Raw genomic sequence first — 57,671 nt, forward strand, 5'->3', positions numbered from 1 at the left:
AACATATTTGTCCACTGGTCATTGAGTAAAATCTAAGATTGTATGTCAAGAGCCGTATGAATCGAGAGGTTCACGTACGGTTCTGTGAGAGGCTTAGGCTGAAATGCCTTTGCCTACTTGACCCGTAATCGTTGCCTGCAAGCATGTGACGAATTTCGATATATCAGGCTGGAAACTAATTTTTAAAACGGTATGAAAAAAAATTTATTAATAACGGTAGCCTCTGACAATATCATTGCAAGGGCTGAGAAACTTACCCTTAACAATACTCCACTATGGGGGAAAATGAATGTGACTGAAATGTTACTCCATTGTAATTTGTGTAATAAACAGATTCTAGAAGAAAGTAGAGGCGGTGAAAAGACTTCAACCAAGCAATATCTATTGAGGATTTTGGCTCTTTATATTGCACCCAATTTTAAAAAAGGCATAGCAAGTGAAAAAAGAAATATTACAAAAGGAATAATAGACGATTCTCAATTTGAAAAGCAAAAAAATGAGTTTATCAGTATAATTAGCAAATTTCCTCACAATATCCGTCCTCTCACACTCACACATCCTGCTTTTGGTAACATTTCAACCAAGGAATGGGGAATTGCTGCGTATAAGCATATGGACCATCATTTAAGACAATTTGGGGTATGAATTGGAAACACCTTATAAAACCAATAGTATCTTTCATTATACTGTTTTTACTTTATCATGCCGCCGAGTATATGATTGTCTTCAAAAACAATGTTGCCGGTTTCTTCACATTTCAGTTCTTGTTTTTTACAGTAGCCTATATCTGTGGAAACTGGTATAAAAAAAATAGCTTTGCCACATGGGGACTTCCTTTTTTTAAGGGTTGTTATAAACTGATTATGATTGGAATTGTCGCTGGCATTTTGCTTTACGCAATCCCCTACTTTTTCTCCATTACAACAGGAATTGAGACAATTATAAGCTCTCCGAAGTTGGATGTTTTAATTGTATCCAGCCTGCCGTTTGCTTTTGGCGTTTTTTTCTCTTCGTTTTCGGAAGACATTTTAACGAGAGGAATTGCCTATTCAGTTTTTAATGGAAGTATGAAAACAAGGTGGATAATTTTATTATCCTCACTAATATACTTATTAAACCATATATACAGAATGGGCGATGGACTTGAATCTCTGCTTTATATCTTTCTACTAGGTATTGTTTTTATTATTCCGGTAATATTCACTAAAAACTTATGGTTAACAGGCAGCATGCATTGGGCTGGCAATACTTTCTTTTTTATTACTCATAATTTAATTCAAACCAAAAATGAAAGCAATGTTATTTCTTCAAACTACTTATTTGCAATCTTTATACTTCTTTTTATACCTCTAATTTGGCGACTTAGTAAAAAGCTGAGTCACGTTTAGCAGGACATAGAATGCCAGCAGGCAACAAAAGTATTTGCAAAAGCAGGGCTTGACATTGTAACATCAGCTATGTGCAAGCATCAGCAGCGGTTCGGGCTCGACGTTCAATGTTCAGCTTTAGTTCTTAACTTCAACAACATATTTTCAAATGGGCATTTGTACCGGGCTGGACAATCAATGAATTCCCTGCCTTCGCAAATACTCGGTCGTTAGCAGCAACTCTACGGACGACCCGCAAACGACAGCTTTCGGGTTGACAAATTGACAACACAAATGAACAAAAAATGAAAGAATTTGTATCAAAATATGACAAATCAATAGCACTTATTTTTGGGTTGTTGACTATTGCGTTTATTGTAACCGCAATGACAAGCGAAACGTTTTTAAGTTGGGTTTTTGAGCGACACCAAAACCAAATGAGTTGGTTTATTCGCCCTGTTTTTTTGATACCATTTTGCTTTTTTGCATACAAACGAAGTTGGACGGGAATTTCAATAACTATATTTTGCCTTTTTACAAGTATGTTTTGGTTCAGCAGACCCGAAACAATAAGCGAACAAGTGAAAATGTTTCTGCAATTTGAACAAGATTGGCTCAACGCAAAATGGGACTATAAAAAATGGCTGTTGGTTTTGACCGTTCCTGTTTCGTTCATTGCACTTGGACTTGCGTTTTGGAAACGAAGTCTTTTAATGGGACTTGGTGTAGTAGTGCTTATGGCGACAGGAAAAATTGTTTGGAGCATTTACAATGCTGGTGAAGCGGGAAAATCAATTCTTATCCCCGCAATAATCGGACTTGTTCTTTGCATAATACTAATTTACTACGGATTTAGACGACTTGAAAAGAACAAAAAATTGTAACCCGAAAGAAAAGAGTATGCTGCTAACAGCGGTTTTGCGTCAGGCGGGCGGACGTGCTTCGTATGAACATTTGTGCTAAATTTGAGCTTTCGGCTTCGTATCAAGGTTAGTGCTAAAAAACCCGCCCGAACGCAAAGCCGCGGCACGTTGTGTGTAACTTTTACAGACCCCTTATGGAGAATGATTATGACTTTAAAATAGCTTCAGTTAATGAAGACTTGAGACTCTGTGTTATCGAGAATTCAATATTTATCGAGGAACTTGCTTCACGAGTATTGGGTAATATTTTGGATATAGACTGGAAAAATTCAAAATCTTTTGGACATGGTTCGACATCACTAAGCTTTTTTCAAAAACTGCAATTAATTCAAGATATAAAAGGCATCGACAAAGAAGACTTAAAAAAACTGACTTGTCTAGCGAATATCAGAAATAAGTTTGCCCATGTATCAGCAATAAATAGTTTTGAAAAGTTGTTTTCTGATTCGGGTGTTGGTAAAGAGATACAAAAATCGTTTCTAAGCTGGTATTTTGACAAAGACGGATATGTTGGCATTCACCCAACAAAGATTGAATTTGTTAATAGGCTTTGCTTTTATTTGCTGACAAGTGATGTTATAAATATTTTGCTTAAAATAAGTGACACACATTTATACAATATGGGCGTTCATGACGGCAAACGGGAAGTGCAAGAACAGTTACTTACATTTTGCATGTCTATTTTATCTGACGAACAACGCAAAGAGGTTATCGTTGCTATAGAAAATCGGTTTGAGAAAGCATGACAAAGCTACACACAACATTGGTATTGCCAATAGTGGGGCTTGACATTGTAGCAATCAACAGCGGTAATTCTGCTGTACTGCGGTTCGGGGCTCGACGAATAAAGCCCAGCTTTAGTTCTTAATATTTAACTTTATCAAAAAGCCAGGCGGCAGTTCCGGCAGACGAATATAAAATTCCCCACCATCGGCAATACCTGCTCGTTGTGTGCAACCAATCTAAACAGCATGAATATTTAAAGAAAATTGGCAATGAAAATAACATATCTAATAGTTGGAATTTTGATTGGTGGAATTTCAACTTTCGTTTTTACAAAGTCTTTTTATCAGACAAGTTCATCAAAACAATCAGACAAACCCAAACAAACCAAGTCAGACACATCACTCATTCAAACAAAATGGAATTGGGCTGACAGTATCGACGCCATAAAAGCAGCACCTGAAAGCCATAAAGTTGTTTATGAGGACACGAATGTGAGAATTTTGAGAGTTGTTCTTGAAGCTAACAAGACAGAACCTATGCATACACACCAATGGAAAAGCATAATGTGGTTTACACAAGCTAATCCAATGACATATTACAAATATGGTTTGACAAATAACAAGTACATAATTCTAGACAGCATAGCAATTGCACAAATGCCATTGGAAGTTTTAAACCATGGCGACATTATGAACGCAGAAGAACCTCATGCAATAAGAAATTTAAGCAACAAAGAAGGAATTGCCTATCGTGTAGAATTTAAAAAAGAGTTTCAACCTTGACAAATTTGGCTGCACACAACAGTGGGTTTGCTGCTATGCTTGCGGACGAATAAATCCTCAACATTTGTTTTCTATTCAGCAGCGGTTATGAACAGACCTTCATCTAAATGTAATTCTCGGTATATTTATAAATAAAACTTCTATTGGGATTCTGTGGCCGGGCAGACGTATTTCAAATCCCAGCACAGCAGCAAGCTCTGACCGTTAGCGGTCATTGTAAAGAGACATCGTACAGACAATAACAATGACAGACAATTTAAAAAAAGTACTTAAAATATTCTCAGACTTTGAAGAAGGTGAACTTGAAGACAGCGGGTACTATTACGTGGTATGCGTTCCGTATTGACGCTTCTACATTTGGCATTTTTGACACTTTTTCAGATGAAGAAGGTAGAGAAGCACATCTTGGTGGTAAGATTGCAAAGGCGTTAATGGAAAACGCTGCCGAGTTACTTGCTGCAGCACCCAAAATTGAGCCAATAGATATTTTGGCAGCGAAATAAGGGGTTATTAAACATTTAATGTTAGGCTGGCTGCCATAAAATCGTCTTGCGAATTTACGGCAGCCAGTTCTTTTTAAAACCTCCACAATGATTTTTTCAAAATTCAAAACATCGCTAACTAAACAAGACGAAGCAAAAACCATAATTCAAATGCTTCAACCATTTTACACAGACTGCAAATTTTCTTTTAACTTAAATCACCCTGACAAAATTTTAATAGTTGAACACTTAGAAGATGACAATCACCCTGAAATGGTAACAGACATTTTGAAAATGGCAGGCTTTATCTGTATTGACATTGCTGAAACTTTGGGCTGAAAAAAGCCCAGCACACAACAAAAGGTTTGCCGCAAGACTGGCGGACGTGATAACAATCGGCAGTTGTACTAATATCGGAAAATATCGGGCTTGACCGAATTCTATTTGGCTTTTAGTTGTTAACTTCACCATTAGTTTTTCAATCGGATTTAGTTGCCGGGCAGACAATTATAACTACCAGCCCTGCGGCATGCCTCGAACGTTAGCCGTCACCTTAGCAAAACAATCAACACAATAATTTAATAGAAAAAATATGCAAGCAATAGGATTTAAAACAAGTTTACCAATTTCAGAAGCAGACAGTTTCATACAATTTGAAAAAGAAACACCAGTGCCAAAAGGATATGAATTGTTGGTGAAAATACAAGCTGTATCAATAAACCCTGTGGACTATAAGATACGCCAGAATAGTCTGAAAGATAAAATCTCAGACAATCCCAAAATTATAGGTTGGGACGCTGCTGGAGTTGTTGAAGCGGTTGGAGAAAACGCCACTTTGTTTAAAAAGGGTGACAACGTTTTTTATGCAGGAGATATAACAAAGGACGGTAGTTATCAAGAATTTCAATTAGTTGATGAAAGAATTGTAGGGTTCTCTCCTAATAATATCCTTATCGAGGCATCTGCTGCTATGCCGCTTACTTCATTGACAGCTTTTGAAATATTATTTGACAGAATGCAATTAAGTGCAGAAAAAGACAATGGGAAATCAATTTTAATTATCGGCGGTGCTGGCGGCGTTGGCTCGGTAGCTATGCAGATTGCTAAAAATATTTTAGGTTTAAAAGTAATTGCCACTGCATCAAGAGAAAACTCAATAGAATGGTGTAAAAAAATGGGTGCTGATTTTGTAGTAAATCATAAAAACTTACTACAAGAGATGAAAAGCATCGGCTATGAAACTGTTGATTTTATTGTGGACTTTGTGGACCTAAATCAATATTGGAATACAATGGTGCAATTAATAAAACCACAAGGGAAAGTTGGTTCGATTAGCGACCCGACTGAGCCTGTAAATTTACGTCAATTAAAAAGTAAAAGTGTAAGTTTTCATTGGGAGTTAATGTTTACCCGTTCTATGTTTCAAACTAATGATATAGTACAGCAACATCGCATCCTTAATCAAATTTCAAAGTGGTTAGATGATGGGATATTACAATCTACCTTAACGACCACATTGCAAGGTTTTTCGGTTGAAAACTTCAAAAATGCACATACTCAATTAGAGAGTGGCACCACAATTGGAAAATTAGTAATTAAGTATTAAAAGTATAGATGACTAATAAAGAAAGGCGAACGGCTAACATCGTATTGGCAATAGTGGGGCTGACAGTTGTAAATTCAAAATTTGGTATTCTATCGGGCATTTATGCAAATGTTGTGCTGACGTTTTTCAAATGCCCCACCATCGCCAATACGTAAACCGTTAGCGGTAATTGTATTGCAGCAGCTCACTAATCATAACAAACAGAAGAGTGACATATTTCATTTTACTGACACTAAATATTTTAATCGTTTACTTCGTAAAGTCAGACCATAAATATTGGTTGCTATCAATTCCTTTATGGACTTTATTGATTGGGACGTTCTTATTGTGGAGAAATATTAACGACACAAAAATTTTACGACTTGACACAGCTTATTGGGAAAGTGCAAACGACAACAAAATAAAAGACTCGACAAACTGGCGTGGAGACGAAACCATTTATAAGCAATTGGAAAACAAAAAAGCTTATGTTAAGAAATACAACTTCATTTTTCTGAACTCTATCTTTTTTCAGACACTTTTGACATTTATCTTCCAAATAATTGGCTATAAAAAAACAATAATTAAAACAACATATAGACGAACTTCAATTATTTTCGGAATAGCTCTACTGATAAATTTGATTTTAGAATTATTAATGTCAGTTGTGCCGACTGGACCGCTCATTTAAGACAATAGTATGAAACAACTACCGCTAACGGTTTGGCTATATGGCGGGGCGATGAATATATGCTCAGCTTTTGTTCGTTATTCAGCTTCATTTCCGGCCCGACGAATAACGCCGAACTGTAGTTCTTATCATCATCTTTTGTAATTTTATTCATCAGCAATTACGGGCATTTGATTTTCAAATGCCACAACATCGCCAGGCCGCTATCGTTAGTGGCAATTAAACGACAACGCTCACGAAACAATAAACCAATAGTAACATAAAAACAAAAAAAATGAGAAATGTAGTATTATTATCGATTGTGATTTTCGCTTTGACAGCTTGCAACAATCAAAAAAACAATTCTTCGGAAAATGCAGAAGAACAAACTGTAACAGAGCAAACAACCGTTGGAGGAGATAAGGATGAACACGGCTGTCTTACTTCGGCTGGCGAAACTTGGAGTCAACTCAAACAAAGCTGTATCCAGATTTTCAATGTAGGACAACGCTTAAGCCCAATTGAAACCAAAGACGGAGAAGCTGTAATTAGTGCTTTTGTTCTCTTCAATGATGACAAATCGGAAGTAGAATTGTTTTTACCAAATACTAAAAGCAACACAATTTTAAAAACGACTGATAAAAATAGCTATGAAAGTGGAGAATACAAGTTTGACGTTGATGAATCCACTCTGTATATCAACAATGAAAAAAAGTATAAGGCAGAATGATTAAAAAGATTGAAAATGATAAAAAGGTTGGCAACACTAATATAAAAATCCTTTATCCGGGAAGTGTTTTTGAAAACTCAACTGACAGTGGATTGGGAAGTATCGGAAGAATCGACCACGCCAACATCGGAGGGAACGTAACTATAAAAATGCACCCACATATAAATGATGATATTCTTTCCTATTTCCGTACTGGACATGCTGTGCATACCGATTCGGAAGGATTTCAGGCAACCGTTTCAAGAAACAAACTAATGCTGATGAAAGCTGGAAAACTCTTTTATCACGAAGAAACAATGCCCGAACCCTTGGAAGGACTTCAGATATTTATCCGACCCAAATCTAAAGACCTGAAGCCTGAAGTTATATTTCAAGACCTGAATGAAACGGATAGTGCTGATTCTTGGAGATTACTTGCTTCACCTACAGAACAAACACAATTACAATTTTCGAGTGAAACGTGGATATACGACACCAAACTAACAAACGGAAAAACAATTGAATTACCTGACTTGCCAAAGAATGGGCTGGCTGGTTTGCTTTATGTTTTTCAAGGAAATGTTGTGTTGAACAATGACATAAATCCTTTAAAGGGAGAATCTGTCCTTTTCAAGAACGAACAAATTGACATAAATGCTTTAGAAACATCGGAATTAGTGCTATTCATTACAGACGAAAATTCCGAATATTACGATGGCGGAATGTATAGTGGCAACAAACATTAACTGCCACTAACAAGGTATTGCCAAAAGCGGTGCTGAACGACTTCGATTGGGCATTTGTGCAAGGTTCAACATCCGTTCTTCGATTGAACTTTTGTGCTAAAATCCCCGCCTTCGGCAATACCCAAACCGTCAGCAACGTTTTGAGAGACTTCACGATTATGAAAATAATTTCTGGACTTTTTTTGCTTTTTATCATAAGCTGTACAGACAACAAAACTAAAGAAGGCAAGCAGACTTTGGACTTTGGCTCATTCACTATTGAAACACCACATGTTTATTATCTCTGAATCCATTTATACAGTAGTAGAAAATACCCGCGCCACCGGAATTGGTGCGGATATATATTGCCGTAGGTAACAGGAAAATGGTACCTTAAGCCTTCGCCCACCCACAGCGGGGTTTTGTCAACACATTTAAGTCAATACAAAGAATGGAACACGGATAAAACAGAGGTGACTGATATCACGGATATCTATCTGTGTTGCGCTGTTTCATAAGTGTAGTCCGTGTGCTATCCGGTGAAGCAGGAACATGCTTCAATTATTACGGGCAGTGAGGTGACGACATAAGCCATCAAAATCTGTTTAAACAAAAAGCCACACCAGATGGTGCAGCCTTTTACATAAAACCCTAACCTTATTATTGTCTGAACCCGTTTATACCATAGTAGTAAACATCTGTACCACCGGGATAAACACCTTCTATCTGAAAATTATTTCCCTGTTTGCTTAAAGCAGATTTCAATTCGTTCACTGTTTTTACAGGTATACCGCCAATTTTAGTGATCACAAATCCATCTTTCATATTGGTTTGTGCATCGATAATGCCACCGTCAGCAATACCTGCCACCTGCACACCGCCTGCAATATTTAATTTTGCCGCCTGCTCTTTGGTTAATGCCTGGAATTTTGCTCCAAGAGATTCAATCGCTGCAGCATCCTGGCTGGCAAATGTTCCCATCTTTCCTTTCAGGATAACAGAAACTGTATTTTCAGAAGTACCGCGCATATAAGTAATAGCTACCTTATCGCCGGGCTTCAATCTTGCAATCTGCTCAGAAAGCTGTGAAGTTGTTGAAATATCAGTTCCGTTGATTTTGGTAATAGCATCGCCTTTTTTAAGCCCTGCTTCTGCTGCAGCTCCCTGCGGGTCGGTATCTGCAATCCATACACCATTCACATCTTCGTTAATACCCAATTCCTTTTTAGCAGCATCATCCAGGTTTTCAGGCGCCATGCTTATGCCAAGATACCCTCTTTGCACTGAGCCATATTTCATAATATCACCTATTACTTTTTTCATCAGGTTTGCCGGAATGGAATAGGCGTAACCTGCATAGGAACCGGTAGGTGAAGCAATAGCTGCATTAATACCAACCAGTTCACCATTCGTATTTACAAGAGCACCGCCGCTGCTGCCGGGATTTACCGCAGCATCTGTTTGAATGAACGCTTCTACAGGCGCCTTACCCTGGCGGTTAATGCCAATATTACGGCTCTTTGCGCTAATGATACCCTGTGTAACAGTTACATCAAGGTTTAGAGGATAACCGATTGCCAATACCCATTGCCCGAGTTTTACATCATCTGAATTACCCATAGGCATTACCGGTAAATTTTTACTGTCAATTTTGATAAGCGCCAAATCGGTATTGGGATCTGTGCCCACAACTTTAGCTTTGTAGTTTTTTCTGTCGTTCAGGGTTACCGTAACTTCTGTTGCACCATCCACTACGTGATTGTTGGTAACGATATACCCATCGTTGCTGATGATAACACCTGAACCAGATGCTTTTTGCTCAGGCTGCTGGAAGCTTCCACCGCCTTCACCAAAAAAGCGTTTGAACATTTCATCATTACCAAAAAAATCGCCGAATGGATTAGCCTGGCGGTTTTGCCTGCCGGCGGTTTCTTTAAACTTAACCACCGTTCTTATATGCACTACCGAAGGCACTGCATTTTCAGCGGCTTTCTGAAAATCTACCGGGCCGCCTGAAACCGAAGGAGCATAATTGGTTTGTACCACAGGTGCTTTTCCACCATCCAGTATACTGTTGTATGTTTTTTCTTTGCCTCCTACAAAGGCAATACTGCCCACTACTGCCAGCGTGCCGATAGCTATTGCCACAATCTTTGATTTATTCTGCTTCATATTAATTTTTTAAAAGGGTTAAATTATAAAGCAAATAGAACGCTCAAAACTGAATGCATTCTGAAGAAATGAAGATCAGGAGAGGCTTTAACTTTTTATAAACCGATTTTTACAAAATGCTTAACAGGGGCAACTGTAATTAGGGCTTGCTGTTTAACTCCATTTTGGTGATATGCTGATAAAGATCATTGTATATTCATGCTTTGGTTATTAAATTACTGCATGGTTTTTGAATCAAATTTTTCAAAAACCATGCAGCTGTTTCGGCATAATTAAATTTTACGAATCTTTTTGCCTCCACAGCCGGCAGGCTGCGTAACCGGAACGCCGCTGCTTTTGTCTTTTGAAAAAATATGCTTCGCATTTTTTCAATTTCGCCTTCGGCGAAACCATACAAAAAGAGGCGGCTAACCCGGTTACTGGTAAAAACTTAAAAAAATAAATGCCGGGAGTTAAACAGCAAGCCCTGATTATAGAGAAGATGCTGCGGGCTGATTCATATTGACGGCAAAGCAATGTAACCCGCTTTGAAAAGAATATTGCAAGGTAAAATTATTCAGTACACAAATTTTTTGAGCAATCTCAAGCCCAAGACCAATGCTATTGTTATCTGAACTGTTCTTTTGAAAACGGGTAAAAATTTTACTCGTATCTAACGGTGCTGCCCTGCCGGAATTTTTAACCGTGAGTACCTGCTGTTCCAGTGTAACCAATAATTTTCCGGAGGGAATATTATGCCGGATGGCATTGCTCAATAAATTACCCACCAGTATTTCTGCCAGTGTTTTATTCATTTTGCAATATGCCGGCTCCGCCAGGTTAGTATGCAGTTGGAGGTTTTTAGCGGCAATAGCTTCACTGTATTGATAAATGATTTTTTCAGTGATATCCTTCAGCGATATTGCTTCTCTCTCAGTAAACTGGTTATTGTCTAACCGGGTGAGCAGCAATAGTGTTTTGTTCAGCCTGCTCATACGTTGCGCGGCGTTGGAGAGTTCACCAATCAATTCCGCCTGTTCGGCTGTAATGGGATCGGTTTGCATTAATAACTCAAGCTTGGTTTGCAGCACTGCCAGAGGCGTTTGCATTTCGTGTGAAGCATTCTCCGTAAATTCTTTTTGCAGTACATACAACCGCCGGTTGTTTTCAGATAATGTGCGAATGGCTTTATTCAAATCCGAAAATTCATCAATATCCGTTTTCTGCAATTGTATAGGTTCATTGCTGTCAACCCGGAATTGCTGCAATTGCGAAAGCGTTTTATTAAACGGGAGCCACAGCTTTTTTGAAAGCCTTCTGTTTATCAGTAATAAACCGGCTATAATTAAAACAAGCAGTACAGTCATGATCAACACAATGCTCCTGATGAGATCCTCACTGCTTACAAGTGAATTCTGCACAACAATTTTATAAGGCAGTCCCCTGATCAGGATATTGCTTTCAAGAATCCTGTATGAAACCGGGTGTTGTGCTGCTGCATCTGTTTTCTGTATGGTATACAAGCTATCATACGACCTGTATGATTGCAGCCTGTTGAAAATAATATCAGGTCCAAAAGCATCAAGTACGGCAAAGGGGTCCCTGTCAGATATACGTTCGATACGCTTCACTATTTCCGTTTTTTGCAGCCGCAGGGCCTTATCTACATCGCTGGAAATAATTTGCTGAATCACAAAATAAAAAAGCGGTACTGATATGATAAAAATACCAACAGCATAAAGTAAATAGGATTGTATGGAGCGATTGAGCAGTTTCATTAAATATCGAACTTATAACCCATGCCGTAAACAGATCTTATATAATCGGTACAGCCTGCCTGTGTTAGTTTTTTCTTCAGGTTTTTGATATGCGCATATATGAAATCAAAGTTGTCAAAAACATCTGCGTCATCCCTTGTGAGATGTTCCGCAATAGCGTTTTTGGAAATCACTTTATTCTTATTGAATGCAAGATAAAGCAGCAGGTCATATTCTTTTCTTGTAAGATCAACATTCTTGTTATGCACAGTTACCGTTTTAGCAGCAGTATCAATATTGAGTTCATTTAATTGTATAATGCTATTGCCATCAAATTTTCTGCGACGGATAATGGCGGCCACCCTGGCCCCCAGCTCTGAAAGGTGAAATGGTTTTGGTAAATAATCATCAGCACCAAGATTTAAACCTGCAATACGATCATCTATCGCGTTTTTAGCAGAAATAATAATAACGCCTTCAGTTTTCTTATTGGCTTTTAAATGTTTCAGGATATTCAAACCGCTGCCATCAGGTAATGTTATATCAAGCAGAATACAATCATAATCAAAACCCTCTATTTTATCCAATGCAGATTTGTAATCGGAAGCTGTTTCGCAAAGGTAATTTTCGCTGCCCAGGTAGGTTGCAATACTTTTGCTTAATTCAGGCTCATCTTCAACTATCAATATCTTCATTCAGCTTTTTGCAAATAAAAGTAATGATTCTGAAGAGAATCTGAATGGAGAAGATAAATGGGGAGCATTTCAAATTTTCGCGTATATGGCAATCTTGTGCAGGTGCCTAGTGCCTCAGCATGACAAACTGTAGTGCTGTATTGGACGTCAGTGTTATTGTTGAATACTGGTACTATTGTTCAATATATATTCTTCCGTCTGTCATGCCGAGTACCAAACCTGATTCAGGAAAAATATAAGGATGACATTTGCTTTCTTTCTACAAACAGGTAACCGCTACGCGGCAGGATGCCGGTTACAGCTTATAAGTTCCCGGCTTACCGGTTGCAATATTCACTGGTTATTTCACAGAGGTACACGAAGGCTACACAAAGAACCACAAAGAATAATAAAACGCTCTGTGTAACTTTGTGTATCCTTCGTGGCTCTTTGTGTAACAAACCCATTCCCGCCGGGCAGACACCGGAATTCGTGGCAGGAAATATATCAGGGGTTATTTAAAAATAACTTCGGGCATGCACAATACGCAGAATGGAACACAGATAAAACGGATATGGCGGATATTTACGGAATGTATCGGTGTTTATCAGCATCATCCGTGTATTCCGTGTACTATTCTATAAAAAGTATTTGTTGTAATGCTAAATCATTATACACACGGCGCAACGCAGGAAACCTGATTTTCAATTCATCCATAATGATGTCATTGTAAGGCACGAGGCATCTACCGTAGCGCTGTTGTGCCTACATACGAAAATTCGAAATGCACCCGATAAATGAGGCTGATAGCGCTCTTATGCCAATACCAAATCCGGCAGTTCAGGTTTAGTACAGCGCTATACTTTTTTAATATTTACTATAAACCCTACACCATATACATTGTTTATACTAACGGCATCAGACGCGGCAAGCAATTTTCGCAATCTTGAAATAAAAACATCCAGGCTTCTGCCGAGAAAATAATCATTCTCACCCCATAGCTGTGTTAGTATTTCTTCTCTTTTTAACACTTTATCAGATCTCAATAAAAGATATTCCAGCAGCTCTGCTTCACGCCGGGTCAGGAATACAGGAGCATTGCTGCCAATTTTTAGTTGCAGGGCATCTTTGTTATAAAACACATCTCCAACCACAATAGTATTAGCCGAAACAGTTGACATTCCGGAACCTTTTCGCCGGATTATATTTTGAATGCGCAATACCAGTTCATCAATATCAAAAGGTTTGGTAACGTAATCGTCAGCGCCGATTTTCAAACCATATAGCTTATCTGCTTTTTCATTGCGTGCGGTAAGAAAAAGGAAAGGAATGTCCGGTGATATTTTTAAAATGCGGCCGGCAAGTTCAAATCCATCCATTTCCGGCAAACCGATATCTAGTATAACAATGCTGTAATCACCGGAATTTAATTTGAAATTATCAAGCGCATCCCTTCCGTGTTTAACCCACAACACGTCGAAATCCATAACCTCAAGATATTGTTTTACAACATTGCCAAGATCATGCTCATCTTCAACAAACAGTATTCGATCTTTCATATAATTTGCTTATACAGGAATGGTGATAATAAAAGCAGATCCTTCTCCGGGGTTACTCTTTACAAACAAATCCCAGCCATGCGCGTCAGCACTTTGTTTCACATAATATAACCCCAACCCTAAACCGGATATTTCTTCTACATCACCAATTTTGCTCCGGTAAAATTTTTTAAAAATATTCTTTTTTGTTTCTTCTGTCATTCCAACACCATTGTCTCTTATAGTAATTTGTATATATTTCTTCGTACTGGTGGTAGACACAGTGATTTCTTTTATCTGGTTATTATTATACTTTATTCCATTATCCATAATGTTCAGCAGCATAGTGGTAAAATAAAACCTGTCCAGGATAACAGTATCGTTTTGAGCCTCTTTGTACAAATTCAGCTTCACTTCTTTGTCAACCAGGTTTAAGCGGTAGTCCAGCAATATCTCATCGAGCAGGTTGTGAAGCGAATACTGTTCTTTTTGCAGTGTGAGATCATTAAGCGTGGTAAGATCAAGCACCTGCCCCACCAGTTTTTGTAACCGTCCTGCCTGTCTTTGAATAATACCCGATAAAGCATGAATATTTTCTTTCTTCCCGATAATTTTATCGTTCTGTAAGCTCCGGTTGGCAATTGTTATTGCTGTGATAGGTGTATTAAATTCGTGGGTAATGCTGTTAATAAAATCGGTTTTCATTTCAGAAAGATGCTTTTGCCTGATCCAGTTCCTGAATGTTATGTAAAACATAGCAACAATAATGAGCAATGATATAAGGGACAATGTAAGTACTGGCATCATTTTACTAAAGACCTCATGCACGCGGTTGTGCGTATCAACATATAAAGCAAAAACAATTTTATATGTTCGCGGTATTGGTATGCTTACCGATAATCCTGTTGTACGGTTTTGCATATTGACGGTTTTCAAATTTCCTCCAATTCTTATACCTTCCGGGTGCTGATATTCAGCATGTATCAGGTTATATTTTTGCTTCTTATTATACAGGGAAATATAATTGCCGTTTTCAAGCGACAGATCTAATGATTCAATCACTAACGCGTACTCAAGTGAATCCGCAATCTTTTTTTGACGTTTATAATCTGCAAGAATAGTTTCAAGGGTCTCATGCTCCCGAAGTACAGCGAAGATACTGTCACATACTTTTTGCTTTTCTGTTTCAAACGAAGCCCTGTCGTGTTTATACAATTCTTCAAGCCTGGGTATATTCCGGTTAAGTAATGTGTCAATTATACGTTGCCCGCCGGGAAACAACTTGTCATTGGTAATTATTTTAGAATAGTATTCATTGATGGAAGATTTTTCTGCAAAACGATATCGTTCATTTTCCAGCTGGTAAGTATTGAAAATAAGAAATACCTGTACAGCAGAAAGTATGGCAAAACTTATTACAGCAATTATCCGGTACGTTAGAATTGAATATTTCATCGCATTAAAACCGCACTACTTTAATAACAAAGCTATTGAACTGCTGAACTACACCAGCCAATATTTTTATTTGTCTATAAATTTTGAAAGTACGTCGAATAATAATAATACTTCTGCTCATTTAATTTCTGTTAACATTTGATTTGATTTTCATTGACAAGTTAACGCATGCCCTTTCATTAACTTTATTATAACAAACTGCTTAAACGATTAACTGACCAAAACTACGCTGTATGAACAGATATTTTTATTTAAATCTGCCGGAGCATGTTCCATGCACTTCACGTATGTCTGTTAGCTTCATAGGCATTAATCAGCATCATTACTCAATTATTTATTACGGGTTTATTTTATAAAATCGGTTTGCGCATTCACAGAATGAGTAAGCACGATTGCAAGCATTTTCACAATTATTATCAACACATATGCAGAAACGATTACAAACATTCATTTCTCTTTTAGTTTTATTGTTATGCTGTTTACAAGGTTTTTCTCAAACAAAAAGAATCAGTGGTGTAGTAAAAGACGCCACCAATGGAACTTTGCTATCAGGAGCAACAATTAATGTAAAAGGAAAGGAAACCTCAACACAATCAAATGCCAATGGTGAATTCTCTATTGAAGCAAATATTGGAGATTCACTTGTATTTTCATTTGTAGGTAAAAAAATTATCACCCAGGCAGTTACTCAAAAAAATATCCTGGAAATTATGTTGGTGGACGATGACAGTCAACTGGGTGAAGTAACGGTAGTTGCGTTTGGTAAGCAAAAAAAATCGAGCCTTGTCAGCGCCATTCAATCGGTAAAGGTTTCAGATTTAAAAACACCGGTAACCAACCTAACCAGTTCTTTTGCAGGAAGGATTCCCGGGGTAATTTCCTATACTCCTACAGGTGAGCCTGGTGCAGATAATGCCACCTTCTTCATCAGAGGAGTAACCACTTTTGGATATAAGACTTCTCCGTTAATATTGATTGACGGCTTTGAGTCAACAACTGATAATCTTGCCCGTATACACCCGAATGATATTGAAAGTTTTTCCATATTAAAAGATGCATCTGCCACTGTGTTGTATGGAGCAAGAGGCGCTAACGGGATTATAATGGTTAATACCAAATCCGGAAGGGAAGGCCCGGTAGCTGTTAACGCCCAGGTTGATGTAAACGTTTCAACACCAACCAGGAAAATTGAAACCTTAGATGGTGTGGATTATATGCGTTTATATAATAGTGCACGTATTTCACGCGATCCTGTTTTGGGCGCTTATTACAGTGAGCAAAAAATTCAGGAAACCGCTAAGGGAGAAAATCCCATGATATATCCCAACGTTAACTGGTATAAAACGCTATTCAACAATTCCACTACCAATACCAAAACCAATCTTAATCTTTCGGGCGGCGGCCAGGTAGCCACTTACTATGTATCTGTTGGGTATGATAAAGAAACCGGTTTATTAAAAGTTGACAATCGCAATAACTTTAATAACAATATTGATATCAACCGTTTTTCTATACGTTCAAATGTTATTTTAAAGCTAACCAAAACAACTACACTCGATACGCGTATACAGGGCAGGTTTGAAAGATATAACGGACCATACGAAAGCGCATCTGATATTTTTGGAATGGTGATGAACAGTAACCCTGTTGACTTCCCGGCTGTATATTCGCCGGATTCTGCAAATATTTATACACAAAATATCTTATTTGGCAATACGTATGTTGCCGGTTCTCTAAAAGCAAACCCTTACGCGGCAATGGTAAGGGGTTATGAAGACAGGAATGAGAATACGATTACTGCCCAGGCAACACTGATGCAGGATTTGAAATTTATAACCAGGGGTTTAAAATTCCAGGGAAGAGTGTCGGCTACTACCTGGAGTAAATATTCCAGCAGGCGCACATACAGTCCTTTCTACTACGATCTTGAATCTTATAACCAGATCACAGGTGAGTACAAGCTTTTCCCGCTGAATCAAACAAGCGGTTCTGCATATTTGGGAAATGTTGAACCAGGACGTGATGCCAATGCAGATTTTTATACCGAAGCCCGCCTGAACTGGGACAGAAGATTTGACAGGCATAGTGTTGGCGTAATGGCTGTGGGTATGATGCAGGAAAAATTATTAACTGCCGGTAACAGTAACTCTATTTATGAAACGCTGCCCGAAAGAAATATGGGCGTATCTGGCAGGATAACTTATGACTACGATAACCGCTACTTTTTTGAACACGCATTTGGTTACAATGGTTCTGAGAAGTTTTCCGGAAATGCAAGGTATGGCTACTTTCCATCGCTCGGCGTTGGCTGGATGATCTCTAATGAACCATACTGGAAAATGTCGCCTAATATTATCAGTTCTTTAAAATTAAGGGCTACATGGGGTTTGGTAGGTAATGATGCGATTTCTGACCGTTCAGGCCGGTTCTTTTATCTGTCTGATATAAGCCTGGGTGGCAGGGCTTACCGTTGGGGTTCTTCCTTCATGAATGCCTATGACGGCTATAGAATTAACCGTTATGCCAATGCTGACATTACCTGGGAAATTTCAGAAAAATGGAATTTTGGTACTGATATCAACTTTTTTAATGACGCCTTAAAAATTCAGGCTGATTTTTATAAAGATATCCGTTCTAATATCTATATGGTTCGCGAAAATTTTCCTGCAACTGCTGGCTTGGAAGCTGCCATCAGCGGAAATGTGGGTAAGGTAGAATCAAAAGGTTTTGAAGCTTCTGCCGATTATCAACACTCTTTCAGTAAAAATTTATGGTTAAGCGGCAGGGTAAATTTTACCTACGCAACCAACAAGTATGTAGAGCTTGATGAAAAGGATTATCCTGATGCTTATTTAAAAAGAATAGGGCATAATATAAATCAACAATGGGGATTAGTGGCTGAAAGATTGTTTGTTGATGAAAAAGAAATTGAAAATTCTCCTTACCAGGATTTTGGAAGATATATGGCAGGAGATATCAAATACAAAGATATTAATGGCGATGGAGTAATTAACGGGAATGACGCTGTACCCATGGGATATCCTACAGTACCGGAAGTACAGTATGGATTCGGGTTGTCTGCAGGATATAAAGATTTTGATTTATCATTTTTCTTCCAGGGTAATGCAAGAGTATCTTTCTTCATTAACGCAGGCGTTGGCGGCGGAGATGAAAATAATGAAGGGATCGCTCCTTTTGCCGGCAGAAGAAATGCGCTTGCTATTATAGCTAATGATTACTGGAGTGAAACCAATCCTGACGTACATGCTTTTTGGCCAAGGTTATCAACTGATCCGTTAGATAATAATATTAAGCAATCATCATGGTGGCTGAGAGATGCCTCATTTCTCAGGTTAAAAAGCCTGGAAGCAGGGTACAGTCCCAAATGGGCAAAAAACATGGGCTTAAAACAGGGCACCAGGATTTATGTGAGCACGGTTAACCTGTTTGTGTTGAGTTCATTTAAGCTCTGGGATCCGGAAATGGGCCGGGTAGGGCTTGGATACCCTCCCAACAAAAGATACAATATAGGTATCCAGATTGCACTGTAATAAGCATCTGACAAAAGCGAATCAATAAAGCAGAAATTAAAGAAATTACAATGACACATAAAAGAATACTCATCATTATTATCGGGCTTGCGGCGGTGTTTTCTTCCTGCAAAAAATATCTTGATGTTGTGCCGGATAATACGCTAAAGCTGGAAAATATTTTTGACCTGAAAAAAGACGCCTGGAATGCATTGGCGGCAGCATACTCCTATATTCCACAAGATGATCAAACACATATAACTACCTGGACACTGGGTGATGAATGGGTTGGCAGGCTTGATTTGAACGACAATGCAGGAAACCTTAGAGCTATGCGTATTATGCGGGGGCTTCAATCCGTAACATCACCGCAGTTAGGCCTCTGGTCTGGCACCGAAGGCGGCAAAGCATTATACCAGGGTATACGCCAAACCGATATTTTCCTTGCAAATATTGATAAGGTAAGAGATATGTCTGACCAGGAAAAAGCCGATTGGAAAGCGCAGGTAAAATTCCTGAAGGCATATTATTCATTTTTACTCATTCGTCAGTACGGCCCTATTGTAATTTCGGAAAATGTAATTACACCGGAATCAGGGAAAGATGAATTGTTTCTCCCCCGTACTAAAGTGGAGGATTGTTTCAATTATGTTCTTAACCTGATGAATGAAGCCATCCCTGATTTAAAAGAACGTGCCGGCGAAAATGATTTAGGTCAAATAGACCAGGTAGCAGCTAAAGCCATCAAGGCCAGGGTATTGTTTTACAGAGCCAGCCCTTTCTACAATGGTAACCAGGAATATTTTGGTGACTTTTATGATGCTGACGGCGAGCCTTTTTTCCCTTTGCAGTATAACAAGGAAAAATGGAAAGAGGCAATTGATGCTATTAATGAATCGCTTACACTTTGTGCGGCAAATGGCATAAAGCTGTATACTTTTGATAAAGAACCCTATCTGTATGACAGGAGTGACTACCAGGCAAACACGGCCAATATGAAAACCTTGTATGATCTGCGCATGGTAATTTGCGACCCATGGAATACAGAAGTTGTTTGGGGATACTCTAATCTTAATTATTATAGCGAAGGCGAATTAGCGCATTCTTCAAATATAAGATTGCCGTCGGGGTATGGTGATGGCGTGGTTAACACTGCTTCTTATTCCTGGCAATGGATGGCTGCCACTTACGCAATGGCAGAGCGCTACTATTCAAAAAATGGTTTACCTATAGACGAAGATTTAACCTACGATTACAGCGGAAGATTGAATATTGTTACAACACCCGGAGCAGCCGAACCTGCATATGAAAGTATGAGGGGAATTTTACAGCCGGGTGCAGAAACCGTTAGTCTTTACCTGAATCGTGAACCCCGCTTTTATGCCAACCTTGGTATTACAGCAGGTTACTGGAGAGCGCATACCGTTCGTATAAATACCATGATGTTTGCCGGTAAAGATGGAGGATACAATTCATCTCAACATTCAACAGATTTTTTGTGTACAGGCATTGGTGTTCAAAAATTTGTACATCCTGAATCCCAGTCCGGGGCGTGGCAAAGAACTATCAAATACCCTTACCCGCTTATGCGTATGGCAGATTTGTATTTAATGAAAGCAGAGGCTCTGAATGAATATAAAGATGCTCCTGACGCGGAAGTATATGATGCCATTAATTTAGTTCGCAGAAGAGCCGGCATACCTGATGTAGAACAGGTTTGGAGCGATGGATCGATAGCAAAAACTGTTAACAAACACCGTACTAAAGAAGGTATGAGAGATATTATATTACAGGAAAGAGGCGTGGAGCTGGCATTTGAAGGAAGTCATTTCTGGGATATGCTCAGGCATAAAAGAGCGCCATCTTCTTTCTCTTCTCCGGTATGGGGATGGACACACACCGGCACCACCGCACAGTCTTTCTTTAATCTTGAAGTAAAACAATCACGTCGTTTCACTATTACAGATTGCCTGTGGCCCATTGATCTTAATGAAATGAATACCAATGGAAAATTAATTCAAAACCCGGGCTGGTAAAAAAATAATTCATTGTTAATACATTCAATCAATATGAATACAAAAAAATATTTTCACTTATTAACTGCTGTTATACTCTTAATTGCAGCATGTAAGGAAAAAGAAAGATTTTCGCCTAATAGTAGTGATAAAACGCCCCCGGGCCAGGTTTCTAAAATAACATATACAGCACTTTACGGTGGCGCCAGATTATACTTTACAGCTCCTGATGATGAAGATCTGCTGAGCATTGAAGCGGTATACACCAATTCAAAAGGACAGCCATTTACTTTCGCGGTATCGTATTTTTCTGATTCGCTTGATGTGTACGGACTGGCAGATACAACAGGAACAGATATACAGGTATTTGCTGTTGACAGAGCCGGTAACCGTTCTGCGCCTGCAGATGTTAACGTTAAGCCATTGCAGCCTGCCTTTACAAGAGTGGCAGAATCAATTGTAGTTAAACCAGGCTTTAGTTCATTTATTCTTGACTGGACAAATGAGCTGGAACAAAACATTAACGTGTATGTTGATTTCAGCTATACAGAAAACGGGGAGCAAAAATCATACAGTTCGGTATTCTCTTCAAACCTGGCAACAGACAGGAGGTTTATTAATGATCTTTATCTCGGACCCAGCTCACCTGTAAGCGTTAAAGTAAGAGTTGAAGATACTTATGGTAATGTAACCCCTGATATTGATAAAGGACAGATCACTTTGTATGAAGATTCTAAAATACCTAAAGCAAACTGGGTATTGCCAAATCCCAATGATACTATTGCAGGTGTGCCTATGTGCTTTGGTGATGGTTTAGAAGGAAGAAACAGGTATGTGATTGATGATATTATTGACCGTGGCGATAATTTAAACTTCATGCATACCAACAGCAGGGGACGCACAGGAAAAAGTGCTGATGGCAATATGCCGTGGAACTTCATTATTGACCTGGGCGATTATTACGATCTGAGCCGGATAGTAACCGTACAGCGTCACTCAGGAGGTATTGCAAATATTTCAAGAGGACAATACTATCAGTCTGAAAATGTTGGTATCTATAACATTTATATTTTAAATGAAGACAGCAATGAATGGGAGCAAATTACACAACATAAAATTCCTGTGCCGGTTGGATTAAGTGAATTGGAGTTTGTAAAATATGGTGAAGCCGGCGACATGGCTTATATGTATCCTGATGAACCTAAATACACAAAGAAAACACGCTGGGTCAGATACGAAGCTGTAAAAGGATTTTCTGGTAACTATACGCTCGATGATGCGAACTGTTTATCAGAAATAACCCTGTACGGCAAAAAAAGCAATCCATAACATAAGCATTAAAGCACTTCTTACATTATGCAAAATAAATTTGTTTCATTTTTGATCTTTGTTGCCTTTTTGCTTAGCTCCTGCAGCAAAATGTACGACAACATACAACAATACGCCGATGAGCAGGTATATCCTGCCAAGTATGATACCATTGTCGGCTATATAGGATATGAACGCGTGGAAATAGAACTGATGAAAGCAGGTCGTATCCCGTCGCATGAAATAAAACTCGGGAAAGCTAAAAAAACCATCGTTGAATACGACGACCAGAAAATCATTATAGATTCACTGGTATCATGGGTGAATGTTACCGGGCTTACCCAGCCTAAATTATACAGGTTTAATGTTTATACAATTGATGAACATGATAATAAATCTGTGCCGCAGGAAATAGCGCTGATACCATATACTGAAACAGATTTTCAATCACTGGCAATATCTTCTCCTAAAATAATGGCCTCTCCAACGGCTGCTGTTATTGAATGGCCAAATGGATTGTCTTCTACATTGCTCGATTACCAGGGCCTTTCTTATGAGTATACTGATAAAGATAACGAAGTGAGAAAAGGAATACGGGAAGAGAACCCGAGGTTTGTGATTGCTAACCTCAGTCCTTCGCAGGAGGTTACTGTAAATGTAACGTACAAAGTGATCCCTAAAATCAATAACAATCCTATTATTGATACGCTGGATTTAATGATACCTATTTCACTCACAATGCCAACGGAAACAACACCATTCTCTCCCGCAGAAAGAACAATATTAGAAACAAATGGTGTAACAGAATTTACAACTGCAGGTGTATCAGGCTTTACAAAACTTACTTACCCTGTGCACGCTAATTCGCTCCAGGATATCTTTTATTTTTCTAACCTGAAAGAACTTGATCTTACAGGTGGCACAATGTTCACTTTGCCTACTTTAACGTACGACAGAAACGGAGCGCAAAGCACAGTAGGCGGAGGCAGCTATGATACCTATCTGGCAAAAGTGAATGATATAACATCGTCTGATATGCAGGCGCTGAAAGATTTACTTGAACTTGGGTTATTGGAAAAAGTAAAATACGTACCTCATTCAATGGGGCTTGACGAATTGCTTGCTCCTTATGTATCAACCGGTATTGTTGAGCTGGTAGATACGCCGGATGATGTGCTTATTGACCCGGTAAGATTTTCCGTTAACGGTGTTGTGCAGGATAATGCGTGGAAAACAAATATTACCTATCCTGCAACTGATGCGCCAAATGCCGCCGGATTAAATAACATAATAAAAGCAGTGCTGGCTGCAAAAAACGCAACCCTGGTTATTGCATTACCTAAAGAATACAGGTTTAATGTAAAAGAATATAATTACCTCAAATTTAAAGTATATGCTCCGGCAAAATCTACATTTGCCAGCCCTTATGAACCATACCAGCGTTTATGGCCCCGTATCATGAATTATATGTGGTCCTTCAGCGGCAATTCAAATTTTGGACAGGAGTACTGGGACTACAGTGCAGATAATTTTAAAATTGCTGATGCCGATTTGCAGAAGTGGACAGATGTTACCATTGATTTATCACCAGCGCTGGAAAAGCATAACAGAGTTTTTCTTTTAAATATAGGCGGCGAACCGAGTCTTACCTTTGATGCCGGTTCTAACATTACGTATTATTTCTCTGATTTCAGATTTTCAAAGCATTAAAAGCTATTAAGATAGCTATCAAAAAAAGTATAGTTAAGATATAGTCTTAACTATACTTTTTTTTGATCCTGTTTTTTTGGACCTTGCCGGATTAAAAGAGTATGGCAGATAAGCCTTTTTACAGGCAACAGCTCTTGTAAATTATTTCAGCATTTTTTTATTGCGATGATTACCAACGAAACTACAAGTCCTATAAGTAATACTTGGTTGATTAAAATGTCATACCTCCTTTTAGAAATGTGATGTTGGGGATATTCAATCTCCCATTTCCCTTTTTCCGCAAAGGTTGCAAGTAGTGTCGGTGTTACAGAAATTCTTTTTACTTTTTTATATGGTGCACTAAAGAATAACCCGCCAATACTATTCCAGCCTCCTTCTTCGTCTGTGTGAAAATACCATAGATAATTTGTCATATCTACTGAATAAGTTTTTACGTAACTGTCAATTAATTCATGAAAATCATCGCCACAAGTCCCATCATTAAAAATGTCTGTGTCGGCTGTAATGTTGTATGAGCCAGTACAATTTTCAACAAATTTTATGAGGTCTTTGGGTGTCGGCATTTTAGACGATTATCTGTCTGTGATAGTATTGAAAAGTCAGCGGCTAACTTTACGTTTCAAGTAAATTAATATTCCTATTAATGCTCCTAAGACTAAGAGAGATATTGATATTTTATTAATCGTGTCAGCAGGGATATTATGACTACTAGCTATCATCATTAACCCAAATAGAACGGTTGCTATAACAAACAGGGCAAGAATAATCAACAAAATATTTATTAATACTCTCATTTAAAAAGTGTCTGGCCGTCACTCAACATTGCTGCCAACGTCCAGCTGCTTTGCGTTCGGCAGGGCATTTAAAAAAAGTCCAGCCCGGAACTGCTGCCGGTGTAAGATACAAAAGTTGAAAATATTTTTTATTGCTCATTAGCGTTCGGTCAGCCGGATATGTAGCTGATAGTAGCACTAAGATGAAAACTTATTCGTCGCCCTCCGCTGACGCAAAACTGCATGTGTGTGCCCTGGATGGTGAATATAGCTTTTTTTTAGAAGAAGCCAGAGAGTGCAAGTCTCTTATGAGTGGGACTAACACCCCAAATCATTAGTAAGCCGCAAGGGTGATGGCAGCGATGCCATATCTGAAGTAAGCGGGACTACAACTGCCTGTACTGACGAACAGGAACTGCATAAGAGGCATAATGGATTGGGATAAGTATGCACAACAATACAAAGTCCTGAAAGAACACGTGATTCATTATGTAGATGCAGCAGCGATAGGCAGAAGGCTATTCATCTTACCTGTGGAGGTCTCCCTGTTTGTTTAAACGAAGGGAGAAGTCAGACCATAGTATCAGCGGAAACGAGCCATGCCCATAGCGGAGAAGATGGAGGTCTCACGAAGCTGTGAAGGGTCGAACATTAAGTTGCTTCCAATACTGTAAGGAGGTTCAGTTTAAAAGCTGCCAGCGTTAGGAGCAAAAGAGAAGCGGGGAGAAAAGCCCACAACTTAATGAACCACTGTACCTGCCTGCCGGTAGGCAAGTACGAGGTCCGTACGTACAGTGGTGTGAGAAGTGCACCTCATCGCCTATAAGCGGTGAGGCCGCCTACTCGATTGGTGGCTGTTTATTTCTGTCGCACTATGGTAATATTGTTTTCGTAAATATCATAATATCCTTTTGTATTGCTGTTGTCAAAAAATATAATGTAATGTTTGTCAGTCGTAGTAAAAACTTCGGGGTCATATGTCCAAAGACGTTGGTTTGAAATAGTGTCAATTGTTATATATTTTCCGTTAGTAAGTTTTGTCAAGTATGTCTTTTCATAGTCTACCACGATATGATACAATTGTCCTTGAAAAGGAAAAGACGCAATTGTCAAAATACCTATGCTGTCAAGCAATTGTTTTGTTCCCTTTGTTGATTTGCTTTCGTCATCACCAACATATCGAATAATTGTCTTTCCTTTCTTTTTTCTTGGTTTGGGAAATTCAAAAACAGTCAATGCTTTAGGGTCTGAAACTTCAAGTATTTCTGAAAATCCACTTAAATGTGCTAAAGTATTTGTAATGTAATATTTGTCATTAAGTTTATTAACTACAACTGGACAAGTAGATGCGGCTGAATATTCAATGCCTGTGTGCTTGTCCTTAAACTTAATTGTTCCACCCCATTCTCCACTACAAGTTTTGGATACAAGATAAAAGCTGTCTTCAAAAAATTTGTTGTTATCGACCTTAAATGTATTTCTGTCTAATTTGGGAATACCGTCATTGTTAATGGATTCTTTAATTACGAACTTCACGTGGTCTTGTCCAAAACATTTTGAATATAAAGCAATTGTCAGTATAAGTGTGATCCTGTTCATTTATAGGGTTGTCTTAAAATTGCCACCAACACACTAATTTATGTTATAACACGCAATAATCATAATTTATAAACTGCTATAAACTAATCTCTTATTATTATATATTTTGTATTGTTTATTGCGCCAATGAAAATGATTGAAAATTATAATGTGTCTATCCGATAACCCTGCGCTTACCATTCAACTGCCCTGCTTTTCATTAAACCATCGGGCGAACTTATAATATTTGCCAATTGCTGCTTGCTTATATGCAGGTAACCAATGCTGGTTACAAAATAAAATCACCCCGGAATAATTGCAGGGTGATTTCTTATAATTAAACGTGAGACACGAATGCGGGCGAATAGACTGAGCAAGCTATTATTTTTCAATCCATTCAACACCTGTGTCCTGCCAGCTTCTGCTTTTAGCAGATGCAATAACCGCTTCGCATACTTTTTGCGTTTCGTATGCATCGCGGAAATTAGGATGGCATTCCGTTCCTTCCTGTAAAGATTTCAGGAAATCTGCTACCTGGTGAATGAAGCTGTGTTCGTAACCAATGATCAAACCCGGTACCCACCAGTTGCCCATATAAGGCTGATCGCCATCAGTAACTAATATAGAACGCCAGCCGCGCACAGTGCCATCATCGCCATGATCAAAATATTCAAGACGGTTAAGATCGTGGAGATCCCAACGCAGTGATCCTTTTTCACCATTGATTTCAAAAGTATACAGGGCCTTGTGACCACGTGCATAACGTGTTGACTCAAACAAGCCTAAAGATCCATTCTCAAAATGACAATGGAAAATACAGGCATCGTCAATGCCCACTTTTTCAACCTTGCCGGTTAGCTGGTGAAATCTTTCTTTGATGAAAGTTTCAGTAACAGCAGAAACATCTTTAATACCACCGTTTAACCACATGGCGGTATCAATACAATGCGCCAGTAAATCGCCGGTTACACCGGAGCCTGCGGCTTCTGCATCAAGTCTCCAGGCAGCAGTACCGCCCTGTGGCACATCAGCGCTGATCGTCCAGTCCTGCAAAAAATTAGCGCGGTAATGAAATATTTTTCCAAGCTTGCCGCTGTCAATAATTTGTTTTGCCAGCGTAACAGCCGGTAAGCGGCGGTAGTTATACCAAACGGTATTTTTTACTTTTGCTTTTTCTACTGCATCCACCATTGGTTTTGCTTCTGCCAGCGTGCGTGCCAGTGGTTTTTCGCATAAGATCATTTTGCCTGCATTGGCTGCTGCAATAGCAATTTCTGCATGCATATCATTGGGCGTACAGATATCCACTGCATCTATATCTTCCCGTGCAATAAGCTTTTTCCAGTCTGTTTCAATAGATTCATATCCCCACTGATCGGCAAATGCCTGCACTTTTTCTTTGTTGCGCGAGCATACTGCTTTTAATACAGGTGTATATTCCAGGTCGGGGAAAAAATTAGGGACCCTGTTGTATCCATTGGAGTGTGTGCGACCCATAAAGCCGGTACCTACCAAACCTATGCGTAGTTGTTTTTTATTTGACATGAGTTATTAAAAATTTGAGATTTGAAATTTGAGATTGAAACGGGCTGCAGGTTACAGATTTCAGGCTGCCGGCTGCTGATTTGCAGGTGACTTATAGTTTAAGTACTTGTAACCCGCAACCTGTAACTTGTAACCTTCTTATCACTCAGCACTATGCGCTCCACCCATGCGCTTCTCTCACTTTGATCATCACCGCGAGAATATCGTTCCATGTTTGCTGATTGTGCATTACCGAATTAGGGAACATACAACCATCCCAGCAGATATGATTGAATCTTTTGGTGAGATTTCCGTTTTCATCACGAAGCCAGTAACCGGCATCTTTTACAATATCCAATCTTCCGTTAGGATCAGTTGCTAGACAGTGACGGCCTGTTTTGTCGTGAGAGCCGGTGCCATGCACGGTACCATCATTTTGTGCGACATGAAAATCTATTGTCCATGGACGAAGCGCTGCAGTTAATTTTTTCAAACCTTCTTCCAATGCTGCACGGTCACTCCACTGGAAATTTTCAGGAAGAATGCGATGCCCTGGTTCGTTGTATCCTAACAGGTACAAAAAGGTATGCGACATATCTGCCTGGAAACCGAGGTTGGGGCTGTTTACCGCTTCGAGTGTATCGAGCATGGTGCGCCAGCTATGCATACCTGCCCAGCATATTTCCCCTTCAGCAGCTAATTTCTCACCATGATCGCCTGCTATTTTAGCGGCTTCTTTAAATGTGTCTACTATTAATTTCTGGCTGCCTGCAGGGTCTTTGGAATATTGCTCAGGGCTGCTGGCAGAATCAATACGCACTACACCGTATTTGCGGATGCCGCTATCGTTCAGCTTTTGGGCAAACACGCAGCTTTTGCGTACTTCTTCTAAAAATGTTTTACGATCTTCGGCCGTGCCCAGTACTGGTCCGCCCCATATAGGTGCTACCACGCTGCCAATAGCAAGATTATGTTTGGCAACTTTATCGGCCAGTATTTTTGGGCCATCAGGATCATTCAGATCAATGGATGGGTCAAACAAACCAACATCCACACCGTCGAATTTTATGCCGTTCACTTCTGCTTTAGCAGTGTATTCCAGCATGGTTTCAATCAGTAATGGTGGTTCGGAATCCGGACCTTTACCTACAACGCCAGGCCATGTTGCATTATGCAGTTTGGGAAAATTGTTTTGTGACATATCGTTAGAATTTATTCAGTGAATATTTAGTTACTATTAAAGTTTCAAATCAGGATTAGATGGTCCGAAATGTTTTAAAATAACAATAGGATCAGTTGATGAATAGTTGGTAATAACCACCCCTTCCTTTGCCGCCTGTTCGCTTACAAAAAACTCATCGTTGGTTAACTGACCGTAACGTATTAACGCAGGACAATCAATATTCCAAACGCCAAACTTACCATGTCCCTGCATTAATATAAGCCCATAAGCAGCGCTATCTTTAATGGTAACGGTTGCACCTGGTAATACAGTTAATTCTTTAGCGCTGAAGGCATCTGATTTATAGCAGATCCATGTTTCATAATAACCCTGCGGTTTGGTCTGTTCAAACGGTGTTACCGGTATTGGCGCCATAAACCTGTTTTGGTACTGATTGGGATCAACGTTCAGTTGCCAATCAATTACATCCATCAATGCATCAAAATTGCCTATCTGGTCTGCAGGTGTGCCATTCCATAATAATACTTCAGGGACTATGGCTTCATTCACCAAACTTTGGTACATAGCAAACACGTCAGAGGCTTTTTGCGGCTCGTATGTACACAAGCTGCCAGGCGCGTGCAGCAGTCCCGGAGGCACATCCCAGCCGGTACCGGGTTGCAAACGGTATGCTTGTGAGTAGTTCGTTATTTTATTATCACCTTTGGTAAAGTTCTTTAAACACTCTTTAATCTGGTCTTTGGTTGTACCCGGTGCTATACCCATAAATGTATATGGAAAATCTCCGCCATGGTTATTTACCTGTGGAGGAAAATAATAGGCTTCCGGCTTACCCAGTTGACCAATCAGTGCAGCTTTTTCATCGTTATGGTGAATATGATGCGGCAACGGCCCCATATTATCGAAAAACTTTGAATACATTGGCCAGCTTTCATATGCTGCCCATAAGCGATCGCCAATTAGCTGGCCCTTCAATTCGCTTACGGCGTCTCTTAATAATACCTGTTGTGTTTTTCCTCCATCTTCAAATACAATCTGGCTAAGTCCTTCATTTTCTCCTGTAAGAGGTCCGTTTTTTGCAGGGGTGGTAGAAGAAAACCATCTTTCATCTATACCGCCTCGTTCACCACCTAAAACGTAATAATCATCCGGGTGCAGTTTTATTCTTCTGCCCGGCACACAAAATGAACGCGGTACCCAGTTGGGTGCTAAACGCACTATACCCTTTCCCTGGTCAAATGCTTTCTGCGCTAAACTTAATTGTTCCATTGGTTTATTTAATTTGCTTTCGTTGAAATATGTAAAAAATGATTGATTGCTTCTTTTTCGTTCAATACGTTTATTTCGAGGCGATATGTTTTGCTTTCTCCCGGCTCAATAAAAATCAGTTTGTTTTCTGCTCTTGCCTTTGCCTGCCCCATTGGCGGAAGCGTAGCAGGTTCCAAACCGGTAACATATTCTCCCTTACCCCAATGCTGCCAGTTAATAAGCCAGGGCAATTCTTCTTTGTAAAACTTTAAACTAACAGCAATGCCTAAACGATCATTGTATAATCCGCAATAACATTCTCCTTCTTTATGCTTTGTAATATCAATAAAGGCTGCTTCTTCCCCTCTGCCTGCATGGGCATCCAGGGGCGCCGGGCATTTTCTGAAATTATTATGCGCGTTAAAGATTTTATTATTCGGTTCTCCTTCCCGGGATTGCCATTCGCCATCCCATAATATATCTGTGCCTTCATCAACCAGCGGCCAACCGAAGTTGCAATGATACAACAGCATGTGCGGCGCAGGCTGGTTGCCGCGATTGATTACGGTATCGTGTATGGCAATGGTTGCTGAGCCTAGTTTGCCTGAAATTGTTCTCCTTAATTCAAGGTTGGGACCTAAGGCCATGGATTCCTTTACAATGCCGGTAATACTGAAATTAAGCTTTCCGAGCGCCGGATCTGGCTGCAGAATAGATTCGATTTCCGCGGGAAGATTGCTGATCTCTCCATGCAATCCACGCTGACCAAATTCATCTGTTTCAGGCCCACCGGTATGGGAAAGGCCGCAGGTTGTAAGCAAGCCACCACCAAATGTTTTTAACCAATCAATACCCTGGTTGGAAAATGGCTGCGGAGATGTAATACCTACATGGCTTAACCATGCGAGGTTATGCTGATTAAAAAATGCTTCAGCAATATCCATTGCCTTATCCAAGACAACTTTATAACGAAGCCCGGTTCCGGTATTTATCCATGCAATGCGGGTGCCTCTTGACAGACCATTGTCAAGCACCGAAGTTTCAATGCCACCAATTTGTGCGTGGTTGGAAATCTTATTTTTCCATGCGTGCGACGAACTATTCTTTTCTTCTTTATTATCAAGCATCGTTATCAGTAGATATGAGGTAGTTTTATTATTGCATCGCTCTTTCGAAATCAAAAATTGAGCGCTCAATATAGCGAATAGATTTGAAAATAAAAGGCAGGAAGCAGCAGGACGGTTAAGTAGTTTTTTTTCATTAAAGGCTGATGGGATGCGGGTTTCATCAAAAAAATCTTGTTTTTATTTTCAAAAATTTCATTCTTTTGTACAGTATATTTTAATTGCTTCATTCTTTTAACGTATGAAGCTTATCCCTTCAACTTTAAAAAAAATAAAATGCTTGCAAAAAATGCATTACCATTTGCTTATTCAGTTTTGATTGGCGCTGTTGTAATAACTACGGCATGTAATTCAGGAAACAGCCAGGGCAATAATGAAACCGCTGCAAACGATTCAGCTTCTGCAGCCGTACAAACGGCAGACGCCGCGGATTTCAAATCTATATTTGATGGAAAAACGCTTGCCGGATGGGAAGGAGATTCTGTACACTGGAGCGTGGAAGACGGTGCGATAGTAGGAACAGTAACGCCTGAAACCTTATTGAAAACAAATACATTTTTGGTTTGGAAAGGTGGTGAGCCAAAAGATTTTGAATTAAAAGCGGAATTTAAAATTGCAGCTACCGGCAACAGTGGTATCAATTACAGAAGTGAAATGTTTCCCGGCGTACCTCATGGCATGAAGGGTTACCAGGCAGATATTGATGGGAAAAATACTTATACTGGGCAGAATTACGAAGAAAGAGGCAGAACAACACTTGCATACCGTGGGCAAAAAACTACTATACCAGATACTCCGGGTCAACCTGAAAGGAATGCGTGGAGTGCAATGGTAGTGGATGGTTCTGTTGGTAATTCAGACTCGTTAAAAGCCTTGATCAAGGCTGAAGACTGGAACCAGATACACATAATTGCCAAAGGCAATCATTTGCGGCATTTTGTAAACGGCGCTTTGATGAGTGATGTAACAGATAATGATCCTGCACATAGCAAAGCATCCGGACTTATTGGTGTGCAGGTACATGTTGGCCCGCCAATGACGGTTCGCTACCGCAATATTCAGCTGAAAGAATTGAAATAGGTAAATTATTTGTAAAGCGTAAAAAGGAGGACTAAATCTTAGTTCTCTTTTTTATTAAGATAACTTTATAGGTTTGCTTACTTCATTTAGGTATCTTCGCGCCGGTTTTAAGCGTGTACCCCTTTTGTTAATATCATAATCATTGATGAACGCATAAGGCAATGCTGACTTAAAGAGCTAAAAATATTTGCCTGCATCATGATTATCCTGATCTTCTTTTTTTTACATTGGTATTTGTCTTTGTTTTCCCAAACATTTTACCTGCACAGATATGCAGCGCACAAGATGTTTACAATGAGCCGTTTCTGGGATTCATTCTTCTATTGCTTTTTGTGGATCACGCAGGGATCTTCCTATCTTAACCCGAGGGCTTACGCAATATTGCACCGTATGCACCATGCCTACAGTGATACAGAAAAAGATCCGCACTCTCCTCATTTTTTTAAAGAGGTGTTCAGCATGATGAAGCATACAGGCTCGGTATACAGCGGTATACTTACCGGCAGAATTCCTGTAGAAAAAAGGTTCGAAAAGAATATCCCTTCTTATCCTGTACTGGATAAAATTGCGGATAGCTGGTTTACGAGGTTTGCCTTTTTGGGTGGTTATATCGCATTTTATATTGCTTTTGCCACGCAATGGTGGATGTATTTACTTTTACCGATACATTTTCTGATGGGTCCTGTACATGGCGCTATCGTTAACTGGGCCGGGCATAAATATGGATACCGGAATTTCAACGAGAGCGATCACTCTAAAAATACATTGGTTTTTGATTTCCTGATGCTGGGAGAATTATTCCAGAATAACCATCACCATGCAGGTTCGCGCCCAAATTTTGCTGCCAAATGGTGGGAAGTTGATCCTGTTTACCCCGTAATGCTTGCATTTGACAAATTACATATTATCCGGCTGGTAAAAATAGAAAGGAAAAGCACCATGCAAAAGTCAATCCCTAAAAAGGTGAGCCTTCTTGCAGAAGAAGATTATCAGTAATATCTCCCTAATAAACGATGCTCCACAATTGCTTTTTTCATCTGGCGGGGATTAATTGTTCCCTGCTTTGCATATACAATTTTACCTCCCGGTTCTACCAATATAGTATAGGGTAAAGCTCCCTGCCATTTAGGATCAATGGCCTCGATCATTTTATATTTATCGTCCTCCGAAAAAATATAATTGGTATTGGATGCCTGCTGGCTTTTAAGAAACTTCAATGCTTTATCTTTTTTGGAAAGATTATCCGCGCTGATGCTTATAAATTCAAAATCTCTTTTCCGGTACATCCGGTTTATGGTGATGAACTCCGGAAATTCAGTTACACACGGGCCGCACCATGTTGCCCACACATTAATAAGCCTGAGCTTGTCGCTGTTGTTTTGCAATAGTTCTTTTATGCCTTTCTCATCTATTTCATTCAGCTCAACAGGCTCTTTAGCCCACGCTTCTTTTGCTTTGGTGATCCAGTCGCTTTTTTCAATCCATTTTACCGAGCAGCCAAAAACTTTGGTGGTAGCAGGGTTTATTTCCTGGTTTGAAAGTAATGCTTCAACCGCGTTTTTAGTATCGTGGTTTTTGGGTGTTTTTGCAGGATCTTCAACATCGTCTATACGTCCCTGGTAGCGAAGCTTGCGGCTTTTATCAAATATAAACACATGCGGTGTGGTAACCGGTCCGTAAGCTTTCGCAGCTTCTTCTTTATCCCCATCATACAGGTAAGGGAAATTGAATCCCTTTTCTTTTGCCCGTATTTTCATTTCTTCAAAAGAATCACTGAGATCGGTATAATCCAGCTCACTTAATGTAATAGATGCCGGGTCGTTGGGCATAATAGCTACAACGGCTACACTCTTATCTGAGTACTCTTTGGTGAGTTTAATAATGCGGTCTTCATAAGCCTGTGCTGTGGGGCAATGGTTGCAGGTGAATATTATAACCAGTACATCTTTGTTTTTAAAAGAAGAAAGCGAATATGTTTTTCCATCAACCGCGGGCAAAGTAAAATCAGGCGCGGATGCACCAATGGCAAGTGTTGGATGCTCCACAAGTGGATTTGAAAATGCAGCAAAGGAGAACGTTAAAAACGGCGCAGTTGCAAGGGTAATGAAAATTGATTTTTTCATAACCAATAACTTTAGTTATGCTAAAGTTACAACTTGCCCGCTTAAAACAGACTTGTCGCAGGCAAACGCAATACGTAAACTATTCACAGCATCCTGCATATGATCAGTAAGATCAATATTTTCATTAATGGCCTTCAGAAAATATCGTTGTTCGCGGTTGCACAATTCCTGGTGATCAGGCTCATCTGTAAGGTCAATCCATTCATCCGATTTTTTAAATTGCTCATTACTGTCTAATGCGGCATGATGCACCAATAAGGATTCTGTTTTGGTGTGCGCTTCTATGGAATCAGACTTGCCTTTTCCCCCGGCGCTTTTTGCGACAATAGATACTGATCCTTTTGGACCAAAAACATCCTTAATAAAAAAGGCTGTTTCGCTGATCATTGGACCCCATCCGGCTTCATACCAGCCAACAGAACCGTCCTCAAAACGTATCTGTAATTGGCCATAATTATAATTACCTGCAGGAATTTCCTCTGTAAGTCTTGCACCAATAGCGTGTACCGCCACCGGTTTTGATCTTACCATCTGGCACATTACATCAATATAATGAACGCCGCAGTCTACTATCGGGCTAAGACTCTTCATAAGATTGCGGTGAAGCGTCCACATTTTTCCGCTGCTTTGCTGATTCAGGTTCATACGCATCACCAAAGGCTTGCCCATTTGTTGTGAAAGCTCAATAAATTTTTCCCATGAAGGGTGATGACGAAGAATGTACCCGATCACCAGCTTTTTATTTGCTTTAACGGCAGCGGCAACTACCCGTTCAGAACCTTCCACTGTATCTGCCAAAGGTTTTTCTACAAATACATGGCAACCGTTTTCGAAGGCTTTTATGGCAAAAGCTTCATGTGTATCGGGGTAAGTTGATATGCTGACCGCATCAGGTTTTGTTGCTTCCAGGGCTGCATAATAATCATCAAACAATGCATACTTACCGCCTAACTTTTCGTTCAATACTTTTTTGGTATCTCCCCCCGAAACCAATCCGCATATTTCAAATTCATCCATGTTGTGGTATGCTGTTGCATGGGATGCGCCCATGTTTCCGCATCCTGCTACCAGTACCCTGAGCTTATTTGATGTATCAGCCATATTATTTTTTAAAAGAGATTTTAAAATAAAGCATTAATAACGAAAGAAACAGAATGATTGAGTTGGCAACAATAATCGCAATATCGTGTTTTACTATTCCATAAAACAGCCATGTAGATACATTGGCTATTAAAATAAAAACCATCCATATAGAAAGATCACCAACAGATTTGGTTTGCCAGGCTTTGATTACCTGTGGTACAAATGTAACAGATGAAAGCACGGCGCCGAACAAGCCGACGTAATCAATCCATTGCATAATATGATTTTAGGTTTATGGTTTATGGTTCAACAATAAACTACAAACTACAAACTTTCCCCTATTTCTCCATTGCCAGCAATACTTCTTCCGTAACGCCGGTAAATGAAAAACCGCCATCATGGAAAAGGTTCTGCATGGTTACCATTCTTGAAAGATCGCTGAACAGCGATACGCAATAATTGGCGCAATCATCACTGGTAGCGTTGCCCAGCGGGCTCATTTTTTCGGCATAGGTAATAAAGCCATCAAAGCCTTTTACACCACTGCCGGCTGTTGTTCTGGTAGGAGATTGCGATACCGTGTTTATTCTTACTTTCTTTTTTACACCGTAATGGTAACCAAAGCTGCGGGTTACACTTTCCAATAGCGATTTAGCATCTGCCATTTCGCTGTAATGGGGAAATACACGCTGTGCCGCGATATAGGTAAGGGCAACTACACTACCCCATTCATTAATGGCATCCATATCCCAGGCAGTGCGCAATACACGGTGAAGCGACATTGCGGATATATCAAGCGTTTTCTGGTTGAAACCATAATCAAGTTCAGTGTAAGATTTCCCCTTTCTTACATTAAGGCTCATACCAATGGAGTGAAGAATGAAATCTATTTTACCTCCGAAATGTGCTATAGATTCTTCAAACAATTTTTTTAAATCATCCATATTGGTTACATCAGCGCCAATAACAGGAGCATTTACCGCTTCAGCCAGTTTATTGATCTCGCCCATGCGTAATGCAACAGGCGCATTGGTCAATACAAGTTGTGCACCTTCTTCGTGGCATTTTATCGCGGTTCTCCAGGCAATGGATTTTTCATCGAGCGCACCGAATATTATTCCTTTCTTTCCTTTCAAAAGATTATAAGACATATAGATGATTTTAAAATTGAGCGTAAAAATAGGCATTCAAAGGGAAGAACCAAACAGGTAAAGCTAACAGCCATTATGATGTCATCATTTCCTTGGCATTTTCCAATGCTGTGATTGTTGGTTTCTCTCCACTCAGCATTCTTGCAATGGCATCCACTCTTTCCGTGTCAGACAATACTTTTATCTGTGTATTTACTTTTCCTTTCTTCTCCTCTTTATATACAAACAGATGCAAATCTGCTTTTGCCGCTATCTGCGGCTGGTGTGTTATCGCTATTACCTGGTGAGCTTTACCAAGGTCTTTCATGATAATACCCACCTGCCTGGCTGCTTCACCACTTATACCAGAATCAATTTCATCAAATATCAGTGTTGGTAATTGTACGGATGCTGCAACCAGTGATTTTATGCATAACATCAACCGGCTTAGCTCACCGCCACTGGCAACTTTTTTCAAAGGTTCAAAGCGATTGCTTTTGTTGGCGTCAAACAAAAACGCTATAGCATCTGCACCAAATATATGTAAAGGGGCTGCTGTTATCTGTACTTTAATGCCTGCATTGGGCATACCTACCTGCGCTAATAGTTTATTGGTTTGTTTTTCAAACGGCGCCACCTGTTTCTCGCGGTTGGCTGTAAGCGTTTTTGCCAGTTGGGTTACTTCTTTCAGTTGTCCGGCTGCCTGCTTTTCAAGTGCTGCTATGTCTGTATCAAGATGTAAAACTTTATCTAATTGCTGCTGAATGGTATCCCGTATCACCAATAATTCCGCCGTTGTTTGAACGCCATGTTTTTTCAGTAATTTATACCCTTGTGCAAGCCGGTCGCTTACCCATTGTATTCTTTCCGCGTCAAAATTGAGCTTATCATTCAGGTTTTCAACTTCAGCGGCTATATCACGCAACTCAATCTGCACAGATTGAAAACGATTGATCAGGGCGGGTATGCCAGGGTGAAAATTTTGTACTGATTGTAAAAGATTGGCCAGACTTTTCAATTGTTGCACTACCGGATCATCGCTTTCATTAAGCGGGTAACTCACTTTTGAAAGTGTTGATTTTATATTTTCTGCATTGCCTAAAATTTTTAACTCCGCGTCAAGCGCCTCCAGCTCATTTTCTTTTAACTGAATATCTTCAAATTCTTTAAATAAGAATTTATTGTAGTCAGACTCCTTCGTAGCGTTTGCCTGGGATTCTTTTAATGCGGCTAATTCCTTTTGTGTATTACTATATTCCCTGTATAAAGCCTGGTATTTGCTGATCTGAGCACTATGCCCGGCCAGCGCGTCTATTACCGCCCTCTGAAAATCGTTGTCGCCCAGTTCAAGTGTATCAAACTGCTGGTGCAGATCTACCAGCAATGAAGTAAGCTGTTTTAATTGAGAGAGGTTAACCGGGGTATCATTTATAAAAGCCCTTGATTTACCATTTGCAGCCATTTCTCTCCTTATAATAATTTCCTTTTCCGCATCAAGATCATTTTCTGCCAGGAATTGCTGAATATCTTTTCTTCCTCCTATTAAAAACATGCCTTCAACAATACATTTTTGCTGCGCATTAAACAGTATGGAACTATCAGCACGCTCTCCGAGTATTAATCCCAATGCACCAACCAGTATACTTTTCCCTGCCCCGGTTTCACCGGTTATAATATTCAGCTTTTTTGAGAAGAATATCTCAATAGACTCTATGATCGCGTAATTCTGTATGAATAACTTCTGGAGCATATTAATACGTTACAGGCGCAAGTTAATTGTTAGGGATTTTAAGTCCAACAAAATAAAAAGGATTCTGTAGTGCTAAGCGGTATTGTGTTAATACTTTTCAAAGTTCGCAATGGGAAAAGTACTGCTACGCCGCTGCGCACTTTGCGTGAAATATAGCTGCCGGCAGACAGGGAGAGGGACGGTGCAGTAGAATAACTCCAAACTATTATTAACTACCGCATCAGCTGCAAAGCAAAACCATGCGAAGTATTTAAATATTCGTCACGCTTTTAGATTTTCAACCTTCCCCTCACGCAATTCGTCAACCTAATTTGAATTTGGGCACCCCTCGCCACTCCGTGGAGAGGGGCCGGGGTGAGGGACAATACAAGTGCAGTTTGAATAAATAAGATATATACAGGGTGGCTGCTGTCAGGCAGGTTCACCTGTGCGAGGCGATGACGCCTCGCACAGCACTAATTTGTTATTGCAGGCGCATATAGCCCAGGCGTACAATATAGTAGCTGTTTGCAAGGCATGTTGCAATTTAGTATTGCCGTATAAAGGCAGCAAAAAAAGCAGGTATATAAATAAAACTATAATGGGGGTAATTTCATTTCGTTAAACTTGCTTTTTTGTGCGGCAAGCTTTTCAACATCTTCAAGCTTTCTTGCAAGATGCCCGGACAATATTTCGCATTTATCTTTCTTAATCAGTACATCGTCTTCTATACGAACACCTATATTCCACCATTTTTTATCGCACTTGCTGCCCTCAGGAATGTAGATACCAGGCTCTACAGTAATCACTTCATTTTCAAGTAATATATTGTAGTCGCCCCTGTCATGCACATCGAGTCCAAGGTAATGAGAGCACCCATGCGGATAGTAGGTATGTGCTTCTTCTTTGCTTGTGATGATCCCTAACTGCAATAAACCTTCGGCAATCACTTCAGAGGCTTTTTTATTGAGATCAGAAAACCTTGTACCTTCCTTGCATAATTTAAAAACTTCTTCCTGCGCTCTATAAACAAGCTGATAAATGGCTTTCTGCTCAGCAGAGAATTTCCCGTTTGCCGGTAATGTCCTGGTGATGTCTGCGGTATATCCGTGGTATTCCGCGCCAACATCCATCAATAACAAATCATTATTTAAACGGAGCGCATTATTGCTTTGATAATGTAAAACACACCCGTTTTTACCAGCTCCCACAATAAGCGGATAACCCTCGTCTTCTGCTCCGTAATACCGGTGAATATACCGGTGAATACCATCTGCTTCATTTTCGCTCATCGCAGAATGCCCGGCTTTAATTACTTCGGCATGACCTGCAGATGAAATATTAATTGCTTTACGAAGCAAAACAAGCTCTTCCGGGGTTTTAACCTGTCTTAAAGCATCCATGATCTTATTAAAATCCCCGCACTCATTTTTTTTGCTTTTTATTGCTGTTTGTATTTCACGTAAAGTGATTGAATCCGGTTTTTCCATCAACCGTTGTATATAAATATTATGCTGCAAATGATCGTTTTCGGCAATGCTACTCTTTAAATAATCAATCACCCGGCTCAAATATTCCGGTTGAACATTTGCGATATTGGAATTCAGTTTTAAATCATTCACGCTTAAAGGAATAATACCGCTTTTCTTTTTAAAGCTTTCAATCAGCCCAAACACATCGCATCCGCTTCCATCGTCAGGGGCATCGTTGTATATATAATCATATAAAACTGTGTTGAATGCTTTAAAATCTATCGGGAAGTCCTTAAAGTTTTTTGCATCATGGGCAGCTGCAATCCCAAGTTTTTCCTTCACTCCGTCCGCTCCCAACCTTTTGCCTGTCCACGTTTCCCTGTTAATATCTCTGCTCCTTACAAAAAACAGCTCGTTATAAGATTGGTCGCCATTCTTTTGAAGTTCTTTGAAGAGCAGCAGCACAGCGCCCGGCTCTTTATACCCGGTCAGATAATACAGATCCGGGTTTTGATGATAGAAATAGGTTACATCATTCGAAAAAGTTCTTTCCGGAAATGCGAAAATCACAGCAACAGATTTTTCAGGCATCATTTTACGAAATGCCTCTCTTCTGCTATTATGAAATTCTTTTGATAAATAATCAACTGGCAGATTATCCTGGGCAGAGGCAATAAACGCAATAAGTATTAATAAAGCCGGCCAGGACACTTTTTTGAAGTCCATACAACATAATTGATAGTGCAAGAACGGGATATGCAATGAAAGTAATAAAAATGTACATATTTAAAACAAATCGAACAATTAATATTCAGGACAAACGCATCCCTAAACTGTGCAGGGCAAGCCTGCCTGACGGCAGTCAGGGGCGCTTTGCACAGCACCACATGGTTCGGAGACCATACATACTAAAAAAGGCATCATTTTCATGATGCCTCTGATAATATTATGTGTAATATTCTACTTTGCTTCTATGCTGTTATAAAGGTCTTCGTCAATCAATATACGTCCGCAGTTTTCGCAAACAATAATTTTTTTGCGCTGGCGTATTTCACTCTGCCTTTGAGGAGGGATTGCGTTGAAGCAACCACCGCAGGCGTCTCTCAATACCGGCACAATGGCTAAACCATTTCTATAGCTTTTGCGGATACGTTCGTATGAAGCCAGTAAACGTGACTCTACTTTTTCTTTTGCTTCGGCAGCAATAGTGCTGAATTCGTTCTCTTCTTTTTCAGTATCAGCGATAATTTTTTCCAGCTCACCTTTCTTATGCTTTAAAACACCATCTTTATTGGCAACCGCTTTTTTAGCGCTTTCCAGTAAGCGGGCTTTATCAGCTATTTCTTCGTTGGCGTCTTTAATATGTTTTTCCGCAAGTTTTACTTCCAGGTTCTGAAGTTCCATTTCTTTGTTGATGGCTTCAAACTCACGGTTATTTTTTACATTTTCACTTTGCTTTTCGTATTTCTTTACCAAAGCCTGTGATTCTTTGATCACATTTTTCTTCTGCTCTATAAACTCCTGTATACCGTTTATTTCTTCTTCAACGCGGGTTTGTCTTGCATGCAATCCCTGGATTTCATCTTCAAGGTCACGTACTTCCATAGGAAGCTCTCCTTTCAGTATTTTGATCTCATCTAACTTTGAATCAACTTTTTGGAGAGAAACAAGTGAAGAAAGCTTTTCTTCTACAGAGAATTCTTTTACGTTAGGCATATATGCTTATAGCTTTAATGTTAGGCGAAATAAACCAGCGGGTTAGTGTTTACCGCCGTTTTAAGGACGGCAAAGGTAGGAAATTTTTCCACCAAAATATCATATAGCAGCTCAATAGTAAATTGTTCACTTTCAAAGTGACCTATGTCTGCCAAAACTATCTTTCCGTCGGCATCAAAAAATTCGTGATATTTTATGTCAGCGGTGATATATATATCTGAATTTGCGCCTAATACATTGGGAATGAGGAAACTACCTGAGCCTCCGCAAAGGGAAACCTTCTGAATTGGGCGGCCTGTTAACGGTGTATGCCTGATAACCTGCAGGTCAAATTTTTGCTTTATGAGATTTAAAAAGGCTTTTTCTTCCATGGGTTCAGGCAGAGAACCTGTTAAACCGGAGCCGACGCCGGCATGCTGATTGTCCAGGGCAATAATGTCAAAAGCCGGTTCCTCATAAGGATGGGCGCTTATAAGCGCCGGAATAATACGTGATTGCAGCCAGCCGGGAAATATTACTTCTATCTTCATTTCCTTCTCGTAATGAAGCTTATCCTTTTCTCCCACAAAGGGGGTGGTATTGGCGCCCCCTTTAAAAGTGCCGGTTCCTTCTGTATTAAAACTGCATTCACTATAATTGCCGATATAGCCGGCACCGGCATCCCATAAAGCCTGTCTCAGCTTTTCCGCATGAGATTGCGGCACGAATGTGTACAATTTTTTCAGAACAGCATTTTTAGGCAGTAATATTTGCCGGTTTATCAATCCCAGCCGGTCGGCCATCTTGCCATTTACACCGGTAAGTATATTATCGAGATTGGTATGAATGGCATAAATGGCAATATCATGTTTGATGGCTTTGATAATAGTGCGCTCTACGTAATTTTTACCGGTAATGCGTTTTAGTCCCCTGAATATAACAGGGTGATGTGCTATAACCAGGTTGCATTTTTGTGCGATAGCTTCTTCAATTACACTTTCCGTGCTATCGAGTGTGCAGAGTATGCCGGTACATTTTTCTTCGCGATTGCCGGTAAGCAATCCTGCATTGTCATACGACTCCTGTAATGCCGGGGGCGCAACAGATTCCAAAACGTTAATGATGTCTTTAATTTTCATATCTGTAAAAACTAATATAAAAATAGCCATTACTTTGCTGCGAAAAATTTTGGATGCATTTACAATGAAAAAAATTATTGCTTTTTGTTGGGGTTTGTTGATGGTGTGTGGGGTAAACGCGCAGTATCGTGAAGATTGGGATACTTATGTAAATGAATTTAGCGATCACCTGAGCTCTGTAATGGTTGACCTCGCTTTTGGTGGCTCTGCAGAAGCCAGGCTAAGGCCTAATGCAATCATTATTCGCATAAGGGTGGATAGTATACGAACCAACGGCATGCCTGCAGAAAACCAGCTTAAAAAATTGAATATAGTGGAAGACCGGTTGGTGGAGCAGCTTACCGGCAAGCTGCAGGCTATGTATACCGGCCGGTTTACAAAAGATGGCAAGCGGGATTTTTATTTTTACAGTAATGACACATCAAACTACCGGTTAGCCATAGCCGAAGTGCTTGATCCAATGCATATATCGTGGCTGGCAAAAGCGCAAACAGATACCGGTTACAGCAATTATTTTAATGTGCTGTATCCCGGTGGTAAGCAGCTTGAATCAATGAAAAACAGGCGGGTGGTGGATAATCTGAAAGAAAAAGGAGATGTTTTGACTGCTCCAAGAAAAATAAATCATTTTATTTTTTTTAAAACAGAAAAAGACAGGAAGGAATATGCTTTCACCGTGCAGGATAATGGCTTTACGGTTGAAAACGCCGGTAAAGAAATAGGTGTAAATGACCGTCCGTATACTTTGCAGATAAGCCGTATTGATAGAGTGGATTATAACAGTATTGATAAAGTAACTCTGTACCTGTGGGAACTTGCGGTGAAATATTCTGCTAAATATGATGGATGGGAAACCTTTGTGGTGAAGGAGGAAGGTGGAAGGTGACCGGCTGAAAGCTGATACCTGACCGCTGAAAGCTAATTACTGCCCGCTGAGCATTATAAACACAAAACCAGGATTATGCCAGACAAAAATATGTACCAGGATTATGCAGATCATATGCGCAAAATAGCGGATGTAAAATTTGCTTTGGCAGTTTTGCAATGGGACCAGGAAACCTACCTTCCTCCAAAAGGCGCCGCTTTCCGAGGGCAACAGATGGCAACGCTCAGCGAAATTTCGCATCAAATGTTTACAGATGAAAAGCTGGGTAAATTGCTTGACCAGTTAAGCAATGATCCGTCACTGAATGAAAAACAGCGCCGTAATATTGAGCTTACTTCAGAAGACTATAATAAAAACCAGAAATATAGTTCAGCATTCGTTCGTAAACTATCAGAAGCAACAAGTAAAAGTTATCACTCGTGGATAGAAGCAAGAAAGCAAAATGACTTTAAAGTTTTTGAAAAAGATTTGAGCGTATTGGTTGATCTAAAAAAAGAAGAAACACAATTGCTTGGCTTTAAGCAACATCCTTATGACGCGCTGTTGAATGAATTTGAAAAAGGCGCAACAGTGCAATGGCTGGATGGCTTATTTGGCAACCTGCGGGAACCTTTGAAAAAATTACTTGAAAAAATTCAGCGTAAGTCTGCTCCGGATGACAGCTTTCTTCACCAGCATTTTAATAAAGACGATCAATGGAAGTTTGGGATTGATATGCTGAAGCAGATGGGATTTGATTTTGAGGCCGGTCGCCAGGATATATCAGAACATCCGTTTACCACCAATTTCAGTGCTGAGGATGTAAGGGTAACCACCCGCATAGATGAAAATGATTTTACATCTATGACATGGAGTTGCCTCCATGAAGGCGGACATGCATTATACGAGCAGGGTTTGCCAACAGATCAATATGGTTTGCCGTTAGGTGAATATTGTTCACTGGGCATTCACGAATCTCAAAGCAGGCTTTGGGAAAACTGTGTAGGCAGGAGCATGGAATTTATGCAGCATAATTTCCCGCTGATGCTTCAATATTTCCCGCAATTAAGAAATGTTGGTGCGGAACAGGTATATGCCGCCGTTAATAAAGTACAACCGTCATTGATCCGTACCGAATCAGACGAGCTTACTTATCATTTTCATGTAATGATAAGGTATGAGGTGGAAAAACAAGTGATTGACGGAACACTTGCGGTAAAAGATATACCCGGTTTCTGGAACGAGAAGTATAAAACTTATCTCGGCGTAAATGTACCTGATGATAAACGGGGTTGCCTGCAGGATATCCACTGGAGCCACGGTAGTTTTGGATATTTTCCTACATACAGCCTCGGAAGCTTATATGCGGCACAGTTTTTTAAGCATATACAGAAAAAATATCCGGGATTAAAGGCATTAATTAATAAAGGGAATTATAATGACATACATCAATGGCTTCAAGCAAATGTATATCAATATGGTAGAATGTATACCAGTGGTGAATTATGCAATAAGGCAACCGGCGAAACGTTACAACAATCGTATTTGTTAGCATATTTAACCGATAAATATGCAGGTATTTACGGCTTTTAAAACCTGTGTTTATGAAATGGTCCCATGCATCATTTATTTATATACTATTATCTGTTGCAATATCTGCTTCAATAAGTTGTAAAAAAATAAAAGAAGAAATTGGAACACAGTATATTATTAAAGTCATGACAGATGGCAAATGGATTGTGGAAAAATTTACGGAGAATGAAACGGATGATGTTACCGCCATGTTTGAAGGTTATGAGTTTCAATTTACTGCAGATGGCAAAGTATTTGGTTATAAAAGCAACGGTGAGCAGCAGGGCACATGGGTAGGCAATACAAATGACCTTACCATTACAGCCAATTTTTCAGGCGCTGATGATCCGTTGAAAAAGTTAAATGGTGTATGGAAGATCAGTAACAATACCACAAAATCCCTTAACGCTACACCATTTAACAGCAGCAGGGTTGCATTTTTGAAGCTGGTAAAGAAAAGCTGATATATAAAACTGCGGTATCCAACTTTGTTTTCAGGGATAACGTATATAATTCCGGTTATAAAACCATCAATCCACTCCTCTGAAAGTATAATTGCTTTCCTGTAAATTTCTGAACAAAAAATGCGATAGTTTTGCCGCCCATGCAACCCAAGGCATAGGTATCCGCACCCTTTATTAAATCATATTTGCTTGAAAAAAAGATTTTTCAATACCATATTCGTACTTCTTACCGGGCTAACCGTTTTTGCACAGACGCCTGTTGCAGATTTTTCAGCTTCAGTAGTTTCGGGGTGTGCGCCGCTTGGTGTGTCTTTTAAAGATTTATCCACAGGCAATCCAAAATACTGGGATTGGGATTTTGGAAATGGCCAGCTTTCCAATACCCAAAATCCCCGTGTAACATTTTCTCAGCCGGGAACATATACTGTTAAATTGGTTGTTCGTAATTCAAATGGCGCAAATGGCGTTACAAAAGAGGCATATATTACTGTATATCCTTCGCCTGTTGTATCGTTTTCTGCAGATGCCACAACAGCCTGCATACCCGCTGCAATAAATTTTACCGGTAATGCTACAACAACGGATGGTACAATTTCCTCGTATGCCTGGGATTTTGGTGATGGAGGAACATCTTCTTCACAAAATCCACAGCATAGCTATACTGAAACAGGTTATTACAATGTTGCACTAACAGCAACCAGCAGCAATGGTTGTGTTGGAAGAAGCGGGCGAAACAGGTATATAAGAATGGTTGCAGGTATTGAGGCGAATTTTGCCAGCACTCCGCCGGCAGAATGTAAACCGCCTTTTAATGTTGTATTTACCAATGAATCCAGCGGCCCGGGCACATTAACGTATCAATGGGATTTTGGTAATGGTAATACATCCACTGATAAGGATCCATCTAATATTTATAACAGCAATGGCAACTTCCAGGTAAAACTTACTACCACCAGCAGCTATGGGTGTGTGTCGACTATTGACAGCACTATTCCGGTTACCACCTTTGCTACTGCAATGAATATACCCGACAGCGCTTGTGTGAACCAGCAGGTGGTTTTTCAGAATGTATCAGCGCCCGGTGCGGTAACAACACTTTGGGATTTTGGAGATGGCACACAATCCGGGGATTTATCGCCTGTTAAAGCATATTCAGCCGTTAATAATTACACCGTAAAGCTTATCAGCAAATATGCTGATTGTGCTGATTCTGTAGCGAGAGTGATAAAGATTGTAAAGCCTGCGGTAGATTTTACAGCAACAGGTAATATTGGTTGTGGCGCGCCGCTCACGGTTAATTTTCAAAATACCACACCCAATACAACTGACTGGAAATGGGATTTTGGAGATGGTACGATCTCAACAGACCAGAACCCTTCACATGAATACCAAAAGCCGGGTAACTATAGTGTTACGTTAACGGTTACTACGGCCACGGGTTGTGAAGCGATAATTACAAAAGCAAACTTTGTAAAAATTACGCCTGCAACTATCAATATATCCAATTTACCCAGGGGCGGGTGCAGACCGCTTGCTGTTAGCCCGGTAGTAACGGCAACCTCACCAGATGGTATAGCTTCTTATTCATGGGATTGGGGTGATGGGAATATTTCAACAGGCACTAACCCCTCTCATAATTATCCAAACATAGGAGTTTATAATGTTGTATTAACCATTACCACAAATGGCGGTTGCGTACAGCAAATACCAAGAACGGTAACTGTTGGTGATGCACCTGCATCCGTTGATTTTTCCGCTGCTCCATTAACCTTATCATGCTCATCTGATACAGTAAAATTTACTGCAAATGCGCCGGGCGCTAACCAATGGTTATGGAATTTTGGTGATGGAGATACATCAACATTAGCAAATCCTGCGCATGTTTTCCAGGATACAGGAAAAATTTCAGTAACATTAATGGCAGGGAATAATGGATGTTGGGCTGCACCGGTTCCCAAAACAGATTTTATTACCATTCCCGCACCGGTTGCAAAATTTAAAGCAGATATTGATTGCAATAACCGTTTACAGGTAACTTTTACCGACATCTCTTTGATTAAAGCAGGTGACCCGGTAACCTATGAATGGGATTTTGGTGATGGGCAAAGCGATACCAACCAAAATCCCGGTCTACATCCTTACGCATCTCCCGGGGAGTATACTGTAAAACTTACCATAAAAAATAGCGGTGGATGTGAGAGCGTAAAAATTCAGAAATTATATCTCGACCCAATAGAAAAGAACTTTACTGTTTCAAAGGAGAAAGTCTGCCTGAACGAATCCATTACCCTTACTGCCTTAGAGGATAGTGTGAATGTTGCATCATACCACTGGACTGTTGGCGGGTCATCGTTTGACAGGGGAAAATCTTTTGATACATTGTTTGCCTCTCCCGGTCAACAAAAAATTTCACTGGTTGTTACAGATAAGTATAATTGTGTAGACACCAGTTCTCAAACCATTATAGTAAGTCAGCCGGTAGCATTATTTACGGCAGATGCACCTGGTGTGTGTGAAAACACTACAGTAACTTTTAATGATGGTTCTGTTGCTGATGCAGGCATAACCGAATGGTTGTGGGACTATGGCGATGGTAATACGGAAACATCTGCAGCCGCTCCATTTACACATCAGTATACAACAGCAGGCTCATATGCCGTAAAACTTACACTTAAAGATGACGCAGGATGTACTGCTGCCTATACCTTGCCGGCGAATATATTGGTAACTGCTCCAAAAGCCTCATTCGGAACCAATACACCTATGTTTTGCCCCGGTCCCGCTTTACATCTTAATGACTCTTCTGCGGGAGTTGGATTAAAATATGTATGGACATTGGGAAATGGTCAAACTTCTACAGACCGTAATCCATCTGCAGTGTACACAGAAGGAATATATACGGTGAAACTTGTAGTAACGGATACATTAGGTTGTACAGATTCTTTGATCCGCACTGATTATATTGACGTAAAAGCGCCGGTTGCTGCGTTTGATATCCAGGATACCGTATCTGTTTGCGGGCTGCTGGAAACAAAGTTTTTTGCAAAAGGAGAAAACTTTGAATCCTTTTACTGGGATTTTGGAGACAGCACGCAATCAACTTTAGCAAACCCGAAACATTTTTATGACACTTATGGCAGCTATACTGCAAAACTGTTTGTAAAGGGTTATGGCGGCTGTGTTGACTCAGCCGCTCACCAGATCAATGTATATAATCCGAATGCTGCAACCCAGATAAATTATACTGTTCCGTCATTTGCATGTAATGAATTAATGGTTGATTTTAACATAGCAACACCCTCGGGAACAGACTTTAAGTTTATGTATGGGGATGGCATCACAGATTCATCCGGGCAAACCAGTTTGCAGCATTTGTATAATTATCCCAATGCTTATCGTCCTTCTGTATTTTTAGAAGACCCTACAGGCTGCCAGGTGAGTGTAGCTGGTGGCTCAAGCATAAATATAAAAGGAGCAGTGCCGGTATTCAATATTGATCAGAAGAAATTCTGTGATTCCGGAACAATATATCTTACAAACTTTACCATTACCAATGATGCGCCAATCACATCTTATGCATGGAATTTCAGTGATGGCGGTACTTCTGGCGATATGACACCTGCAGCGCATCTGTTTACACAACCAGGGCTATACCCGGTATCATTAACCGTTACTACAAATAGTAATTGTGTTTCTACGTTTACAGATACGGTTCACGTATTGCGTACCCCTGACCCTGTTATTGATATGGATGCGATTACCTGTGTGAGCAGGCAGTTGAATTTTAACGCTGTGCTGGTGCAGGCAGATACTGCTATTACATGGAACTGGAATTTTGGCGATGGAAGAACCTCAGCAGAACAGGATAACCAGCTTACTTATGAAAAAACGGGCAGTTACCTGGTTACACTAACCGCAACGAATAGCCTTAACTGCAAGCGCACAGATTCACTTTCGCTGAATGTTGCGCCGCTTCCTGTAATTACAACGCAGGATATAACTATTCCTGTTAGCGGTCAAACCGCTATGCCGGTATCTTACAGCAGCGGTATACAAACATATACCTGGACTCCTCCATCTGCTTTGAGTTGTGCCAATTGTGCTGTGCCTGTAGCCAGCCCTGCTAAAACAACTACCTACACCGTTAACGTAACAGACAGCAATACGTGCACAAGCAGTGCTGATATTATAGTTACCGTAGCCTGCACTGCTGAAAATTATTTTGTGCCCAATACATTCTCACCAAATGGCGATGGTATGAATGATGTATTTTATCCAAGAGGAAGGGGGTTAGCGCGGGTTCAATCTATGAGAATATATAATCGTTGGGGTGCACTTGTTTTTGACAAGCGAGGCTTTACTGCCAATGATGCTTCTTCAGGATGGAGAGGAAATACAGGCACTGCAATGGCTCCTTCTGATGTATATGTATATGTGGTAGAATTTGTTTGTGATAATTCGCAGATCGTAACATTAAAAGGGAATGTAACATTAATCAGATAGCACTAAATTATGCTTACCAAACTGAACACATATTTCAAACATAATTTTCATTTGCGCATTACGCTCAGTATTGCCGCTATGATTATAGTGATGTCTGTTAAAGCGCAGGATCTTCATTTTTCACAATTTTTTGAAGCGCCGCTGGTTCGTAACCCGGCATTGGCAGGGTTGTTTGAAGGAGATGTGAAAGTACAGATGGTTTACCGCAACCAATGGGGAAGTGTTACAGTACCCTATCAAACCGGCTCTTTGAGCGGGCAATATAAATTTGGCGTTGGCAGGGGTGATGATTTTGTTACGGCAGGCTTACAGGTTTTATGGGATAAGGCAGGCACGGTTGCATTAAATACCACGCATCTCCTGCCTGTTGTAAATTATCACAAATCATTAAGCGGCGATAAGAACAGGTACCTCTCCCTGGGCTTTATTGGAGGCTGGGTATCACGCAGGTTAGATCGTTCAAAAGTTACTACCAATAACCAGTATGATGGCTTTGGGTATAACGGCTCCCTGCCTGACGGAGAAACCTTTCTTGCCAATTATTCTTACTTTGATGCAGGCGTGGGAATGAGCTATAATTCATCTATCGGAGAAAATAAGAATAATAACTTTTATGTAGGGATGGCTTATCATCACTTTAATAAACCTGTAAACAGTTTTTACGCTTCATTGCAGCATATGCCCAAATGGGTTGGCTCGGCAGGCTTAAGAACCGCAATGGGTGAATTGTCCTATATTACTTTAAACGCTGATGTGAGTATTCAGGGTCCTTTTAAAGAATGGATTGGCGGTGCAATGTTTTCCAGGAAAATTGGTGATGAAATTGTGCCGGACTATATTATACATGGCGGCGCTTATTTAAGATGGGGTGATGCTATTATACCTGTTGTAAAGCTTGATTACAATCCTTTTTCCATAGCATTTAGTTATGATATGAATATATCTGAGTTGCGCACCGCCAGCCAGGGCAGGGGTGGCTTTGAATTATCCTTAAGCTATACCGGCTTTTTAAACAGCAATGGCAGCACGAAAGACATTATCCGCTGTCCAAGATTCTGAGCCTAACAGCCTGAAAATGTTTGGTTAATTACCATTTATAAATTGCGGAACTATACTGGCGTGTACAAAATTTACGTTACTATTTGAGGATAATGTGTACTTTTATATGGTGAAAAATTTTACGCTGACATTTTTACTGGCGCTTATCTTACATTTTTCCGGCTCTTCGCAGGAAAAATTTGCTGTTGCCGCCAGGGAATCATCGGCAGTAAGACTCGTAAAATTCTATCCTAACCCCGCTACTACAAATATCACGTTCGAATTGCCCAAAGGCTCATCTTATACACTCCAGATATTTAATTTCATGGGTAAAAAAGTGTATGAAATAAAAAATACTTCGACAACAAACCTCGTAAACCTGAATGATTTTAATCGCGGTGTATATATTTTCCAGTTGCGCGATGCCGGTGGAAGAATAGTTGAGTCAGGTAAATTCCAGGTGTCTAAGTAACCTGCCGTTTATCATAATTTCCCCCCGTGTTTTTATGCTGCAATGTAATTTAGCGAGAGAGAAGGTTTGTGGTTTGTAGTTTATAGTTTATGGTTTTAGACTTTCCAACCATAAACTACAAACCATGAACTATAAACTACAAACCCGAAACTTATTTACTATGATCACTTTCTTGCTTTGGCTTATACTCTTTGTTATATGTGCTCCGCTGGCGATACTCGCATTGGTGCTATATCCTGTTATCTGGTTAATATTAATACCATTCCGTATAATGGGCTTCGCAGTTGAGGGCGTATTATCATTGATCAAATCCATCTTACTGCTGCCTTCAAGACTATTGCGGAAGATATAAATCCGGCATGGTTAAAGATTCGCAAAACAGTCATAAAGTCTTAAAACTCTTTACCTTCCTTCTTTGGTAGTTTTCTTACCTTTGTCCCCTTTCTGTCAATATGGCTGTTGTTAAAAGCAGCATTATATTTGACATAAAAAACAATACAAAAAACTCATTTATAATACATTCTCAACATGTTGCAATTTATTTCGAAGCTTTTTGGCGGGAACAAGTCGGAAAAGGATATGAAAGTCATTACACCTTTAGTTGCCACCATAAACCAGCATTTCGCTTCTTACAGCAGTTTAACCAACGATGAATTAAGAGGTAAGACTGCAGAATTTAAAACAAGGATTAAACAGCATATTGCTGACATAGATAATGAAGTTGCTGAACTAAAGAGTAAAGCTGAAGCGCTTCCTTTTAATGAAATAGTGCAGAAGGATGAAATATACCAGCAGGTAGACAAACTGGCCAAAAAGAGGAATGAAAAAATTGAAGAAGCGCTGAGCAATATTTTACCGGAAGCTTTTGCAGTTGTAAAAGAAACAGCGAGGAGATTTGCTCAAAACAGCGAACTTGAAGCTACGGCTACAGAACTTGACAGGGAATTAAGCATTAAAAAGCCAAATATTATCATTAACGGCGACAAGGTTGTTTATAAAAATAAATGGCTGGCTGGTGGTAATGAAATAACCTGGAACATGGTGCATTACGATGTGCAGTTGCTGGGTGGTATAGTATTGCACCAGGGTAAAATTTCGGAGATGGCTACCGGTGAAGGTAAAACGCTGGTATCTACTTTACCCGCTTACCTTAACGCGCTTGCAGATGAGGGCGTACATATTGTAACGGTGAATGATTATCTCGCAAAACGTGACTCTGAGTGGAATGGTCCCATATATGAATTCCTTGGTTTAACGGTTGATTGTATTGACAGGCATTATCCGAATAGCGCCGATCGCCGCAAAGCCTACCAGGCAAGCATTACATATGGTACCAATAATGAATTTGGTTTTGATTACCTGCGCGATAACATGGTACATAATCCTGATGAAATGGTGCAGCGCAAACACCATTATGCAATGGTAGATGAGGTGGATAGTGTATTGATTGATGATGCCCGTACACCGCTTATCATTTCAGGTCCTGTTTCTAAAGGCGGGGATGATCAGCAGTATATTCAGCTTAAGCCAAGAGTGCATCAATTGATTGAGGCGCAAAAGCAAATTGTAAATAAGGCACTCATAGAAGCAAAAAAACTGATTGCTGAAGGAAAAGACGATGCAAAGGAAGGCGGGCTTTGGTTGATGCGTGCATTCAGAGGCTTACCAAAGCATACAGCGCTTATTAAATATTTAAGTGAGCCTGGCATTAAGGTAAAACTCCAAAAGTCTGAAAATTACTATCTCGCAGATCAGCAAAAGCAAATGCATATTGTTGATGATGAATTATACTTTCACATTGATGAAAAGAACAACCAGGTAGAATTAACCGAGAAAGGGCTACAATATATTACTCGCTCAGGTGAAGATCCTAATTTTTTTATATTACCTGATTTAAGCATACTGTTATCTGATATAGAAAAAAGCAATGACAGCACAGACGAAAAATTATTGAAAAAAGAAAATGTACTGAATGAATATGGACAGAAAGCTGATCGTATTCACACTGTACAGCAATTGCTGAAAGCATATGCGCTATTTGAAAAAGATGTAGAATATATCGTAATTGAGGGACAGGTTAAAATAGTAGATGAGCAAACCGGTCGTATAATGGAAGGCCGCAGGTATAGTGATGGTTTGCATCAGGCAATAGAAGCAAAGGAAAATGTGAAGGTAGAAGCGGCAACGCAAACTTATGCTACCATCACACTGCAAAACTTCTTCCGTATGTACCACAAGCTTGCAGGTATGACGGGTACGGCGGAAACAGAAGCAGGTGAGTTCTGGAGCATATATAAGCTGGATGTGGTTTCTATTCCAACCAATATACCTGTAACACGTAAGGACGAACAGGACCTGGTTTACAAAACCAAGCGCGAAAAATATAAAGCCGTTATTGAAGAAATAGAAAAATTGCGCAACAGCGGACGCCCGACACTCGTGGGTACTACATCGGTTGAGGTAAGTGAATTGCTGAGCAAGATGCTGCAATCAAGAAAAATCCCCCATAATGTATTAAATGCAAAACAGCACGCAAGAGAGGCGCAGGTAGTTCAGGAGGCCGGTTTGGCAGGCGCTGTAACCATTGCTACCAACATGGCCGGTCGTGGTACGGATATAAAGCTCGGGGCCGGCGTTAAAGAAGCGGGAGGTTTGGCGATCATTGGTACGGAACGCCATGAATCACGCCGTGTAGACAGGCAGTTAAGAGGCCGTGCAGGTCGCCAGGGTGACCCCGGTACTTCACAGTTCTATGTATCGCTTGAAGATGATCTGATGCGCATGTTTGGCAGCGATCGCATCGCTTCCATGATGGACAGGATGGGCTATAAGGAAGGTGAGGTTATTCAGCATAGCATGATCACGAGGAGTATTGAACGTGCCCAGAAAAAGGTAGAAGAAAACAACTTTGGTATACGTAAACGCCTGCTGGAATATGATGATGTAATGAACAAGCAGCGTAATGTAGTATATACAAAACGCGAACACGCGCTGTTTGGTGAAAGGCTCGCGCTTGACCTTGACAATGCTTTCTACAGTGTTGGTGAAGGTTTGGTAAATTCTTTCCGTGAGCAGGACGATTATGAAGGATTTAAACTCGCCGCCATTATACATTTTGGTATTGATACTACTATTACACATGATGAATTTAAGAAGGATGACCTCAACAATGTAGCGGAGAAATTATACAATGAAGCATCTGCGCATTACCAGGAACGTAAAGGTGCTATTACCAGGCAGGCAATGCCGGTATTCCAGAATATCAAGTTGATGCAGGGCAATCATATTGAAAACGTGATTGTGCCGTTTTCTGATGGCAAGAAAGGGATACAGGTATTATCCAATATGCGCAAAACACTCGACTCCCAGGGGCTTGAATTAGCAAACGCCCTGGAAAGAACCATTACACTTGCAGTAATTGATGAGGCATGGAAGGAACATCTGCGTGCCATGGATGACCTGAAGCATAGTGTGCAAACAGCAGTATATGAACAAAAGGATCCGCTGGTAATTTATAAAACCACTGCTTTTGAAATGTTCCGCAATATGGATGGTGATGTAAACAGGGATATTGTTTCATTCCTTACACACGCGGGTATACCTGCTGAACAAAACGTGAACCAGATACGCGAAGGCAGGGAGCAAAAAACCGACATGAGCAAGATGAAGGTGAATAAGGATGAAATAGATGCAAGGGGCGATGATTACGCGGCAAATGAAAATGACTATTTCGATCCTTCAGCGCCGCCTGTTAAGCAGGAACCTGTAAAAGTGGGGCCAAAGATAGGGCGCAATGATCCTTGCCCTTGCGGCAGCGGTAAGAAGTATAAGCAGTGTCATGGGAAGGATGCGTAGAGGTATCAGGCATCAGCTATCAGGTAACAGGTGTCAGCTTTTAGTGTAACCATAGTGGGCGCTGATAGCTGACTGCTAATAGCTGATAGCTTAAATAAAACAACCATTGAACATATCTTCCTACATAGATCATACTATTTTAAGACCAACCACTATCCTGGCGGATATTGAGAAGCTTTGTAAAGAAGCAATACAATATCATTTTGCCGCAGTATGTGTACCGCCATTATTTGTTAAAACAGCAAAAGCATTATTAGCATCCACCCATATAAAAGTTGCCACAGTTATTGGCTTTCCCTTTGGATATTCAGCCATTGAAGCTAAAGTTGCTGAAACAGTATTGGCTATAGTGGATGGTGCAGATGAACTGGATATGGTAATGAATATTTCCGCTGTTAAAAATAACGACTGGGGATACATTGCACAGGAGATCAATACTATACTGCCTATAATCAGGAATAGCAACAGGTGCCTGAAAGTGATTATAGAAAGCGGTATTTTAACAGACCAGGAAATTATTCGGTGTTGCGAAATGTATGGTGTGGCCGGCGTAGATTTTGTAAAGACTTCAACAGGTTATGCTGAAAGGGGTGCAACGGTTGAGGCGGTGAAATTAATGCGCAAGACCCTGCCGGCTTATGTTAAAATAAAAGCATCCGGAGGTATTAAAACCTACGATTTTGCCAACCAATTAATTGAAGCAGGTGCAGACCGGCTTGGTTGCAGCGCGGGTGTTGATATTGTTAAACAATCAATGACGGGTTAGTAACTTATATTCTTTTAACAAAGTTCATTACCGGTATAATTATAATTCAGGTTATATTAGCATCCTATCCTTAATTTTAAACATCGTGGTATATGAAGGCAGGCTTATTTTTTTTAATAGTGTGTTTCAGTCTTACGCTGAATGCTCAAACGATAGATACTGATACACTGAAAAATATTACTGTTCAAAAAGACCCGCGTATTGACATACTTGTAAAAAGGAATAAGGATATTAATGAAGAAGTATACCTGAAAACAATACGCAATATGCAGGGCTACCGGATACAGGTAATCAATACAAACGATCGCAATAAAGCTTTGGACATTAAAACGAAATTATTGAACGAGTTCCCCGGAGAAAAAACATACCTCATATACCATTCTCCTTATTTCAAAATTCAGATTGGCAATTTCTTGAAGAGAGAAGATGCAGATAAGTTAATGTTCCGCGTAAAAAAACTTTACCCAACCGGGGTATTTATCGTTCCCTCACGTGTGGAGCTTAAGCCAACCAAAGATGGTGAATTGATATTATGATAAATTGATGCAGAAGTTTGTAATAATCAATTTACAGAAACAGGCTTTTAATTTATGGCAACTATCTCAGTATAACCTGTGCTGTTTGTGGTTTTAATAATACCTGCTGAAGGATTAAACCATTCAGTAGTTTCAAACTGGATAGGAATAGATATCGGACCAGTTTTGATACTAAGCTTTGTTGTTGACTTTATAACAAAACAATCCCACGCTCCCGCTGATGTTGAAACTTTCTCCTTGCCGGCTACTGCTCTTTCGGTTATCTCCATTTTTAATATAAGTTCTAAACCGTTTTTATCAGCTTCCATTTCAAAAATGCCATCTTTAAGCCTGTCGCCAGGTTGTAATGCTATGGGATATTCGAGAAAAGCTGCTTTTTCTTTAATTGCTGCATTTTTGAATTGCTCTATTTGCTGTTGAGGAAGAAAAAATTTCATATCAAGCAAAAGAATATTTCCGTTGCATTTTACATTACAAATATTGCTGCCAATCAGTTTTTGTAGTTTGTCGAATATCTGCACATTAATTTGTGAGGAGCTTGTATTGCCTTTTACAGAGATATTAGATATTTTATATACTATCTGTCCATCATCATCACCTCGTCTGGTATAG

Annotated in this window: 48 protein-coding genes (1 of these 48 running past the window's edge); 27 read left to right on the forward strand and 21 right to left on the reverse strand. The window is 39.9% G+C overall.

Annotated elements, in window-relative coordinates; translation table 11 throughout:
• Positions 1-192: 192 nt before the first annotated feature.
• From DC498_RS12170 to DC498_RS26175, 9 genes are all read left to right on the forward strand, one after another.
• Positions 193-645 carry a DUF1569 domain-containing protein gene (locus tag DC498_RS12170; RefSeq protein WP_116874440.1) on the forward strand — a complete coding sequence of 151 codons (453 nt, stop codon included), beginning with the start codon at positions 193-195 and terminating at the stop codon, positions 643-645.
• On the forward strand, positions 642-1,388 hold the full coding sequence (locus DC498_RS12175; RefSeq protein WP_116874441.1) for a CPBP family glutamic-type intramembrane protease: 747 nt from the start codon (positions 642-644) through the stop codon (positions 1,386-1,388). The genes DC498_RS12170 and DC498_RS12175 overlap by 4 nt, the downstream gene beginning before the upstream one ends.
• A gap of 284 nt (positions 1,389-1,672) precedes the next feature.
• Entirely contained in the window at positions 1,673-2,251 is a 579-nt protein-coding gene (locus DC498_RS12180; protein WP_116874442.1) for a hypothetical protein, read from the forward strand.
• Positions 2,252-2,424: 173 nt separating this feature from the next.
• The gene (locus DC498_RS12185; protein WP_116874443.1) at positions 2,425-3,036 is read left to right on the forward strand and encodes a hypothetical protein; all 612 of its coding nucleotides are present in this window, start codon (positions 2,425-2,427) and stop codon (positions 3,034-3,036) included.
• Between the two features lie 249 nt (positions 3,037-3,285).
• Positions 3,286-3,798: a hypothetical protein gene (locus DC498_RS12190; RefSeq protein WP_116874444.1), complete on the forward strand. Its 513-nt coding sequence runs from the start codon at positions 3,286-3,288 to the stop codon at positions 3,796-3,798.
• A 287-nt stretch (positions 3,799-4,085) separates the two neighbouring features.
• Entirely contained in the window at positions 4,086-4,301 is a 216-nt protein-coding gene (locus tag DC498_RS12195) for a hypothetical protein (RefSeq protein ID WP_206197597.1), read from the forward strand.
• A gap of 87 nt (positions 4,302-4,388) precedes the next feature.
• The gene (locus DC498_RS12200) at positions 4,389-4,619 is read left to right on the forward strand and encodes a hypothetical protein (protein ID WP_116874445.1); all 231 of its coding nucleotides are present in this window, start codon (positions 4,389-4,391) and stop codon (positions 4,617-4,619) included.
• 253 nt (positions 4,620-4,872) lie between these two features.
• Positions 4,873-5,886, forward strand: a complete 1,014-nt coding sequence (locus DC498_RS12205; protein WP_116874446.1) for a zinc-binding alcohol dehydrogenase family protein — start codon at positions 4,873-4,875, stop codon at positions 5,884-5,886.
• Between the two features lie 8 nt (positions 5,887-5,894).
• The gene (locus DC498_RS26175) at positions 5,895-6,041 is read left to right on the forward strand and encodes a hypothetical protein (protein WP_165813827.1); all 147 of its coding nucleotides are present in this window, start codon (positions 5,895-5,897) and stop codon (positions 6,039-6,041) included.
• Positions 6,042-6,548: 507 nt separating this feature from the next.
• Here the strand turns inward: DC498_RS26175 and DC498_RS26180 are convergent.
• Positions 6,549-6,710: a hypothetical protein gene (locus DC498_RS26180; protein ID WP_165813828.1), complete on the reverse strand. Its 162-nt coding sequence runs from the start codon at positions 6,708-6,710 to the stop codon at positions 6,549-6,551.
• A 120-nt stretch (positions 6,711-6,830) separates the two neighbouring features.
• Here DC498_RS26180 and DC498_RS12215 point away from each other — a divergent pair, with 120 nt between their 5' ends.
• Positions 6,831-7,265, forward strand: a complete 435-nt coding sequence (locus DC498_RS12215) for a hypothetical protein (RefSeq protein WP_116874448.1) — start codon at positions 6,831-6,833, stop codon at positions 7,263-7,265.
• Positions 7,262-7,990, forward strand: a complete 729-nt coding sequence (locus DC498_RS12220; protein ID WP_116874449.1) for a pirin family protein — start codon at positions 7,262-7,264, stop codon at positions 7,988-7,990. Before DC498_RS12215 ends, DC498_RS12220 begins: the two co-directional genes overlap by 4 nt.
• Before the next feature lie 639 nt (positions 7,991-8,629).
• Here DC498_RS12220 and DC498_RS12225 read toward each other — a convergent pair.
• The 5 genes from DC498_RS12225 to DC498_RS12255 all read right to left on the reverse strand — a co-directional run bounded on the left by DC498_RS12225 (position 8,630) and on the right by DC498_RS12255 (position 15,544).
• The gene (locus tag DC498_RS12225; RefSeq protein ID WP_116874450.1) at positions 8,630-10,141 is read right to left on the reverse strand and encodes a trypsin-like peptidase domain-containing protein; all 1,512 of its coding nucleotides are present in this window, start codon (positions 10,139-10,141) and stop codon (positions 8,630-8,632) included.
• Between the two features lie 470 nt (positions 10,142-10,611).
• The gene (locus tag DC498_RS12235; RefSeq protein ID WP_116874452.1) at positions 10,612-11,898 is read right to left on the reverse strand and encodes a type IX secretion system histidine kinase PorY; all 1,287 of its coding nucleotides are present in this window, start codon (positions 11,896-11,898) and stop codon (positions 10,612-10,614) included.
• Entirely contained in the window at positions 11,898-12,572 is a 675-nt protein-coding gene (locus tag DC498_RS12240) for a response regulator transcription factor (protein WP_116874453.1), read from the reverse strand. Before DC498_RS12240 ends, DC498_RS12235 begins: the two co-directional genes overlap by 1 nt.
• 836 nt (positions 12,573-13,408) lie before the next feature.
• Complete coding sequence (locus tag DC498_RS12250) at positions 13,409-14,110, reverse strand: response regulator transcription factor (RefSeq protein ID WP_116874455.1); 702 nt, start codon at positions 14,108-14,110, stop codon at positions 13,409-13,411.
• A 9-nt stretch (positions 14,111-14,119) separates the two neighbouring features.
• On the reverse strand, positions 14,120-15,544 hold the full coding sequence (locus tag DC498_RS12255) for a sensor histidine kinase (protein ID WP_116874456.1): 1,425 nt from the start codon (positions 15,542-15,544) through the stop codon (positions 14,120-14,122).
• Positions 15,545-15,969: 425 nt separating this feature from the next.
• Between DC498_RS12255 and DC498_RS12260 the strand changes: the two genes are divergently transcribed.
• Genes DC498_RS12260 through DC498_RS12275 form a run of 4 tightly spaced genes read left to right on the forward strand, consistent with a single transcriptional unit; the run spans position 15,970 to position 24,107 of the window.
• A complete protein-coding gene (locus DC498_RS12260) occupies positions 15,970-19,095 on the forward strand; it encodes a SusC/RagA family TonB-linked outer membrane protein (RefSeq protein WP_116874457.1) in 3,126 nt (1,041 codons plus the stop codon).
• Positions 19,096-19,145: 50 nt separating this feature from the next.
• Complete coding sequence (locus DC498_RS12265; protein ID WP_116874458.1) at positions 19,146-21,110, forward strand: RagB/SusD family nutrient uptake outer membrane protein; 1,965 nt, start codon at positions 19,146-19,148, stop codon at positions 21,108-21,110.
• A gap of 33 nt (positions 21,111-21,143) precedes the next feature.
• Positions 21,144-22,418, forward strand: a complete 1,275-nt coding sequence (locus DC498_RS12270; protein WP_116874459.1) for a DUF4959 domain-containing protein — start codon at positions 21,144-21,146, stop codon at positions 22,416-22,418.
• 27 nt (positions 22,419-22,445) lie between these two features.
• The gene (locus DC498_RS12275) at positions 22,446-24,107 is read left to right on the forward strand and encodes a DUF4998 domain-containing protein (protein ID WP_240627998.1); all 1,662 of its coding nucleotides are present in this window, start codon (positions 22,446-22,448) and stop codon (positions 24,105-24,107) included.
• A gap of 146 nt (positions 24,108-24,253) precedes the next feature.
• Here the strand turns inward: DC498_RS12275 and DC498_RS12280 are convergent, their stop codons facing one another.
• The 6 genes from DC498_RS12280 to DC498_RS12305 form a co-directional block, all read right to left on the reverse strand.
• On the reverse strand, positions 24,254-24,670 hold the full coding sequence (locus DC498_RS12280) for a DUF1493 family protein (protein ID WP_116874460.1): 417 nt from the start codon (positions 24,668-24,670) through the stop codon (positions 24,254-24,256).
• Between the two features lie 1,068 nt (positions 24,671-25,738).
• Positions 25,739-26,479: a hypothetical protein gene (locus DC498_RS12285; RefSeq protein WP_116874461.1), complete on the reverse strand. Its 741-nt coding sequence runs from the start codon at positions 26,477-26,479 to the stop codon at positions 25,739-25,741.
• Between the two features lie 360 nt (positions 26,480-26,839).
• Positions 26,840-28,003: a Gfo/Idh/MocA family protein gene (locus DC498_RS12290; RefSeq protein WP_116874462.1), complete on the reverse strand. Its 1,164-nt coding sequence runs from the start codon at positions 28,001-28,003 to the stop codon at positions 26,840-26,842.
• Positions 28,004-28,154: 151 nt separating this feature from the next.
• Positions 28,155-29,183: a sugar phosphate isomerase/epimerase family protein gene (locus DC498_RS12295; protein WP_116874463.1), complete on the reverse strand. Its 1,029-nt coding sequence runs from the start codon at positions 29,181-29,183 to the stop codon at positions 28,155-28,157.
• A 36-nt stretch (positions 29,184-29,219) separates the two neighbouring features.
• Positions 29,220-30,434, reverse strand: coding sequence for a hypothetical protein (locus DC498_RS12300; protein ID WP_116874464.1), 1,215 nt, complete (start codon positions 30,432-30,434; stop codon positions 29,220-29,222).
• A gap of 8 nt (positions 30,435-30,442) precedes the next feature.
• A complete protein-coding gene (locus DC498_RS12305; protein WP_116874465.1) occupies positions 30,443-31,540 on the reverse strand; it encodes an aldose 1-epimerase family protein in 1,098 nt (365 codons plus the stop codon).
• A 273-nt stretch (positions 31,541-31,813) separates the two neighbouring features.
• Between DC498_RS12305 and DC498_RS12310 the strand changes: the two genes are divergently transcribed.
• Together DC498_RS12310 and DC498_RS12315 are read left to right on the forward strand one after the other, a co-directional pair.
• Entirely contained in the window at positions 31,814-32,617 is an 804-nt protein-coding gene (locus tag DC498_RS12310) for a 3-keto-disaccharide hydrolase (protein ID WP_116874466.1), read from the forward strand.
• Between the two features lie 198 nt (positions 32,618-32,815).
• Positions 32,816-33,613, forward strand: a complete 798-nt coding sequence (locus DC498_RS12315; protein WP_116874467.1) for an acyl-CoA desaturase — start codon at positions 32,816-32,818, stop codon at positions 33,611-33,613.
• On the opposite strand, the gene DC498_RS12320 is transcribed toward DC498_RS12315, so the two are convergent.
• From DC498_RS12320 to DC498_RS12360, 8 genes are all read right to left on the reverse strand, one after another.
• Positions 33,607-34,740 carry a redoxin family protein gene (locus tag DC498_RS12320; protein ID WP_116874468.1) on the reverse strand — a complete coding sequence of 378 codons (1,134 nt, stop codon included), beginning with the start codon at positions 34,738-34,740 and terminating at the stop codon, positions 33,607-33,609. The two genes, DC498_RS12315 and DC498_RS12320, sit on opposite strands and share 7 nt — an antisense overlap.
• Positions 34,741-34,755: 15 nt before the next feature.
• Positions 34,756-35,841 (reverse strand): Gfo/Idh/MocA family oxidoreductase, encoded by a 1,086-nt coding sequence (locus tag DC498_RS12325; RefSeq protein WP_116874469.1) that lies wholly within the window; start codon positions 35,839-35,841, stop codon positions 34,756-34,758.
• Between the two features lies 1 nt (position 35,842).
• Positions 35,843-36,100, reverse strand: coding sequence for a SemiSWEET family sugar transporter (locus DC498_RS12330; protein WP_116874470.1), 258 nt, complete (start codon positions 36,098-36,100; stop codon positions 35,843-35,845).
• 61 nt (positions 36,101-36,161) lie between these two features.
• Entirely contained in the window at positions 36,162-36,974 is an 813-nt protein-coding gene (locus tag DC498_RS12335) for an enoyl-ACP reductase FabI (protein WP_116874600.1), read from the reverse strand.
• 73 nt (positions 36,975-37,047) lie between these two features.
• On the reverse strand, positions 37,048-38,703 hold the full coding sequence (recN, locus tag DC498_RS12340) for a DNA repair protein RecN (RefSeq protein ID WP_116874471.1): 1,656 nt from the start codon (positions 38,701-38,703) through the stop codon (positions 37,048-37,050).
• Between the two features lie 575 nt (positions 38,704-39,278).
• Positions 39,279-40,880 (reverse strand): aminopeptidase P family protein, encoded by a 1,602-nt coding sequence (locus tag DC498_RS26410; RefSeq protein ID WP_206197598.1) that lies wholly within the window; start codon positions 40,878-40,880, stop codon positions 39,279-39,281.
• A gap of 234 nt (positions 40,881-41,114) precedes the next feature.
• Positions 41,115-41,870, reverse strand: coding sequence for a zinc ribbon domain-containing protein (locus DC498_RS12355; RefSeq protein ID WP_116874472.1), 756 nt, complete (start codon positions 41,868-41,870; stop codon positions 41,115-41,117).
• Positions 41,871-41,890: 20 nt separating this feature from the next.
• On the reverse strand, positions 41,891-42,988 hold the full coding sequence (locus DC498_RS12360) for a Nif3-like dinuclear metal center hexameric protein (RefSeq protein ID WP_206197599.1): 1,098 nt from the start codon (positions 42,986-42,988) through the stop codon (positions 41,891-41,893).
• Positions 42,989-43,052: 64 nt separating this feature from the next.
• On the opposite strand from DC498_RS12360, the gene DC498_RS12365 reads away from it, so the two are divergent.
• The 10 genes from DC498_RS12365 to DC498_RS12410 all read left to right on the forward strand — a co-directional run bounded on the left by DC498_RS12365 (position 43,053) and on the right by DC498_RS12410 (position 57,059).
• Positions 43,053-43,874 carry a DUF695 domain-containing protein gene (locus DC498_RS12365; protein ID WP_133176840.1) on the forward strand — a complete coding sequence of 274 codons (822 nt, stop codon included), beginning with the start codon at positions 43,053-43,055 and terminating at the stop codon, positions 43,872-43,874.
• Between the two features lie 75 nt (positions 43,875-43,949).
• A complete protein-coding gene (locus tag DC498_RS12370; RefSeq protein WP_116874475.1) occupies positions 43,950-45,446 on the forward strand; it encodes a carboxypeptidase M32 in 1,497 nt (498 codons plus the stop codon).
• A gap of 11 nt (positions 45,447-45,457) precedes the next feature.
• Positions 45,458-45,889, forward strand: coding sequence for a hypothetical protein (locus tag DC498_RS12375; protein ID WP_116874476.1), 432 nt, complete (start codon positions 45,458-45,460; stop codon positions 45,887-45,889).
• 189 nt (positions 45,890-46,078) lie between these two features.
• A complete protein-coding gene (locus tag DC498_RS12380) occupies positions 46,079-50,392 on the forward strand; it encodes a PKD domain-containing protein (protein WP_116874477.1) in 4,314 nt (1,437 codons plus the stop codon).
• Between the two features lie 9 nt (positions 50,393-50,401).
• Positions 50,402-51,451, forward strand: coding sequence for a PorP/SprF family type IX secretion system membrane protein (locus DC498_RS12385; RefSeq protein ID WP_116874478.1), 1,050 nt, complete (start codon positions 50,402-50,404; stop codon positions 51,449-51,451).
• Between the two features lie 106 nt (positions 51,452-51,557).
• Complete coding sequence (locus tag DC498_RS12390; protein WP_116874479.1) at positions 51,558-51,902, forward strand: T9SS type A sorting domain-containing protein; 345 nt, start codon at positions 51,558-51,560, stop codon at positions 51,900-51,902.
• Positions 51,903-52,026: 124 nt separating this feature from the next.
• A complete protein-coding gene (locus DC498_RS12395) occupies positions 52,027-52,254 on the forward strand; it encodes a hypothetical protein (protein ID WP_206197600.1) in 228 nt (75 codons plus the stop codon).
• A gap of 176 nt (positions 52,255-52,430) precedes the next feature.
• On the forward strand, positions 52,431-55,757 hold the full coding sequence (gene secA, locus DC498_RS12400) for a preprotein translocase subunit SecA (RefSeq protein WP_116874481.1): 3,327 nt from the start codon (positions 52,431-52,433) through the stop codon (positions 55,755-55,757).
• 106 nt (positions 55,758-55,863) lie between these two features.
• Complete coding sequence (gene deoC, locus DC498_RS12405; RefSeq protein WP_116874482.1) at positions 55,864-56,523, forward strand: deoxyribose-phosphate aldolase; 660 nt, start codon at positions 55,864-55,866, stop codon at positions 56,521-56,523.
• A gap of 92 nt (positions 56,524-56,615) precedes the next feature.
• Positions 56,616-57,059, forward strand: a complete 444-nt coding sequence (locus DC498_RS12410; RefSeq protein ID WP_116874483.1) for an SPOR domain-containing protein — start codon at positions 56,616-56,618, stop codon at positions 57,057-57,059.
• Positions 57,060-57,106: 47 nt separating this feature from the next.
• Here DC498_RS12410 and DC498_RS12415 read toward each other — a convergent pair whose 3' ends face one another.
• Positions 57,107-57,671 carry the 3' portion of a TapB family protein gene (locus DC498_RS12415; protein ID WP_116874484.1) on the reverse strand. 113 nt of this gene lie beyond the right edge of the window, so 565 of the gene's 678 nt are visible here — the last part of the coding sequence; its start codon lies beyond the right edge, outside the window; it ends in the stop codon at positions 57,107-57,109.

The sequence above is a fragment of the Terrimonas sp. genome (assembly GCF_003075435.1).
Classification (GTDB): domain Bacteria; phylum Bacteroidota; class Bacteroidia; order Chitinophagales; family Chitinophagaceae; genus Agriterribacter.

Bases quoted from the DNA above. Each gene is read 5' to 3' on its own strand.
- DC498_RS12240 (WP_116874453.1), bottom strand. From the start codon at position 12,572: ATGAAGATATTGATAGTTGAAGATGAGCCTGAATTAAGCAAAAGTATT.
- DC498_RS12385 (WP_116874478.1), top strand. From the start codon at position 50,402: ATGCTTACCAAACTGAACACATATTTCAAACATAATTTTCATTTGCGC.
- DC498_RS12395 (WP_206197600.1), top strand. From the start codon at position 52,027: ATGAACTATAAACTACAAACCCGAAACTTATTTACTATGATCACTTTC.
- DC498_RS12220 (WP_116874449.1), top strand. From the start codon at position 7,262: ATGATTAAAAAGATTGAAAATGATAAAAAGGTTGGCAACACTAATATA.
- DC498_RS12295 (WP_116874463.1), bottom strand. From the start codon at position 29,183: ATGTCACAAAACAATTTTCCCAAACTGCATAATGCAACATGGCCTGGC.
- DC498_RS12410 (WP_116874483.1), top strand. From the start codon at position 56,616: ATGAAGGCAGGCTTATTTTTTTTAATAGTGTGTTTCAGTCTTACGCTG.
- DC498_RS12330 (WP_116874470.1), bottom strand. From the start codon at position 36,100: ATGCAATGGATTGATTACGTCGGCTTGTTCGGCGCCGTGCTTTCATCT.
- DC498_RS12300 (WP_116874464.1), bottom strand. From the start codon at position 30,434: ATGGAACAATTAAGTTTAGCGCAGAAAGCATTTGACCAGGGAAAGGGT.
- DC498_RS12355 (WP_116874472.1), bottom strand. From the start codon at position 41,870: ATGCCTAACGTAAAAGAATTCTCTGTAGAAGAAAAGCTTTCTTCACTT.
- DC498_RS12360 (WP_206197599.1), bottom strand. From the start codon at position 42,988: ATGAAAATTAAAGACATCATTAACGTTTTGGAATCTGTTGCGCCCCCG.
- DC498_RS12225 (WP_116874450.1), bottom strand. From the start codon at position 10,141: ATGAAGCAGAATAAATCAAAGATTGTGGCAATAGCTATCGGCACGCTG.
- DC498_RS12265 (WP_116874458.1), top strand. From the start codon at position 19,146: ATGACACATAAAAGAATACTCATCATTATTATCGGGCTTGCGGCGGTG.
- DC498_RS12305 (WP_116874465.1), bottom strand. From the start codon at position 31,540: ATGCTTGATAATAAAGAAGAAAAGAATAGTTCGTCGCACGCATGGAAA.
- DC498_RS12260 (WP_116874457.1), top strand. From the start codon at position 15,970: ATGCAGAAACGATTACAAACATTCATTTCTCTTTTAGTTTTATTGTTA.
- DC498_RS12205 (WP_116874446.1), top strand. From the start codon at position 4,873: ATGCAAGCAATAGGATTTAAAACAAGTTTACCAATTTCAGAAGCAGAC.
- DC498_RS12190 (WP_116874444.1), top strand. From the start codon at position 3,286: ATGAAAATAACATATCTAATAGTTGGAATTTTGATTGGTGGAATTTCA.
- DC498_RS12200 (WP_116874445.1), top strand. From the start codon at position 4,389: ATGATTTTTTCAAAATTCAAAACATCGCTAACTAAACAAGACGAAGCA.
- DC498_RS12370 (WP_116874475.1), top strand. From the start codon at position 43,950: ATGCCAGACAAAAATATGTACCAGGATTATGCAGATCATATGCGCAAA.
- DC498_RS12325 (WP_116874469.1), bottom strand. From the start codon at position 35,841: ATGGCTGATACATCAAATAAGCTCAGGGTACTGGTAGCAGGATGCGGA.
- DC498_RS12170 (WP_116874440.1), top strand. From the start codon at position 193: ATGAAAAAAAATTTATTAATAACGGTAGCCTCTGACAATATCATTGCA.
- DC498_RS12310 (WP_116874466.1), top strand. From the start codon at position 31,814: ATGCTTGCAAAAAATGCATTACCATTTGCTTATTCAGTTTTGATTGGC.
- DC498_RS26175 (WP_165813827.1), top strand. From the start codon at position 5,895: ATGACTAATAAAGAAAGGCGAACGGCTAACATCGTATTGGCAATAGTG.
- DC498_RS12320 (WP_116874468.1), bottom strand. From the start codon at position 34,740: ATGAAAAAATCAATTTTCATTACCCTTGCAACTGCGCCGTTTTTAACG.
- DC498_RS12275 (WP_240627998.1), top strand. From the start codon at position 22,446: ATGCAAAATAAATTTGTTTCATTTTTGATCTTTGTTGCCTTTTTGCTT.
- secA (WP_116874481.1), top strand. From the start codon at position 52,431: ATGTTGCAATTTATTTCGAAGCTTTTTGGCGGGAACAAGTCGGAAAAG.
- DC498_RS12185 (WP_116874443.1), top strand. From the start codon at position 2,425: ATGGAGAATGATTATGACTTTAAAATAGCTTCAGTTAATGAAGACTTG.
- DC498_RS12290 (WP_116874462.1), bottom strand. From the start codon at position 28,003: ATGTCAAATAAAAAACAACTACGCATAGGTTTGGTAGGTACCGGCTTT.
- DC498_RS12285 (WP_116874461.1), bottom strand. From the start codon at position 26,479: ATGAACAGGATCACACTTATACTGACAATTGCTTTATATTCAAAATGT.
- recN (WP_116874471.1), bottom strand. From the start codon at position 38,703: ATGCTCCAGAAGTTATTCATACAGAATTACGCGATCATAGAGTCTATT.
- DC498_RS12235 (WP_116874452.1), bottom strand. From the start codon at position 11,898: ATGAAACTGCTCAATCGCTCCATACAATCCTATTTACTTTATGCTGTT.
- DC498_RS12250 (WP_116874455.1), bottom strand. From the start codon at position 14,110: ATGAAAGATCGAATACTGTTTGTTGAAGATGAGCATGATCTTGGCAAT.
- DC498_RS12365 (WP_133176840.1), top strand. From the start codon at position 43,053: ATGAAAAAAATTATTGCTTTTTGTTGGGGTTTGTTGATGGTGTGTGGG.
- DC498_RS12335 (WP_116874600.1), bottom strand. From the start codon at position 36,974: ATGTCTTATAATCTTTTGAAAGGAAAGAAAGGAATAATATTCGGTGCG.
- DC498_RS12375 (WP_116874476.1), top strand. From the start codon at position 45,458: ATGAAATGGTCCCATGCATCATTTATTTATATACTATTATCTGTTGCA.
- DC498_RS12215 (WP_116874448.1), top strand. From the start codon at position 6,831: ATGAGAAATGTAGTATTATTATCGATTGTGATTTTCGCTTTGACAGCT.
- DC498_RS12175 (WP_116874441.1), top strand. From the start codon at position 642: ATGAATTGGAAACACCTTATAAAACCAATAGTATCTTTCATTATACTG.
- DC498_RS26410 (WP_206197598.1), bottom strand. From the start codon at position 40,880: ATGGACTTCAAAAAAGTGTCCTGGCCGGCTTTATTAATACTTATTGCG.
- DC498_RS12180 (WP_116874442.1), top strand. From the start codon at position 1,673: ATGAAAGAATTTGTATCAAAATATGACAAATCAATAGCACTTATTTTT.
- DC498_RS26180 (WP_165813828.1), bottom strand. From the start codon at position 6,710: ATGAATAAAATTACAAAAGATGATGATAAGAACTACAGTTCGGCGTTA.
- DC498_RS12280 (WP_116874460.1), bottom strand. From the start codon at position 24,670: ATGCCGACACCCAAAGACCTCATAAAATTTGTTGAAAATTGTACTGGC.
- DC498_RS12390 (WP_116874479.1), top strand. From the start codon at position 51,558: ATGGTGAAAAATTTTACGCTGACATTTTTACTGGCGCTTATCTTACAT.
- DC498_RS12255 (WP_116874456.1), bottom strand. From the start codon at position 15,544: ATGAAATATTCAATTCTAACGTACCGGATAATTGCTGTAATAAGTTTT.
- DC498_RS12270 (WP_116874459.1), top strand. From the start codon at position 21,144: ATGAATACAAAAAAATATTTTCACTTATTAACTGCTGTTATACTCTTA.
- DC498_RS12315 (WP_116874467.1), top strand. From the start codon at position 32,816: ATGATTATCCTGATCTTCTTTTTTTTACATTGGTATTTGTCTTTGTTT.